Below are 53,012 nucleotides of genomic sequence, written 5' to 3'. Positions count from 1 at the left end.
GCTTGAGTAGCGGAAAAACGTCTTTTTTGAAAACTCTAGGGATGATCGAGAGCGAAGTCTGGCGCCCCTCTTCTGGAGTCAAACCTCTGTGGTCCAGCCATTTCTCGTAGACAGCAATGAATGTGTTCTCACCTGCCATCTTGATGGCATTGAGTTTCTGTTTGCGTTCGATGCGGGGATTGATGTGTTTGACGACCATCGTCCGGGCCTGATCGCGCAGTTCACGAGCGTCTTTCAACAACAGCTCGGGATAGCTGCCCAAGGAAATGCGAGCGCGTTCTCCCAACCATGAATAGCGAAAGTGCCAGAGCTTCGAGCCGCCCTGAGAAACGAACAGAGACAGGTCGTCGGAATAGCTGAGCATGTAGTTTTTGCCAGTGGCTTTAGCCTGGCGGACTTTGAAATCGGTGAGCATGTCCAACCCTCGGAATTAGGTTGGATGCGATGGTTATCCCCGGGGAATAGCTCCACCAGCAACAATGCGAAAGCGGAAATACCCGGATCTATGGTCCACTTTATGTACCAGAAAAGGCCAGTTGTCAGTGGATTGCGCTGGATGTCACTGGAATGAGGGCTCGGAAAAAATCCGTTTCAGCTCAGTGACCTAATTGCGTTCCATGGATTTGTACAGACAACCATGGAAAGGAGATATGGAGCGGGTGAAGGGAATCGAACCCTCGTTATCAGCTTGGGAAGCTTTTACTAGTGCAATCTCATGGCGTCACAGGGGATATCAATTTCAGTCTGTAGCCCAGTAGAATCGCGGCCCTCAGAGGGTGGTGTTCAATCGTGTTGTTTCAAGCGGTATCACCTTAGATCGGGCCGACTGTCACCAGGAACTGTCACCAATGCTCACGGAAAAGCAGATTCAAGCGTTGAAGCCTCGCGAACGGGATTACGTCATGTCGGACGGCCGCACGGCCAAAGGCGAAGGGGTGCTGGTGCTGAAGGTCCGTCCCAGCGGGACGAAGGAGTTCTATTTCCAGCGGCATGTCGCTGGCAAAAAGAAGATGGCCAAGCTTGGTACATGGCCGGAGATGAAACTCACGATCGCCCGGGACAAGTGTCGTGAGGAAAAGGGGGTGCAAGCTTCACCTGGTACATTTCAGGACCTGCTTGATCTGTATGTGAAGAAGCTCGAGACCGAGGAAGCTGCGTCAGCTGGTGATGTTAAGTGGTCGCTCAAGCATTACGTAAGTGACCCTTTCCCCGATCTGGTCAGAAAACCCGCGTCGCTCATCGGCCCGGTCCAGATCCGCAACATCATTGTGAAAATGATAGATGCCGGCATCACAACTTATTGCAATCGCGTCCGTTCTCAGCTTCATGCAGCGTTTCAGGTAGGGCTGGAGCAGGAGTACAACCCCCGCAGTTACCTGGCCGTTCAAGTGAGGTTCGGCCTGATCAGTAACCCGGTGGCCAGTGTGCCGGTCCAGGACGATTGGGAACAACCTGGTGATCGGGCTCTCTCAACGGAGGAACTGGCGACACTTTGGCAGCTACTACCTGAGCATTTGAGTCTGGTGACATCCGAGTTACTAAAATTTCTCATTGCCTCCGGCGGCCAGCGTCCCGAGCAGGTTCTCGCAACCGAGCGGCGCCAATACCTAGACGATCATTTGATAATCCGTAACAAGAAGGGAAAAAGCGGGGGCAAGGGTATTGAAGGGGAGCGGTCTTTGCACGTTGTGCCGTTCAATAAGGTGATGCGCCAAAGCCTCAAAGTGATGGATGAGGTCAGTGATTCGAGCGCTTACCCTTTTATGGGCAAAGCGGACGGCAAATCCCTTCACACCCAGTCGCTGTCTCGCGCTGTGACGAAGCTTTACGGCCGACATACCAAGAAATTCAATGGACCTTTTACGCTGCGAGACATTCGTCGGACCTGTAAGACTCTGATGGGAATGGCCAAAATGGACAAGGAACTGCGCGATCGCATTCAAGGGCATGCTTTCAATGACGTTTCGTCTAAGCACTATGATAGATATTCTTATTTTGATGAAAAAAAGAAAGGACTTCAGCGCTGGGCCACTTGGCTTAACAAGAATGTGATTACGGTAAACCTGGGCAAAGCGGAAAAATAGTCCACCATTGTTCAAGTCTATGCTCGGTGTTAGCGGTATTGATTCCGAGCAGTCCGACTATTGAGCCGCTGACATCATGTCAATCTTTATCCCAAGTCTTTCTAGTTTTCATATATGCGTCGTCGTTTCTGAGTCCACCAAATATTTCATCAAAATCCGGCGTTAGCCGCTGGTCAATTTCCATGCTCAAAAGCTCGAGGCTTAAAAGTAATTCGACCCAGTATCGGATAATTTGCAGTACGTAGAGCTGGCGCTTCGGTGCCACTGCTTCAAAAGCGCCTGTGCGGTAACTGGCGTCCTCCAATGTATTGATAATGCTACCGTCCTCTGAGATGTAGTGAACAGCTGAAAACGAACCCAATTCTCGTTCCATTTCCTTCGCATCTAAGCGTATCTGCGATTTTTTTCTTTGTGATACTTCGTTTTTAAAAATTGGTACATCAACTTTTTTGTACCATGTGGCTATAGGGCCGGATTGCTGTTTATTTCCTAAGAGTAAATTGATGTTGGAATAGCGTTGCCCATTCGCAAAATCGGAAAGAACTTTCATGATGTTGTAATGAATGGGGTTGGAGAATGTAGAGCCTGATTTGAGTTCGAACGTTCTTTCTTTAATAATTTCCTGCGATTTTTCGTATATTTTTATTAGGTCGTGACCGATGGTTTTTCGTAAGTATTCATCCGTGGGGAATGTCCCTTTAGTTCTTACAAAGAAATCCAGTATCAAGCAGATTTTTCCGATGCGTTCAAGTCCGATGCTTAAGTTGTTGAACGATTGGAAATATAATCCTTGGGTCGCGTAGTTGGCTCGGCGAATCTGCGTTGCGCCATAACCTAGCAGCTCCTTGGTAAACAGCGCTTCACTAGTAAAAGCTTCCCGTAATTTGGAGTCTTTCATCTGTATCAGCATCCGGTATATGTAGAGCGTGGGAATTAGTGTGGTCTGTTGCGAGCTAGGGTAGACCACATCAGGTGGAGGAGTGTACTGAGAAAAGATGAGGCCGCTCACGCGGCCTCGGTTGGTTTCCATGCTGCAGGGTTTTGCTGCCAGGCTACGATTGCAGACTCGCGCCATCCTACGCGGCCGGGTGATATCGACACCGGGCGTGGGAATCGTCCGCTTTTCATTGCGCGCCATAGCGTTGCGTGTGACAGGGATGTCACAGCAATGACATCCCGCTCCCTCATAAACCGATCCAACTTACTCACCTGAACTATCTCCCCTGCAGCGCTGGCAACGCTCGTTCCGATTCGATGAATCCAGTGCTTTGGCCCTCACCGTCCATCACTTTCAGAAACATCACCTCAACCTTAGCTGAGTCGACCAGTACTTTCCCTACTTCGGCGATCGCTTTGGCTCGCTCTATTTCCATTGGATTGTCCGGGTCCTGAAGCGCCTCCAAAGTGGCGAACAGGTGGTTTCTCAGATCGGTCATTTTGTTATTCATTGGTGGCCTCGATCGTTCTTTTCAATTTGCCCAGGAGGCGAATGGTTTGCTTAAGCTCGGGTGGGAATCGCTGAATCGTGTTGCGGCTCATAAGCTCGCGCCGAGTGATCAGTTCAAGGTTGTCGACACAGCAGTTCGAGTGATCGGCGGTTTTGAAGACCAACACCATGCCCTTCGGGATCGCCCCATGCGCTGCCTCCCAATTGCGGCGGTGCGTCCACTCCCATTTGTTTGGTTCGGCCACCTTGATTTTCATATACCCGTCCGAAGCCATGACTTCGGTGCCGATCGGCACATGGTTGTGTGGCAGCCGGCCACTGGTGAATTGTGTCTCGGCAGATCTGCCGCCGGCGGCAAATGGCTTACCTTTGTTCCAAGTGCCATGTCCTTTCTGAAACCGAGTGGCCAAACCCGGGTTCGCGTCTGGGCGAAGTCTGCCCGAGTGTTCGCTAGCCAGAAATTCGGCGCTGCGCTTCAGGCCAAGTTCTTTCGCTTTGCCGTAAAGGGCGGACTTCGGACGACCGAGCAGTTCAATGAGCTGCGACATTGGTGTGGCCGGGTACAGTGCCGCCAAGCGCGACTCCTCGCTTGTAGTCCAGAACCGTCGGCGATGGGTTGTCTTTTGCGAGGGGCTGGCGTCAACGCGTGACCTGGCTCGTTCTAATGCTTGTTGTGCAATGGTGTTCACGGTTTCCATCCTTAATATCAGGCTTTCCGACAGGCTTTTGCCAATCTCACGGCGAGCCTTTCCGCCATAAGGGCAGCCCATTCTTCTTTTTTCCGCTGCTGACGCTGCTTGCTGCAGCTTTCGTGTCGACGCGTTGAGCGTGCAAAGCCGCAGATATCGCACACGCTGGGCAGATCGAGGCGCTGGCTGGCCATCGCAGGCCGGATTCGTTCCTGAGACATGGTCAGGCTTCCCCCGAGACTGCTATTTCAGTCAGATCAACTTCAAAAAAACCCGGGACGTCGACGTCGGCGCCGATCACTCGAATACCGCACCACCCGTACGGTCGCTCGTCTGCTTCGCAACCACCAAAACCCTCGGCGCTGTGTAGGTCATGTGTCCAGCTGGTGCCCGGGTTGTCACCGAAGATAGTCTTAGACGCAGGAGTGAATGATGTTCCCCCTTGCTCCAGCATGATCCTGATCATCGTGGAACCGGCCAGGCGAACAGCGACGCGGACAACATCGTCGCTTTCCTCCATCAAGCGGGTCTTATCATCAGAAAGGTATTGGTTGATCATGGCCGCGCGTTCCTGGGTCAGAACGTCAAGGTTCACCTCGAGCGTCACTTCGTAGTCTTTCCAAGACTCAGCAACACGATATCGCTTCAGATTTGCAGGGGTGGTAGCCTCGGCGACGTTGCCGCTATTGGTCTGAGCTTGCATGGTTCTCTCCTTTCAGGGGTGGCGGGTGCCATGGGGTTGCAGCCCCATGGCACCAACTTTTTGGGATTCTCAGCTGAGCATCCAGATCATCAAATCCGGCACCTGGACCGCGACGATGGCAATCAACGCCACCGTCAAGACTGCGCCGATCAATTGCCCAAGTAGGGCGCCGCGTTCGGGTTGTTCAAGCTGCTCTGTGTTGCGCATGGTTCTCTCCTTTCAAAAGTGCCGGTTGCAGCCGGCGTTATTGGTTGCTGTCTGGCAATCGCACCAGGTGCAGCACCAGGTCTTCAAATTCGGTCGTGTCTTCGCTGCATGACTGCCACTCCAAAACCGCTTGGATCTGCAGCCGGGAGCAATTCAGCACCAGAATCTCGCGCTGACCGTCCGTAGCCCGTACCTCCAAAATGTCTACCAATCCGTTCGCACCGTAGGCTTCGGCCTGCACCGTTTTACAGTGATCGTTCCCGAACTCTCTGAGCAGTTGGGAGATGGGGTCCTTGAGGCTTTTCGCATCACCACATTCAGTGCCGGCAACGACTTGAATCTGCATGGTTCTCTCCTTTCAGGGCTGTCGACGCGGGTTGCAGCCCTACGCCTGGAACATCCAGCATTTGACGGTGGGTGACTTGGTGATCGTGTTGTTACTGCGCGTGGCTTGGTACGCGCGTACGGCGCTGTCGACGGCCTTATTCGATTCCAGGAATTTGCGGCAGCGGGATTCCTTCAGGCGATCGCGCAACTCGCTGACGTCGGCCAGCTTCTGGCGGTGTTCTGCAGCGCGCTCGACGAACTCGTTAAGGTTGATAGCGATGACGTTGTCTTTCTTGCTGTGATTGACCACTGGACCGTCGGCGTCGAGGCCTTGGAGATAGTCGTAAACCTCCCAGAATTCCGCGACAACAGGATGGTCTGCGCTGATTGAGCTTTGTCGCTCAATGGCCATCGAGACTATGCAGCGCTGGGTTGCGCTGATCTGGGCATCTGAAAGCGGTACCAGCGAGCGAATGCAGTCGACCAGGCCGAGCAGTTGGGCGTGGTTTTTTACAATGCGCTCGACCCGGATGTAGCCTCGCAACTGGTTGCCGCAGTGCTGGCATGCGGCCTTTTCGTTATTCGCGGGGAACTCGGTGTCGCAACTGATGCAGTGAGTATGTAGCCGACGCAGGCGTGCCTCATGGGCCGGAATCTTGTCGGCAAGGGTGGCCATGACATCGCTTTCACTCTTCACCGCCTGCAGCAGGAAGTGGCTCAGCTTCGAGCCATCCAAGGCGGTCAGCCGATCAGCCGCGGCTCGGCTGTCTGGTGTCACGTTCGGCCGAACGAAATGCAGCTTCACAATTCGCGTCATGATTGCCTCGGAGGCAATCACCGGCGCGTTCTGGCTGATGGCGATCGTGCCCCGGAACGGTGGCTCGTAGGTTTCGTTGCCGGCGGTTTTAACGCCCTTCGTCGCTAGGGTGCCGCCGCCGAAATAGTCCTTCAGCTCATCCCATTCGAAGTTTTTCGCGTGGGACTTGTCGTCGCCGCTCCGATCGGACTCAAGCAGCACCACCGGCATGCCGGACACCTGGCCCATCAATCGGCTCCGACCGGCCTTCGTAGATTTCGACGGGTCAAAACCTTCATAGCCGGCCCGGCCCAGCAACTTCCAAAGCAAGTTGAGCAGGGTGGTTTTACCGGCTCCGGCCTCGCCGGTGGCTTCCAGGAAGGGAAAGGATTGGTAGCGAGCGCGGATCTGCTCGGCGAACAGCGATCCGAACCAGAACGTCAGCGCGACAACACCTTGGGCACCGAAGCATGTCCACAGCAGCTTCGCCCATTCGTCGCTGTATTCCTTCGGATCACGCTGGATCCGCACCGGCACCGCACGTTGCAGGGTTTTCAGGCGCAGTTTGCCGAACTCGAAAAACTCTTCGTCGTTGACGTCCACCACCTGGCCATCCTTTACCGCCAGGTCGCCATACACGTAGCAGGCGTATTCCTTGCTGTACCCGACAAAGTCGATCGTCTGGACTGTTTTGATCGCAAACAGCTGGTCCTTCATGATCTTGTCGAGCTGCTGGCCGCTGCCGGTGAATACTGCGCCGGCGGCCATGCCCAGCAGGCGCTTCTTGAATTCGCTCGCGGCGGCGACTTGCCCACCGGTAAAGGTGTTCTTCACTGAGCCGCCGTCGTGTGGAAAGTCGACGCGGAAGAAGTACCAGGACTCGTCCGTGATCTCGTTGCGTTGGAAGTACAGCGCCTGGGGGTAGCAGTTGGCGATCTCGACCACGCAGCCGGACATGCGCAGCGCTTTTTCACGCATCGCTTTATTGTTCAGCTGCTGCTCTTCGTGGTTTTCGCTGGTCTCCAGAGCCTGCATGGCATTGTTGAATTTGCTGATGTCCAGCTTCCACCAATACAGGCGGGATTCGAAACCAAAGTGAAATTCCTCGCGCTCGCGCCAGTCGTAAATCAGCAGAGCCTTTTCGGATGCGCTTTCGGCGATGAGCAAGGCACCGTGATGGCGGGCCTCGTTGAGGTCAGCTTCAGTGCGCCGCTTGCGATCGGCTCCATCACTGACGAATGCCCATCGCTGATGCAGGTCGTTCCAGTCCACCTTCCGCGCATCGCGCTGCGGAATCTGCGCCGCAGTGCACTCGAAACCCATTGAGCGGGCCATGGCGACCCATTTGCGGGTGTATCGGTGCGCACCTGGCTCGTTGTCCAATGCCCAGACGAGCCTCGGCAGATTGCCTGCTCGAGCAGCGACAAGCGCCTTCAGCGAGGCCTCTGGAAACGCATTCGATGACATCGCAGCGACCGCATCGATCTCATTGTGCTGCAGGGCGATCGCGTCAAAGATGCCCTCGACAATCCAAAGCTCGGAAGTCTGCGTCAGGTCAACGTAGGGGGAGCACCACCAATAACCTTTGTACGACTCGCCCGGCTTGAAGCGTGCCTTCTTTTTACCGAAACGCTGGGGCTGGTCAATCAGGCGCTCCCAATACCCGCCGTGCTCGAGCGGAAACCGGACGGTGGCCGAACCGATATTCAGCACGCGATCAAAATAGTTTTCCTGGGTGAACAACCCTGCGACTAGATCGATCTTGAATCCGCGAGCGAATTCCATATAGGCGCGGGCACTGGCGGTCGGTTGGTCATCTGTTGCCGGCGCACGTTTGCTCCAGTCGTCAAACAGGTCGGCATACAGCTCTTTGACATGCCACTGCTGTCCGCACTTGCTCTCACGGCCGCACTTGATGAACCACGGCTTCTCGAAGCTGGAATACAGTTCCTTCTTGTTGCAAGCAGGGCAGGTGCCGCCGCGCATGAAGTCGGTGCCTGTGCGGTGCCGCAAGCCGTAATCGAATTCGAGTCGGGTCAGTATGTCGCCCCGGATTTGCTGTTCCATCTTCACGCCTGCTTTCTGATGGCGACCCGAAGGGCGCCGAGAGTTGTCTTTTGAGCCGCCAGAGCGGGGTAGGCCGAGAGAATCGCGCCGGTGCGCAGACCATTAGGGATCCGACGAAATTCGTCTGAGTACCAATGCTCCTGAATGCCAATCCGCAGGCGCTCACGGAGCTCCTGCTGCAGCGCTTCTGCGAGGCTTTCGCTCAGGTCCATCCGGATGGAAACTGCTGTATTCATGGCTTTCCCCTGATTTCAGGCGCAATTCGCCCAAACCCACACGCGAGCGGTGGAGCAGTTCGGTCAGTTAAATGGGGCTTTCTGGCGTTGCCCGGAGGCATCAAACAGGTGTTGGAAAATCAGCGCGACCGGAATGGCAAAAGACTTGCCGCTAGTCTGGTCGAAGAGAACAGCGACTGACTCGGTGCTGTTTCTCAAGTCGAGACGCTGCTGGTCAGCGCTCGAGCGCAGATCAACGTAAGCGAGACCTGTAAGGATTTCGGCAAGGTAAACCGGAACCTCAAGTGAGGCCTGCAGGTGCGAAACGGTACGGGTAAACAGCTGCTGATCATTGCCCAGGTGTTCGGCCTGGTGACGTTGCATGTAGGAGAGCGCGGCACTTTGCAAGGTGGCGCGGTATTCGTGCTCGTGGTTTTGCTCGTTGATCATGGTGTTCATCACGCTGACTCCAGTCCGAGTAGGTCCATCTGGTGTTCGCCTTCCTTCTTCATCGCTTGCCGGCGAATAGCGACAGGAGCCACTGGCAAGCAGACAGCCGGGTTTGGCATGCCCGAAGGACTCATTTCATGAGTCATTTCGAACTCAGCCCGAACCGACCAACCGCAGGCCTCGTTGATGCATTGCAGGTAGGCAATACGCAAAAAGATATGCGTGCCTTCACTGGTCCGGATGCGCATTCGCTCCCGGCAGTGCGGACATACCAGCTTGTAAGTGCTCACTTTTTCTCCCCGCCGCTAATCGCGGCCTTCGGCTGACGCCGAAAAATGGCGACGCTTCCAGCGCCTGTTTCAAATTCCTAGCTGCCCGGGTTTTCCCGGTGCAGAACGATCACTGCGGTGATCTCTTCATGTCTGGCTGCAACGTGCGCACGGTGGGCAGCGAGAATGGCCTGCACTTCGTCGTCCTGGATGACGCCGTCTTGGAGTGCTTTAGAAATGATGGCGTCGACGAGGCCACGCTTAACCGCTGTATTGATCGAGCGGGCGTACAGGTCGACGTTGTCCAGTTGCCCAGCTTCAGCAACCGGAACGAAAACGCCGCCGTACAGGTTGCAGACGAAATCGGGAAGGTGAGTGGTCCCGGTCTGTGATTCCAGTAGGCAGATCTGCTCATCAGTAAGCGGCCGACTACCCGCGTTTTCGTAGGCATGGTTGTCGAACTTCTTGACCGACAGCCCCAAGCGCGGAGCGGCGCATTCACGACCGCCCGGATACGCGCAAATCACTGCGCTTACGACCTGCCTGCGGGTTTCTAGAACGGTGCGTTTCATCTTCTGGTTTCTCGCGTGGCCAAATGCCATTAATTTGAAATCACACCGTCTTTGATTTTCAGGAGCACGGCTGCTCGTCGGGCCTCGCCTCGCACGCCCTTCTTGCGACCGTTCAACAAATCGCTGACCAAATTTTTGTTCAAGCCATGTTCACGGCAGAAATGCGCAATGGTTATCCCATTGCGGTCAAGTTCTGCGCGGGCTTGCTCCGCTGTAAGGAGGACGGGCATAGTGTTCATGTGTGTTCAATCGTGTTGTGTGTGCCATCATTATGCCCAAGAATTTGGCTGTGTAAAGCGGCGCATGCCAAAAATTTGTGTAACCGGAGAATCCTTGGAAAAAACTTTGGGCGAGCGGCTCCGGGAAGAGCGCGACCGGCTTGGAATCAATCAAAACGATTTCGCTGATATAGGCGGTGTGAAACGTAACTCCCAAGGCAATTACGAGAACGATCGACAGAGACCGGACACGGCTTACCTGTTGGCAATTTCGAAAATTGGTGTGGACGTGATTTATGTTCTTTTCGGCCGGCGGGACACAGCTGCGGGAACGCAGACGACGATCGAAAGTGAGGTGCTGACCTGCATTCGTTCGCTGAGCCCTGCTGATCAGATCGTGGTCCACCGAGTCGCCACCGGCTTGGCCGAAATGGCAGCGAAAGAATCGCAGGGCTCGCGTCCGCTGGAGTGAAAGTGCAGCGCGGCCTCTACTGCAACCATACGAAAGAGTGCTCACCTGGGGCTTCGGAAAGTCGTGATTTAGACGATCCTCTGCGGCTTTTAGGAGTAGTGAGCATGTTGGATCGAGGCGTTTTGGAGCAACTTGAACAGGACGTTCGGGACAGAGAATGTTCCGCCTCTCAGTTGACGCAGCTGGAGTGCATTTTGTTGAGCATGTATCGAAGAATGTCGGAGAGCGATCAGAGCCATATCTACCGGATTGCGGAGATGATGGCCCAGACGGATTGACCGCCGACCCATTCACCGCACCCCGGCTCATCACGTCGGGGTGCCTGGGACATCAGCCCCATTCTTGGCTTGCAGCCGCTTGTACTCCCTATCCACGGCCCGTTGTGCTGACGCCTTGCTCTCATAAAGGTGCGTCAATCGCTTAGGCTTGCTCTGATCTCCCTCGCTCAGCTTCTGCTGCTGGCCGCTTTTCTCATCGCGGTACCACGCAACAATGCCGGTGTAATCGCCGCTGTCGTCCGCGAGTTCGGCTACCTCGTCCCCGTCAGGCAGCATCGACTCGAGTTCAAGACTTGTAGTGAACGAGTCGGCCGTGAAGCTATGTTTCACGTTGCCGCCCAGCCAGATCACGTCCGCGATTTCTTGCTTGATGCCAGTCAGCGAATAAGTGAGTTCTGGCGTGAGCTCAGGACGGCCGCGAGCCAGTGAGTAACTGAGCGTGGCAGTTCCACGCTGCAGTTTGTTCCACTCGGCACGGGCAGCTACCAGGGCGCTTTTTTGATCCGTATAGGAGTGGCGCAGATCCTTGATATTGTCACCGCCCCCGGAGATTGCTTCCTTTTTCTCCGCACTGTTGACGTCGTAATAGAACGCCCGTACGCCTGTGTAGCTGTCTCTATCCGCCTGCAAGAATCGGTGCTGGTCGCCGTCCCGCCGGGTGAGGGTGATGTGTGGCAAAGCAAGGCCGCTGGCACTTGTGCCGTTGCCGATCGGCATGAATAGCAGCTTGCCCGCTTTCACCGTAGCGATCGCATCGTGCTCTTGTCCCAGGCGTGAAAGCAGGTTCGCGTCTGACTCGTTGGCCTGGTCGAGGTGCACCACCTGGATCGCGCTCAGGGCGGCGCTGACCAAAGGCCCGAGGCCGTAGGCTCCGGCAATGGCCTGCACAACCGTCTCGATCGTTTCGGAGTGCCAGCTTCGCTCCCGTTTGGCTTTCAATCCTGCACCCAGATCCACGCTGCGCGCTCGAATGTTCAGCTGATCTGGCGCGCCGCTGTGTTCCGTTTCGTCGACCGTATATGTGCCTTTGTCGACCAGCCCTGTGTCGCTCCAGCCCAGCCATAAACGCAGGGTCGCGCCTTTGGGTGGAATGACCAAGCGCCCATCATGGTCCGACAAGGTGACGTCGAGCTGGTCCGCTGTGAGTCCGCGGTTGTCGGTCAGCTCGATGCTCATCAAGCGCTTCTCGATCGCCGCCGTGATGTCGCGGCCGTCGACCTCCAGTCGACAGATCGGCCTGGGGTAGGCCCGTGCTTCGCGGATGGATGCCTGCGCGTCGCTCAGATAGCCGTCTACTCGGCTGAGTGCTTGGTCGATCACAGGATATTCCTCAAGATGTTCCCGGCTGTGCTCACGCCGGCACCGAGCAGGTCGACGCGGCCGTCATCGATACGTTTGATCGCGATGGTGAACTCAATGCGGCGCGCTGCGCCGTCCGGGAAAAACAGGGTTTTGTTCTCAGTGATGCTGTCGATCACCCAGATGCCCAAGATCCTGCCGGTGCCTTCGATCAACGGCCATGCCTTACCGGTGTCGGCCATGGCGCGAAGTGTGTCCAGGCTGAGCGGGGTGCCAGCGAGTGCCGGCAGAAGAATGCCAGGCATGCTGATCGAGTCATCGCCGCGCCCTAAGAACTGGCGAGATGGGTTTGTGCCGATACGCGAAGTCGAGCCGTGACGCCATTCCGTCTGCCGCTGCAGTTCCTGATACGCCAAAGTTTCGAGGCTAAAAATGAACATGCCCAGTGCCATCATCATGTCCGTTTACTCCTGGTCGAAGAGGGCGCTGCGGCCCTTGGCTTGTTTGGCGTGCTGGCGTTTATCCAGCTCTGCAGACACGGCGCGTGCGATCGCAGCGGCGTCCATGCCTGGGGCGGGGTGAATGTTGATCACGATCTGTTCGGGCGCCATCTGTACCGCAGCTGGGGCTACTGCAGGTGCAATTGGCGGGCGGTTGTCGATTGCGATCGCCTGCTGGGCGCCGCCGATACCGATTGCCATCGCACCTGCCTGAGCCAGCTGTTTGCCCATACCCAGGATTGATTCGAGCATGCCGCCGGTTTCAGCCTTAGCTCCTGGAACGGATGCGGCGGGCTTCAGTGCTGCAGCTGCTGCCCCGAGCACCGCTGCGGCCGGTGTCAGCGCTGCGGCAGCCACACCTGGTACGGCGGAGGCAGGGTTGAATAACGCTCCAGCGTTGGTGATGGCCCCGATGGTCACAGTTCCCGCCTGGGTCATCAGATCGCCCACTGCCTTGACTGCTTCCATAGGCCCGTTTTGACCATCCGCCACGCCCTGCGCCAGGCCGGCCATGGTGAAACCGCCGAGCTCGGCGAATACCCGGGAAGGGCTGTGGATACCGAGTTTCTCTTTAAACCAGTCGACGGTGCTGCTGCCTGCGTCGGAAATTGCGCTTTTCACTGAGCCCATCGCGTTGGTGATGCCATTGACCAGGCCGGCGATGATCATTCCGCCAAACTCGGTGAAGCGGGTCGGCAGTTCGACGCCCATGTAATTCATCACCGCCGAGAAGGCCTGGTAGATCAGTCCGATCGGACTGAAATTCACCAGCGTCTGCAGGATGCCGCTGATCCCGCTGCTGAAACCCAGCTTGATCTCGGCCCAGGCACTCGCGAAGTAAGCCTTCACCTTGTCCCAGTTGACATAGATCAAATACGCGGCAGCGGCAATCGCCGTTATGGCCAGCCCAATGGGGTTGGCCATCAACAGCCGGCCGATCCACATGAGCGCCTGGCCGACAAAGGGCAATGCTTTCGAGCCGAGATTGACAAGCAGCCCGATCAAGGATGGGAGGCGGATCCCGATCAGTGAAAGCATGTAACGCACCGCGAGGAATGGTCCAAGGGTTGTCGCCAGCCCCAGAGCAATCGTGCTGAAACCAATCGATAACGCGGCGATGCCGGCGCCGACCTTCAGGATCCCCAGAACCAGCCCCGGGTTGGCGGTTGCCCACGCATTCACGCGTTCGAGGACGCCATTAAATCCGCTAATCAATTGGACCAGTGCTGGTTTAAGGGTCTCGCCCAGGGCACTGCTCAAGTTGAACATGCGGTTTTGGGACATCTCCCAGCGGGCGGACAGCTGGTCCCCACGGATATCCCCTTCACGCTGCATCGATCCTTCGCGCTTTGGCGCCTGGTCGGCACCGTTCACCAGGTTGAGCTGACGCCGATACTCTTCGACGTTGGCGGCAAGTTTCGCAGCATCGTCGCCATACTCTTTACCGAACAGCTGGGTCATTACGCCGAGCTGTTCGCCTTTTGGCAGCTTGTTGACGGCATCGAGCACTGCATTGATGGTGCCCGTTGCGTCTTTCGACATGCCTTCCTGAACGGCCTTCGCTTCCAACCCGATCGACTTTAGCCCTTCCACAAACCGCTTCGGCTGCTGAGTGGCAATCGCTAGTTCGCGGATCATGGCGTTAGTCGCGGTGGCCGCGATTTCTGACGATGCGCCCAGCGACAAGAAGGTCGAACCCAGCGCGGCGGCGTCCTTGAAGGACATGCCGACCGATGCGGTGATGCCGGCCGTGCGCTGCATGACATCAATAATGTCGCCCCCTTTCGACATGGCGTTATCGTCCAGGAAGTTGATCGCATCACCGAGCTGGTTGACGTTCTTGATAGGCAGTTTGTAAAGGTTCGCAATCCGCGCCAGGTTCTCGCCTACTTCCTGCGCCGGCAAGTCGAATGCGGTCGCGGCCGTGGCTGCGACGCGGGCAAACTCCAGCAAGTCGTCTTTGCCCTGAATGCCCATTCGCGCGCCGCCTTCCACCAGGGCGGCGATATCGGTCGTGGCCATGGGGATGGTTTCAGACATCTTCTTGATGGAGGTGGCCATCTCGTAATAAGTCTGGGTGAGCTGGCCGTTTCCATCCCGGGCACCCTCGACCTGCTTGGCGACGCCGGCCATGGCGTCTTCGAAGCGCGAGTAGTTTTTGATCATGCTGATGATCGGCATGCCGGTTGCAGCCCCCACGGCGCCGGCGCTTGCGCCGGCGACAGCAGCATTGCCGGCAAGCTCTCGGCCCTTGGAATAATTTCTCTGTGCTTTCGAGACCCGTTCCTGCTGCTTGGCAAGGGCGGAAAGACGATCTCGCTGAGTTTGAATGGCTTTATTCGCCGCCTCGATCTCGGTTTTCAAGCGGCGTTCAGTGGTGCCGAGGTTGCGGGTGTCAGCACCGGTTGATTTCATAAGGGGGATCAGGCGCTGCAGCTCTGATCGCTGAGCCGTGTGTTTGTTTGTCAGCTTTTCCACCGAGGCGGAGGCATTAACGAATGCTTTCTGGAAGGCGGCAGTAGGGGCTTCCATCTTCTGCAGCTGCTCACGCAGGCCGCGTAGTTTGTCCTGCGCCTTGGCCAATTCCTCGGAGGACTGGCGGACGGCTTCGCGCTGGCGGGTGTAGCTGGAAATGTTGGACTGCTGAGCGTTGAGCTCTTTCAGCTGGTCCCGCGCCGCCTTCAAGGCGCGAGACGTCGCAGTGCTCCCAGCGCTGATTTGCTTGAGAGGCGCGGTGACCTTGTCGATCGCCGACAGCATAAATTCCAGCCGCAGCTTGTCAGTCATCTTTCGCCCCACTTCGCTTGCGGGCGCGTTCGCGCCAGTCCATCAGTTCGGTCAGGGGGAGCGGATCCATCTCCGCTGGCCCCCAGTGGAAAATCACGGCGATATCCGCCATGGCGTCATCTACGCAACGAGGGATGCATCCACCTTCGCTGACTTCGGCAGCAAAAAACCGGCAACCTCGGTGGCCATCTGCACCAGGTCCGCCGGATCCATCTGGCCAATGTCGTGATCGGTTAGCGTCGGGGTGGTGATGCGTGGCAAGACCTTGCGCAACGCGAGCACGTCCATCTGCAGCAGATCGGTCAGGGAGACGCCACGAAGTTCGCCGGAGAGGGGTTTGCGCAGCGTCACCTCGGTGATCTCGGTCGAGCCCCTGACGATCGGCGTGTCCAGAGTGATGACGGGGCGGTTTGGGTTTTTTACAACCGAGGCGTCTGCAGCTTCGTTCTGTTCAGTGGTGTTCATGTGGAAATCCTATGGAAGAGGGGGGCCGGGCGAGCCGGCGGGAAAAGCTGGGATTACAGGCCGATCGCCTTACGGTGCTCAGCCAGCATGTCCTTGCCGTCAACCTTGAAAATGAAGTTGAGCAAGTCGATCTCGATCTCTTCATTTCCGTCGATCGTCAGCTTGTAATAGCTGCAGGTGGTGGTGAACTTGTGCTCGGTGTCTTCACCGCTTTCCGCGTCACCCATGTCGATCTCTTCGTGCCGGCCGCGCACGACCACCTCGACAGCCGAGACCTCGCCGGTGTCGTCGCGCTGGATCGATCCAGCCCAACGCAGCATCACGCCGCTGGCCGATACCGCGCCGTATTGACGCAGCGCAGTCAGATCCCAGCCACCGAGGGTCCATTCCAACTGGATCCCGTCGTCGCCGTGACCCAAGTCGACTTTCACCGCGCCGTCCATGCCGCCGCCCCGGAAAGCTTCGAGCTTACGGGCGAGCTTGGGCAGGGTGACGCTCTTGCACGCACCGACGTAGCTGACGCCGTCGTTGTACAAATTCATGTTCTTGAGCTTTTTGGGCAGAGCCATATGGGCGCTCTCCTAAAGGCACGGCCATCGCCGCGCGGATGAATGAATGTCAGGCGTTGACGCGGCTGGCGAAGTCGACCAGATAGCGGTCGGTGATACGCTGGCGAAGTCCCAGGTTCTCCAGTGGCGGCACTGGCGTGTAGTCGTAATCGAGGTACAGCTTGCCGGCCTTGAGGGTGTCCTTGTCATTGGCGGCTTCGTCGTACCAGCACTCGCCCCCGATCAGGTAGCCAAGGCGTACCAGCTCGCGGAATTTGGCGTTGATACCCTCGACGATGTCGCGGACCAGGCTCGGGTGCATCGGCTTATCCACTGCCCAGAACTGCCCCTCGGCCATGGTGTCAGCCAGCACCTGGGCGGTGCGGGTGTAGTTTTCAAAGGCGAACAAAGGATCGTCGCTGCACGTGCGCGAGCCCCAGAAGCGGAAACCATCACGACGGATCAGCGTGGTGACGTCAGCCGCGTTCAACAGGCCCGCGTCCGTGGCTGGGTTCTGCAGATCCCAGTAGATATCGCGGCTGAGTCCGGAGACGCCGTTCACGGCCACGTTCGACAGGGTTTTATGCCAGCCCACTTGCTCATCGAGCTTGGCGCGCAGGCCCAAAGCGCGGGCGATCGCCGACGCCGGCGCATCCGCATTCAAAGTGGTGTCCCAGTTCACAAAGTCGGGCCAGATGATCATCAGTTCGCGGGCGCCGAAGTTTTCCCGGTAGGCGATGACCTCCGAGACGGTGTTGCAGTCCCAAGCACTGGCATATGCGAATCCGCGCAGCTTCTGCGCGGTGAGCACCAGTTCCGTGGCCACCGGTAACGAGTCGAGGCCCGGTACGCCGATAATGCGCGGCCGTACGCCCAGCTGAGCTTCTGCAGCCAGCAGAGCCTTCATCCCGGTGTATTGACCACCGGCGGTCACACCGCCAATCACGTTGGTAGTGGTTTCGGCTGCGTCCAGCCCCTGGGCTACGCGAACAACAACAGTGACGGGGCTCGCTTGGTCAGCGATGGCGTCCAGGCTTTTGGCAAGGGTGCCTTTGACACCGGCCTTACCGCTGGCGGTAAGCACGTCGGTAAGCAGCACGGGGCGGTTGAGCGGGAATGCGATCGGATCGGCGTCTTCGGCGGTGCAGACCATGCCGACGACGGCGGTTGCGACGGTGCGGATCGGACGGGTGCCTTCGTTGATTTCGACAACTCGGACGCCGTGGTGGTAATCAGTGGCCATGGGGAGAACCTGCGCGTGGGTGACAATGAAACGCAGGTTGACGCGCGCGCGACATGACGACGAGTCGCCGGGCCTGTGGAAGCGCTCGCTACAAGGCAGACAAAAAAAAGCCCTGCAGGACAGGGCGGTATCGCAGAGCGAAATCGTTATTGGGCAGTCCCAAAATCATTGCTGCCACCGACCCTAACGCCCAGCCAGAAAAGCCAGGCGCGCCACCGAGCCACACCTTCAGCGCGCAGCGCCCGATAAAACACCGCGTCAGCGTCTTTGCGGCTGACTTGCCCGGTCGTGTACAGCCAGTCATGCACGGTCGCCGCATAGTTGCCATAACCGGCGACCAAGGCAAACAGCACGAACAGGAACACGTTGTGCAGCAGGTCGAGGCTGGCAAAGTTGGTGGTGGTGCCCGCCGGCACGACAATCACGCCGGCGTCCTCGTCCGCCAGCACCAAGTCTGCCAACAGCGTGTGCTGTCGGCGGCCGACCTGCTCGGTTTTCAGGGTGGTCATAAACCGGCTCATGCGGGCCACCCCTCAGCCAGCATACTTTCGACAAACGTACCGGCCGCCAGCGCGTCCAGCAGCGTCGACTCACGGTTAAAGCAGGCCTGTACATGATCGCTGACTGCATCGGCGATCATCAGCACCTGGGCCGCCGGCAAGTCCACAAAACCATTCGGTGTCTTCCAGCGCAGCACGTAACCCGGATCGCGCATCGCCTTGAGGGCCGACCCGGAAATCAGGGTTTTGCTGCGATCGTCGGTATCAATCGACATGCCGGCTAAGACTATGCCGCCGATTTCATGCTGATAACGGACATCCGCAATGAGAGCGACATAGTCCGGTATTACTTGCGGCGGATCGATTAAAACCGGCAGGCCGCTTGCATCGTGGCCTCTGATTTTCCCCGGGGCCGGATTGGCGATAACCGAAAGGAAAACATCTTCACTTATCTCTACCGCATCAGCCGGCATAGCCGTGCTCAGTCCGGCAAGGTAAGTGCAGCCCGTGCTCGCACTATAAAATCGCTTCATCTTATTCCCCTTCAATATCCAACAGAAATATAAGAAGCCACGAGAGCTGAGCCGGTGTTTGAGTTGTAAAAACTCATACTGGATAGTGTGCGGCCATAGATAGAAACCATAAAACCGGAGTTTGGCGCAGATGAATACTGCGCCATGGCGACACCCACAAGATTCGCATTTGGATAAGCCAGAACTAACGGATGTGCTATCGCTCCACCGGCACTGATTGTTGTCGTCGTGCCCCATTGAATAATTAAGCCAGACAACCAAGAGGGAAATACGACGTACCCATTTGCCGTCAGGCTTACAGAAAACCCAAATCGAAGCTTTTTGGGAGTGATGAATGTCGCATCATCTACACCCGCGTTAGTCAAAGCCTGTGTTGCTACCTTTGCCCAGCCGAATGCTGACTCGGTGGCCTGGTACACCACATTGGCAATGGCCTGGAACACTCGCAACGGGGTCATAACCTTGGAATTGTCAGTGCCCGCCTGTGCTTCCAGCTGCGTGGCCTGCGCAGCGCGCAGTTTTTTCGGCGTGACAATGGTGGAGTCATCCGTGCCGTTAGTCACCAGCGTCTGAGTAGCGATTCTAGCGGTACCTAGAGCGCTTTCTGTAGCTTGAACAACTTTGGCGGCAATGGCCTGAAAGACCCGCAACGCACTCATAGGCTTATTGGTGTCGGCGCCGGTCTCTGCCTCTAGCTGGGTCGCGATCGGGATTCCGTAACCTGCCAGGCTTGTCGCTTTGTCCGCCTTGTTATCAGGGTTGTAATTGCCGGTATGCCAGACGTATTGCCAATCCCCATAGCCGTCGGGCTTCCTACGCCTGAACGCTATATCGTCCACGCCTAGATTATAAGAAAGCGTATAACCATAATCCGAATTAATTACATGATTGAATGCAACGGCACCATAAGACCCACTAGGGTCAGCTTTGACTGGGCGGTTTGCGGCGTTCCCATCGCCTAGAATATACAAGCCGGATTTAAGTAAGGCGTTGTAGTCAGTGGCCGCTAAAGTTGCAGCGAATCCGTCGGTGATTCCATATCCGGCGAGCGTCGTCGGATTGCTGCCGCTTTGAACGACACCCCGATTGTTGGTCGTCACTTTCGTGAAGGTGCCCGCCACTTTGTTAGCCGGTAGCACTGCAATGATCGAAGAGTCGACATATTCGCGGGTAGCAAGCACAACAGAGGGATCGATCTTCAGCACAACGTTGCCGACGCTGGAGACGATGAAATTCATCCGGACAATCTGGGTGCGGCCCGACCCCTGCGACAGCACAGGCTTAAAGCTCGGCGCGCAGTTGGCGATGGCGACGAGATCACCGGCTTCGTCATAAAGGCCGATCTCTCGTACCCACCAGCCGCCAACGTCGGCCGGGATGACCTGCTCCGCGATTAACACCGCTGGGTTTGCGGGGTCGATCTTGAGTTGATTCAGCGGGGCGCGGCGTCGTTCGTTGAGAAGGCGGGTTTGCAGACGATCGGGTATCGGATCTGTGCCGTTGGCATCACCTACACCCAAGTGCGTCAGTTTCCACGGAATGCCGAGAGCATCGGCGTTCGCCTGTTTGGCCTCACCCACGGCGGTTAAGATGGCGAAAAATTGCGAGTTCTGATCAATCATGGGTACACGTCCAGGGTGTCTATGGTGTGTTCGCGTCCAGCCGCGCCGATGTAGCCGGTGACCTCGATGTCACGCTGTACGGGCGGATAAACCGTGATCTCGTCGCCTTCGTAAACGGCGACGCTGATATCTAAATGTCCGTTGGTTTCGAGGCTGATCGCCAAGCCGGTCAGATGGCGAGTGACGGGCTTGGCGTCATCGATCAGGCGCTCGAGCTCCTGATACATTTCCTCAGTGATCCCGGTGTCCAGTACGCCGACTTTCAGCGCAAAGGTGCCCGGTACGCCTTCTGGCACCGTGTTGAACCACTCGATGATTTCGATCAAATAACCCAGCGGCTCGACCACTCGGCGCAGCGCTCCGATCGTTCCCTTGCGGGAGTGGATGAAGTACGAGCCTTTGATGACCTGACGCTTGGTGGCCTCCGACCAGGTGCTGTCCCAGCGGTCGACCGAGAACGCCCAGGCGAGATAGGGCAGCAACTCGATCGGGCATCGATCAGGATTGAGCAAGTCCCTGATCGGAACCGGTACGCGCTCGATCTGGGCGAGCGCCTCGGCCGCCAGCTGCTCAAGCTGCTTGGCGTTTGGCGGCAACAGGCTCGTCATCACAAGGCACCAACCGACACGGTGTAGCTGGTGCAATACGCTGCCTCGGCTTCGCTCGGGGTGAGATCAGTCCAGTTGTGAAGCACAACCTTGCGCACGCCCTCGACATGCAGTGCAGCGTGAATGGCTGACTCGGATATTTCCACGCCGAGGCGCCGCCGCTGGCTGATGAACGTGACCAGGCGTGCCTGCGCCGCTTCGCGGATGGGCTCCGCTTCAGGCCCTGTGGTGGCGAGATAGATAACCGCGTCGACCTGGTAGGGCAAAACTGTTGCTGACTGCACCGTCAGCCGATCGGCGACCGGTCTACGATCATCGTCGCTGAGGTATTGCCTGACGACACTCAGCAGCGCCTGGTCGACGCTTCCGTCTCCGGTCAAGCCCTGAACAGTGACGACGACAACCGCCGGCGACGGGCTTTCTGCCGTAGCATCGGCGACGCGGCCGTCTGCGCTGCGGGCGTGCAAGATGTAACTGTTACGTGGCCCCGCCGTGGAGAGGCCTTCCCATGCCATCTGTGCCCGTTCGCGCAGCGAGTCATCCGACTCCATCACCGCGACGATCGGCGGGACAGCGGCGCTATTCCCCGGGGTCACCACCAGGCGTTCGACGTTGACGTTGGCGGCGAGCTGCTCGAGGTCCTTGCCCTTGGCTTTCGCCAGCATGTTGGCCAGGGACGCCTCGTTCACGCGTTGACGCAGCAGCATTTCGCGATAGGCGTTCTCCTGCAGGAGCTTGGTCAGAGGCTCCGACTCGACGGCCAACGTCGCGGCCACTTCGGCCTGCTGCTCAGCTGGCCAGAGGCTCACGGCGTAGGCTTTGCGTTCGGCGAGGATCTGCTCGTAATCGATCTGCTCGACGACGTCTGGATCTGGAAGCTGAGCCAAGTCGATGGGAGTGAACGTTTTCATGCTGTTGCTCCCAGGCTCAGCGGCACGCGCAGGCTCAATGGTTCATTGGTGTCCACCAGGCTGCCTTCGATGTCGAGGATCGCCTGGCCAGCAACTTCGCCCAGCGTGAGCTGGACACGGCTCAGGCGGATCCGCGGCTCCCAGCGCATGAGCGCGATAGCGGTGGCCGCATAAGCCTGCAGGCGGGTTGCGTTGTTGAGCGGCCAGTCGATCAAGTCGGCGAGCTGGCTGCCGTATTCGCGTCGCATGACGCGGGTTCCAATGGGTGTGGTCAGGATGTCGGCGATCGATTGCCCCAGGTGATTGTTCCCGACGACGGTGCGCCCGGTGTTGCTGTTCATGCCGATCATGGAACTGGCCCCTGGGACGTGCCGTTACCTGCCTGAACGCCAGATGTGCGGTGATTGACCAGGCTGATTTTCTGTTCGCCGGCGACGACGTCCTGGGTGACTGTCACCAGCCCGTCAATCACGACATCACCGGTGACGTGCACACCACCTGGTGCGATGAGATTGGCTTTGCCTCCACCCGGCAGCGTGGCGGTCAGCGTGTGGCTCGCGGTGTCATAGTCGACAATCGCGCCGTCGCGGTAACGGCGCCGGCGCCGGGTTGGCACGTTGTCTGGTGCCGGGAAGCGATCGCTGTACACGCCGAAAATGACAAAGCCGTGAGCCGGATTGCCTGAAGGCGATAGCACCAGGCATTGCTCTTCGACACTTGGCGGATCCCAGTCGCTGTCCTCGCCGGCACGCAAGGCGAAGAACGGCAGCCAGTCAGTCAGCAGGCCGCCCGTTTTCACACGGCAACGCGGCTTTTCCGGATCGAGCTCGGCGATGGTGCCGGCACGAATCAGGTTTTCGAGGCGTCGAGTCAGTTCAGTAAGAGAATCCATGCCGCCGATGTTGCAGGTCGCGCGTGCGAGCTGCATCGGCTGAGGGCTGTAGCGCGGATGCGTACAGGTGAAGGTCAGCCGGCCAGGTGATCAATGAATAGATTGCGGATGTTTTCCAGCTCGTCGCCGCTGAATCCCAGCAACTGGCGGCTTTCATATTGCACATCCGCCTGGCCGCGTTCCGGTCGGTCCTTGAGACCGTACTGGTGAACCCGGGCGATGCGGCTCACACGCCCGACATATCCGACTGATATGCCGTTGGCTGTGGCTTCGGTGCGCAGGTAACGGGCTGTTTTCAACTTGCCGAACATCTTGTTCTTGATCCGGTCCTTTTTTCCCCGCAGATCCTTGGGCTTGCGGGGGGCGAATGCCGAGCCATCAGGGTTGCGCTGCGTCGTGATGCGCTTTGACTGGCTACGACGTAGATCCCGGGCGACGGCGCCGAGCAGTTTGCGGCGTTCACCCTCTTCGAGTTTGGCCAGCAACATAGAGACCCATTCTTCCAGCGCCTGTAGGTCATTGCTCACGGTTGTTCCCACCGCGTGATGAACTCGCCGTCAGCAGTCCAAAGCTCAAGCCCAGGCATGGTGAACGGGTCATCGTCGACCACTGGCTCCGGCGGATGACTGACGACCAGGTTGCCGTTGTCCTGGCGCTTGACGATGACTCGCTCGGTTAGCGGCAACTTGATCGACAGGTCGACTTTGCTGTTGTCCAGGACATCCGCCTCGAAGGCGACGGCTGTTTTGCTGCGGTCGACGTTCTCCATCAACTCCCGCTGGTTCACCAGGATCCACGCGAAGAGGGGAATGGCGATCGCGTCAGGGTGGCCGGCGTAGTCCGTGAAGATCAGATTCAGCGTGTAGCTGTATTCGAATGACAGCCCAAAGGCCGCAGTGCTGCGCATGGTGCCGTTGTCGATGAACACCATCAGACGGTCCGGGTTTTTCTTTAACTCCGGTACCGAGGCGAGCAGGTGAGCGCGAAGCGATTCAGGTTTGTTCATTGTTTGCCGGCCTGTGCCTGCTGATGCTGATAAACCATATCGACCTGCGCAGCGCATTGGGCCCAGTCGCCCTCAGTCGCCTCCTGGTCGGTGAGCAGGGCGCCGTTCTTGTCCGGGTTAGTTGCTGACAGGGTGCATGGCACGACGGCCGGACAACCAGTCGCGATATGCAGCGGCTCCGGTGATGGCGGGGCGCTCCCGCATCCTGCGAGCTGCATCAGGGAGAGACTGATCAGCCCAAAGGCGAAGTTCGGCATTCTCACGTTTCAGTTCCTCGATCGTTCGTTGACGGGCGGCGAGCCCTTGGCGCAGCTGGTCTTGCAGGCCGCGCAATACGGTTTGAGCGGTGCGTTCTTCCTGCAGGGACAACTGGAGCCGAGCGGCCGTTTCCTCGCTGCGCGTCGCTCGAGCAAGCGCGGTACCAGCGGCATCTTGTGCCCGACCAGTTATTTGCTCTGCGACCTCGATCCGCTGAGACTGCCCCCAGATAAGCAGTGCGATCGCGGCGAGCAACGCGACGCCATAAATCGCCTGGCGCAGCGTGCTCACGCGCGGTACCAGCCGGCGGCGTTCATCGCGGCCGTATCGAGCTTGCGCACGTCGCCGCAGACGACCACAGCCTTTACGCCTGGTTTCGCGACAGCGATCGCTTCACCGAGTGCCCGGGCCAGTTCAAAGGGAGAGCCCGCCGGCAGGAGAAAGACGTCGCCATCGACGGGGCTGAGCTTGCGGATCTGTTCGTGGTCAATCATGCGGCCTCCGGAATAGGGCAGCCTGCAGCGTGACGCTGGTAGGCGCGCTCCAACTTGGTGTCGTAGAGGTTGCGGGCGAAGTTGGGGCCGTTGTAGGCCCTGGCAAACGCTGCCCATTTCTTGCCCTTCAGCGCTTTGAGCAACGCCGGGTCAGCTTCGATAAAGCGCACGAACGCTTCGAATTGTTCGTTCTCGTTGCGCGCCATCCGATCGGTGAAGTCCGTCACGCTGGCGTAGCCGAGGCGTTCAGCGTGATAACCCATCACCTGGAACGCGCCCCAACTGGCCGACTCCAGCGCGCAAAGGTCATCGATCAACCGGGCGTTAGCCAGGCGCTGGTGCTCTGCCGTGCCGCCGGCGTAACCACCAGGCTTTGAATTGACCAGGTTGGGCTGTACGGCAGCCAGCTGATCGACGTGGGCCTTCAAATCTGCTGCATCATCACCAGGTGTGCGTGGCGTGCCGAGCTGGCGATACATGATGTGACGCTCGAAAAGAATCTTCGGCTTGCCGTTGTCCAGGTAACCGCTGCCCTGGCTTTCGACCTCGTTGACGGCCATGACCGAAGCGAGCTCGACGCCTAGGCGCGCTGCAGCTTTCACCAGCTCGGTGTGCTGGAGCAGGTTCGAACAATCCGCGCCGGCGAGCGCCAGAGCGGTTTTCGATCCCGCAATACCGTCGATTACCAATCCGACCTTTCGCTGGTAATTACGCACCGCCGCCTCAGTGGCATCACCGAAGTCGCCATCCGGATCCAAGCCGGCGCCGTGCAGGTTCAGTCGCTGCTGCAGTGTGCGGACCTCTTGCCCGCGATCGCCGTGGCGCAAAGCACTCATAGCTGATTCACCTTGCGGTCAAAGAATTGCTTGGCCAGTGCGCGGGTTCCCTCAACGCCGAGCAGTCCGATCACACCACCGAAAAACGGGCCGGTTGTCGGGGGGATGCCGAGCAGAAAAAGCCCGTGGCTTGCCGAAAGTGCGAGTGTGCCGCACAGCGGTGCTTCAAGCAGAACTCGGCGCAACGTGCCGCCGCCGTAGATGATCCGTAGAGCAGCGATCACGCAGGCGAGTCCGCCTGAGTAGATGGCTGGCCAGTTAAGTTCGAGCCAGGCAGCTAACCAGGCCCATGTATCCGGTTTGTCAGGCATGCGCGTGATTCCGCTGTCCAGGGTTGAAGGTGATGGAACGTCTATGTCGGTGGTGCGGTGGATCAATCCCATAGGTTCACCATTTGCAGCTCCGGGGCTTGCGGTGCGATATCCGGCAGCGCCACCAACGTGCCGTGCGGGATGATCGTGCCGAAATCCGATAGTCCTGGGTTTGCCTCGAGCACAGCCTCTGTGATGCCGGCGGTGCGCCCGTAGACCCGCCAACAAATGGCGTCGACGGTGTCGCCCTGGTCGGCATACACGGAGGTCGCCATCAGATGAGCTCCACGGTGGAATGACCGACGCCCAACAGATCGCGGATGGCGAAGCGGGCGTCACGGCGGTACTCATCGACCGAAGGAGTCAGTTCATCGGCATTTTTGTTGCCTTCGGCGCTGCTGTCGTAGCTGCGATAACGCTCAGCAAGCTCAGCGCCGACACTGCAGTAAATGGAGCGCCGATACAGGTGGACGAAGTGGCTCTCGCCATTGACCTCGAACCCCGGCACGGTCGCGATGGTGGTGTATCCGTTGGCCACATGGCTCGCCTTGACCTTCGCCAGTTCGCCGTTCACCTGGATCAACGCGTTGACGGTCACGACTTCAATCCGTGCGTCAGTGATGCTGCCATCCAAGCGGATGGCCGAGCGCAGGTGGACGACATCGATGTCAGGCCAGAACCCGTCGTTGGTGATAACGAACGGCTCGTCGTTGCGGCCGGTGGCAATAAATCCGCTCATGGTTCAGCCCTAAGTCGGCGGTGGCCGGGGCGTCACAGCGAGGAAAGGAGAGAACCTGCTGTTCAGCACCGGGCCGCCGGGGTTGCGGGGTACGCTCTGTCAGCTCCCCGGTGGGGGAGCAATCTTTTTCAGCAGGCGCTCAGCGCCTTCCAAATCCTTTTTGCCGCCGCAGCTGCCGTTGAGCTCGATGGCGCGTTTGAGCAGTTCGATACCGGCGATTACCTGACCGGGTTGGCCAGGGTTATCGACCGTCAGACCTGCCACGGTGGCGCGTCCTGTGGCCAGGTACAGCTTGGCCCTGACTTCGTCCGGCATGTCCTGCTCAGCGGTCAGCTCCATCGTCCGGTGCAAAATGGCGAGGTCGAATCCACCGCTGGCTTTCTGGGAGATCAGAGCGCCTTCGGCAATTTCCTCGGCCACCAGACAGCCGGTGGTTCGTTCGAAGCGATCGGGCATCAGCAGGTTGTGCTGCAACACATAGGCTGCGATATCGAGCGCGCCGGTGTAATCGCTGGCGTCGACGCGCCAGATCATGATGGTGGTAAGTACTTCGTCCTGGGCACCATTGCCCGCAGCGAGAACCCCATCGACGTAAGGCACGTAGGCCGGGAGAAGCTGCAACTTCAGCGCGGCTTTACCTTCGTTCGACTGGATTTGCTTGAGCCGCAGACGGTCCTGCAGTAGCTGGGCCAGCTGCATTTCGTAGGCCGTCCCACCCGCCATCGAAACGGCGGGCGAAGCGGCTGCGGCCTCCTGCGAGGCAAGCGCTTGCACCCGGTGACGCTGAGCGAGAGAGAGGCCCATGGTTACGCGGCCTCTTCGATGTTTTCGACCAGAGCACCGAGACCGAAATCCTCGATCACGTAGTCCTCGTTGGACGACTGGTAGTCGGCGATGCGATCGCGCTCCGGCTCGTCCTTGGTCATGCGCCGGCGGCTGCTGATCTGGAAGTAGATCGACAGGTTTTTCAGCGTGGTGATCATGATGCCGCCGTCGATGAAGAACGGAGCGTCTTCAATCGGCAGGCCGCCCAGCGTGCCATTGGCGAGGATCCGCGCAGCTGCCAGCTCGTTTTCGTTGTCTGCCGCGCCTTCGATGTTGGCCAGGAACTTCGAGTGCAGCAGGTTGCGATCGACCAGGACCACCAGATCCGGACGCTTACGGTGCCATGGGTCCAGCAGCTGGATGGCGTCGTAGACCAGACCGTCGAGGGTCTTGTAATCGCCGGTCGGGCCGATGGTGACCTTGCCGGCAACCTTGCCGCTGCTGAGCACACGTTCCGGCGCTTTGGTGCGGTATTTCTCCAGCCAGCCCACGTTCACGTCTTGCAGCAACTGGTTGGTTGCGCGATCAGTCGTCGGCGCAGCGCTGGTGCCATTGAACCCGATCATGATGCGGTCAAGAGCTTGGCGCTCGACGATCGCACCGGACAGGCGAGCCTGGAAGTCCGGGAATTTCGCCCAGGCATCCAACAGCGCGTAAGGGATCGCGGTGTCGAAGTCGGTCTTTTTGCAGGCGTACGTGTCGTTTTTCAACGAGCTCACGCCGCGAGGATTGCGGGCGGTCTGATTGGTGTCAGTACGACCAGCGATCGTCGAGCCAACGCCCAGAACAACTGCCTCGCCGTCTTTTTCGTCGACGCCCAGCACGTTGATTTTTTTCAGGAACCCGCTGGATTCTTGGATCGCCGTTTCCAGCTTCTGCTGGACGGAAGGGGTGACGGTGAATTTTTCCGCCACGGATCCGACGGAGTTGATCGCGGCGATCTGTTTGGTGAAGCCGTTGAAGGCAAGCCGTGTTTCGTTACGCATAGTGTTCTCCTGGAGAGCTTGTTAGGGCCGACGTGATCAGTAGGCGGTCAGCACCGCGCCGTCGCCGCCAGGCATTGGTGGGCGGGTCGATTGGCTGTGATCCTGGGTGTCACCCAGGCGCTTGATCAGGTCCGCAAAATCGGTGATGAGCTTTTCCTGTTTTCCGGTGAGGGCTTTCAGCGCTTCATCGGCCGACGCGACAACTTTGGCCTGGTCAGCGGCGTGACCGGCCAGCGCCTCCACGGCGTCGTTCAGCTCGCTAAATTGAGCGTCGTCCTTGTTCGCTTTGGCCTTGCTCCGGCCGAGCAGATCGGAAACCCGGGAGAACAGGCCATCGATCACGCTCGGGGTCTCGACGACTTCGTCGAACTCCAGCTGCGCTTCGACCAGCTCCGAGAACAGGTTGTCCGGTTTGCTCTTGCGAGCTTTAAGCGGCGAGGCGTCTGGGTTCTGCGCGCTGAAGGTCAGCATCTCGGTACCGAGGCTCGCCGGCGAATCGGTGACAGCTAACCCGTCCAGGTAAGCGCGACCGGTGTCGGCAAACTTCGGCGAGATCTCGATGCTGGTGTAGAGCTTTTGGCGCGCCTTGTTCATGGCGATCAGGTCGTCGGTCGGCTCGATCTGAACGAACAGGGCCAGCTTCTTCACGCCGTTGACGTCGACTTCTTCAGTCTTCGCCGCCAGCACATCGCCGTAGGCACGGAACGGGCTGTCGGGCAGGACGCTGCGGTAATGCTCCACCCAGACGCGAGCGGCGTAGGTGTTCGGGTTGTAGGTTTCGGCAGCATCGACCAGCCATTGGCGCTCGATCTGACGACCATCAGTGGTCGCACCTTCGACGGCGACGCGGAACCATTTGGAGCGAAACTTTTTCTTCATGGAACAGATCCTCAAGCGGTGCTGCTGGGTGCAGTTGCGTTGAGGTACATCCTCGGCAGTCGCGCGATCGCGAGCAATCAACGCCAGTTGTAGGCCCATGCGCTACATGGCACATCGCTACGCCTTCACGCGCGCGAGGCGTCAGCATCGCCGCCATGACTACAACCGACGCCACTCCCATCCGCGATAACCGCCGTCAGGCCAAGTTCCTTTACTGGACCGGACTGCGGATCTGCGCGATCGCAGAAATGCTGGATGAAAAGGAAAAGACCGTTCATGCGTGGAAGACGCGTGATGAATGGGATCGGGCCGATAACGTCGAGCGGATTGGCGGTGCGCTGGAAGCCCGCCTGGTGCAGCTGATCCTCAAGGAAGGCAAGACCGGCGGCGACTTCAAGGAAATTGACCTGCTGCACCGTCAGCTGGAGCGCCAGGCGCGGATTGAGCGGTACAAGTCCGGCGGTACCGACACCGACCTAAACCCCAACTTGGCCAAACGCAACGAAGGTCCGAAGAAGAAAGCGGCGCGCAACGAATTTAGCGAAGACCAAATCGAGCTGCTCACCGAGGCATTCAAAGACGGCTGTTTTGGTTATCAGATGGACTGGTACCGGGCGAGCAATCAGCGCACCAGGGCAATCCTCAAAAGCCGGCAGATCGGTGCCACTTACTACTTTGCCCGGGAGGCGTTTATTGATGCCCTGGTCACCGGCCGCAACCAGATATTCCTATCCGCGTCGAAGAACCAGGCGCACATCTTCAAGGCCTACATTCAAGGCTTCGCCCGCGAGGTTTGCGGCGTCGAGCTCACCGGCGACCCAATCATCCTGGCCAACGGCGCCGAACTGCACTTCCTCGGTACCAACGCCCGAACCGCTCAGGGTTACCACGGTAATTTCTACTTCGACGAATTCTTCTGGACGTTCAAGTTCAATGAGTTGAACAAGGTCGCCAGCGGCATGGCGATGCAGAAGCAATACCGACGCACCTATTTTTCCACGCCATCGAGCATGGCGCACGAGGCCTACACGTTCTGGACCGGCGAACGCTTCAACAAGGGCAAGCCGGTGGCCCAGCGGCTGAAACTCGACGTGTCGCACGACGCGCTGCAGCAGGGCCGACTTTGCGAGGACCGAATCTGGCGCCAGATCGTCACCATCCTGGATGCCGAGCAGCGCGGTTGCGACCTGTTCGACCTGGAAGAGCTGCGCCTCGAGTACAACGCGGACGCCTTCGCGAACCTGTTGATGTGCCAGTTCGTCGACGACGGGGCGAGCATCTTCCCGCTCAACGTCCTACAGCCCTGCATGGTCGACAGCTGGGTGGAGTGGTCCGAGGACTACAAACCCTTCGCCGCACGGCCGTTTGCCGATCGGCAGGTTTGGATTGGCTACGACCCTGCGGAAACCGGTGACAGCTCCGGTCTGGTGGTCGTTGCCCCGCCGACCGTCCCTGGCGGCAAGTTCCGCGTGCTCGAGCGCCACCAGTTCCGCGGTATGGACTTCGCCGCACAGGCCGAGGCGATCCGCCTGGTCACGATGCGTTACTGGGTGACGTACATCGGCATCGACATCACTGGCATGGGCTCTGGCGTGGCCCAGCTGGTGCGCCAGTTTTTTCCCAACGTGACGACCTTCAGCTATTCCCCCGAGGTCAAGACGCGCCTGGTGCTCAAGGCCTACGACGTGATTCACAAAGGACGCCTGGAGTTCGACGCCGGCTGGATCGACATGGCCCAGTCGCTGATGGCGATCCGCAAGACCATCACCGCCAGCGGCCGGCAGTTCACTTATACGGCCGGCCGTACAGACGAGACGGGGCACGCGGATCTGGCCTGGGCACTTTTCCACGCATTGCAGAACGAACCGCTTGAGGGCCAAACCTCAACGAATACCAGCTTCATGGAGATTTACTGATGAGCAACAGCGGCAGCGACACCACGCAATTGTCCACTTCAGCCCCGGCTGCGGCCCAGGGACAGGTGCTGCCGGCAACCGGCGGCAAGATGGAGGCCTTCACCTTCGGAGACCCCACGCCGGTGCTCGATGAGCGGGGGATTCTGGATTACCTGGAGTGCTGGCTGAACGGGCGCTGGTATGAACCGCCGATGTCCCTCGATGGGCTGGCCAAGTCCTCCCGGGCCAGCGTGTTTCTGCAATCGGGTTTGAATTTCAAGCGCAACATGCTGGCCCGCACCTTCATCCCCCACAAATTGCTGTCTCGGCAGACCTTCGAGCAATTCGCCCTGGACTTCCTCTGGTGCGGCAACGGCTACCTGGAAAAACGCGAAAACATGCTGCGCGGCACGCTCGGCCTGCAGCCCGCCCTGGGCAAATACATGCGACGTGGCGAGGACCTTGAAACCTATTACCAGGTGCGCGGCTGGCGCGACGAGTACGAGTTCAAGCGCGGGACGGTTTATCACCAGCGTGAGGCGGACATTAACCAGGAGATCTACGGCCTGCCGGAATGGTTGCCGGCCCTGCAGAGCGCACTGCTCAACGAGTCCGCCACCTTGTTCCGACGCAAGTACTACAACAACGGCAGTCACGCCGGTTTCATCATGTACATGACTGACACGGCCCAGAACGAGACAGACGTGGGTGCATTGCGCAGCGCGCTCAAGTCCGCCAAAGGGCCAGGCAATTTCCGGAACTTGTTCATGTACGCCCCGGGCGGGAAAAAGGACGGAATTCAGCTGATCCCCGTCAGTGAGGTGGCCGCGAAGGATGAATTCAGCTCGATCAAGAACATCAGCCGCGACGACATGCTCGCGGCGTTACGCATCCCACCTCAGTTGATGGGCATCGTGCCGCAAAACGCAGGCGGCTTTGGCTCGATCAAAGAAGCCGCGCAGATCTGGGCGATGAATGAGCTCGAGCCCATCCAGGCACGTCTGCAGCAGGTCAATGAATGGTTGGGCGAAGAGGTGATTCGCTGGAGGCCGCTGGAACCTGTTTCCGACAAATGATCAGCCCGTGCGGCTGTTCATTGGAACTGCCGCCTTTATCAATCCGAAGTAAGGATCACCGATGTCTGCACCGATTTTCCCTTGGATGGGCGGCAAGCGCCGCATGGCGAAAAACATCCTGCCGGAGTTTCCAGACCATGATTGCTACGTCGAACCGTTCTGCGGCGGCGCGGCATTGTTCTTTATGAAGGAGCCCAGCCGCGTAGAAGTGATCAACGACTTTGACGGCGAGGTGGTGAACCTCTATCGGGTCGTGGCCAATCACCTGGAGGAGTTCGTGCGCCAGTTCAAATGGGCATTGGTGAGCCGCACCATGTTCGAATGGGCCAAAGAGCAGGCGCCGCGCACGCTGACTGATATCCAGCGCGCAGCGCGCTTTTTCTACCTGCAGACCCTGTGTTTCGGCGGCAAGGCAAAGGGCCGATCTTTCGGGACCGCGACCACCTCAGCGCCGAGGCTCAATTTGCTACGTATCGAAGAAAAGCTCAGCGACGCCCATCTGCGCCTGGCGCGAACCACCGTTGAGAATCTGGACTGGAAGGAGTGCATCCGCCGGTACGATCGGAATCACACGCTGTTTTACCTGGACCCGCCGTATTGGGAAACCGCCGGGTATGACGCTGGAGATTTTGGGTTTGAGCAGTTCGAAGCCATGGCGGATCTGGCGCGATCGATCCGGGGCAAGATGGTGATATCGGTGGGTGACCATCCGAAGATTCGCGAGGTGTTTGCGGGGTTGCGCCTGAAGGAGGTGCCGTTCCGGCATACCGTGGGCGGCAATGGCGGGATTGAAGTGAACGAGCTGGTTTACTTCAATTGGTAAAAAAATTTAGGGCTCCGGCGATAGACCGAAGCCCTTCTGGTCTATTTCAAGGATGATGCGACGAAGACTCGTGTTTGGCACTGATCTTCATCCAGGCTCGCAAGCGGCCCCAGACGCGGGCGATCAGGCTCCGGCTGTAGAACCTTTGGCCCGTAGCCACTTCGATGTACGCCCCCAACGGCAGATACACATTGCGATTCATGTATCCCTCGATCTGAGGTCGTAAGTACACGGCCGTTACATCCCTGGGATCAATCCGCCTTTTAAGTGGATCCTCACGAAGTAGGGATCGCCGACCCCACCGAGCATTGACAGTCCCCATATCAACGATGGTAACGGCATGGGGACTGTTATTGGTCAGCCACAAATAATCCCCATCCTGATCGCAGGCGACGTAAACACTGACGGAATTTCTGTTTTTTGCGAGGGTGTAGAGGGAGAGGCCAAACGCAGCCCCGGAGACGATCAGCGCACCTTCAGCGGTGCTTAATCCGAAAATAGACATACGTCGTTCCTCCACCTATGCAGGTTCTGCCTCTTGAGTACTTCCCTCGGGTTCGTCCAGGACGTCTGCCGGCGGCGCGTTCAGATCGAGCTTGTTCAGGTCCAAAAACATCACAGGGTGTTCACGGTTCCGATTTTCCTCGGTGTCCAACAGCGTGAATCCCAGTTTGTTTTGATAGAACCCTACAGAGTTCGCCTTTGAATCGGTGACCAGAAACCTACAGCCCACGAATTGCGCGACCTGGTGTACGGCCAGAGCGATGGCGAACTCCATGAGAGTCTTTCCGATTTGATGTCCAGCGTAGTCCCTGTGAGTGGCTAAGCGGGCTACTTTCAGTGCCGATATCGATTGGTATCGATTCGCGGCCTCGCAATCTTCCAGCGGGTACGCCCCGTCGAGATCGATCTCGCTGCAGGTGAGCGTCACATAGGCAATGATGCGCTTTTTTGCCTGCGGGTCGTTTGGATCAGCGGGAGGCACAATTGCCGCGTATGTGACGGCGACGTTGCTGGTCTGGAAGGCTAGGGCGTTGTTTTGAATGAACGACTTCAAGGGCCTCAGACTTTCGTCTGGGCCCATTGAGAATCGACTGGTTTGGTGTTCGGAGTGCAGCTTTTCAATGAAGTAATCGACGCCTACCTGCATCGGAGCTCGCTGAACTAACGAGGACGCGCGCTACCTTGCTGACCGAAAACCTGGCTCAGGATATCGCGGCCACGGGCATAGGATGCCTGGGCTTTTGGATTGGGTTTGTCATCGCGCATGTGTTGCACGAAGCGGGCAGCGTCTTCATCAGTCAGCTCAACGCGGCTGAAGGTTTCGCTTTTAATTGCCATTTTGAATCTTTCCTTGCAGTGGTAAGCACTGCGCTTGAAGGATCGTTATTAACGATTCATCCGCCGAACGCGGCTTTGCTCCGCTGTACTGCTCAGTATTCGGCTTTGTGTGGTGGCACAAACACATTTGAACACGATCAATAACTATGTCAACCCAATCAGGATTACAAATGTGTGCGAACCAGCGATGGAAAACACTGGCGAACGAGTTTCGACTTCGCTAAGCCCTTCAACGTACTAATGTTTTTTCTCAACGGTGAAGCGTTCGGCGCTTCAAAGGCATGAATTATTTTTGAAGATCACGCACGCACTTTGCTAACCGCTGCTTACCCCCACGGTAAGCCGCACCATGCGCCAGCCCAAATCCAGCTTTCTCGAAGCGCTCAGCGGCGCTATGCGTACCGCAATCTGCGTGCAAAAATACTGTTCAACTATACAGTATTGGTCGTTTTATATGGCTCGCGATCTGCCCTCATTCAGGCCTGTCACACAGGCCGAACTGCGCCAAATCTGGAGCAACCATCCGGAGTGCCGGCGGCTTGTGCTCGAGGTCGAGCGCTACCGGCGCGTTATCGCCAAGGTCGATGATCTGTACAAGAGCACCCACCAGTCCTGGCGTCATCACCTGGGGGGCAACCTCACGGCGCTACATTTGCTCCAGCAGATAATGACTGAGGAGCGCGGGCGCCTACCTGCGGCCATTGATGATGACGATCCTCTCCCATAAAAAAGGCCCCTAACCTGTCCGCAGGTAGGAGCCTTTATAAGCGTTGCGCCGAACCCGAGCGCGTTATTGCGGATCGTAGCCGGAGCGCGATAGGACATCCTGCAGCTTATCCACGGCCTGTTTGACCAGGTGGGCCTCATCTTCGTTGGCCGCGTGGCTGTTGAATTCGAACCAGCCGACGCGCTTCACGAATTGGGCGAGTGCAGACGTTTCAGCCTGCGTCAAAAACTCGCTTTCATAAGCACCTGCTGGGGTGGCAATGGTCAGGGTTATTGGATCATTGGTTTCTTGTGTCTCACTCATTTTCGGTGTCCCACCTATAAAAGATAGAGAAGCTATCGCCCTTACCGTCGTCTTACCTAGACGGTAAGGGCTGCTTTCGTCACTGCGCTTGGATTTGCGCCGGCTTCCTGAATACCCAGCACTTCGTCGTGGTTTTGCGAATGGTGCTGTCCACCGCCTTCATCCCCAAGAACTGAGGCTCGGTACAACGCTTGAGCGCTGTAGTGACCTCGGTGCTGATCACCGTCTGGATACCGTTTGCGGCGAACAGTTCGCCCAGGTGCGGCATGTTCAGGCCGATCAGTTGCGGATCCTTGGAGTGGTTGTACGCGATGCCCTTGGAGTCCAGCTGCAGCAGCGCGGCCCAGAAGTCGGCAACGATGTCGGCCTGAGGAGGCTCGACACTGCCGATGGTGTCCAGATCCGGTATTGGCAGACCCATTGCGGTGGACAACTGAGTGATTTCAACGCCGAGCAAATCACGCACAGTTCGATTACGGGTTCGCATCAACTCCTTAACAAGCCCGAGGCGATGCTTCGACATGCTGATCTGCTGATTGACCGTGAGCTTCTCGCCCAGGGAGTAGCTGCCGGTTTTCCGCAGCGATGGGAGGACGTCATGGGTGACCCAGCGCTTGAACCGCTTCGCTTGAGGCTTGCGACTGCTGAACAGCAAGTTATATAGGCCAGCCTCGTTTACGATCATCATCTCCTGCTGTCCGCCAAGGGTGTCCATAGTGCGGACCCCCTTCTCGTCGTCTTCCAAGCGTGCATATGCATTGCGCGGGTTAGCGATCTCTAAAACCCTGCACACGTCCGCAGCAACAAACCAGGTTTCGCCGTCCTGTTCGTCAAGGATCCGGACCGGCTGCGTTTCGAACTCAAAAAGCGATGGTGTCTTCATTGTTATTGGCTCTATTTAAGGTTTTGAGTTGTCACGAAAGGGGGGGGCGTACCACACCCCCCCCTTTGGGATCAGATCCGACGTGGAGTGCTGTTGGCTGAGCGAATGACGCTATCCAGATCAGTGCAGATCTTGTCCAGGAAGCCGGCCAGCATTTGCGGGTGGTACAACCCCGCTTCGGTGGCCTGTTGGGCAAGCGCATGCACTAGGGAAAGCGAATCCCGCACCCGTTCCAGATCAAACAGATCGGCATCGGTGAGACCGTAGGGCCTTCTCATTGGGCACCGCCGTGCGTTTCCAGAACGCGCACCTGGTGCATGTGATGGTTGTAACGTCTGAGGCGACTGGAGAGAGATGAGTCAGCATGCAGCGCGGCAAGGGCCATGCGGCGATGGGCAAGTGCGCGGATTTTGGACGGAATGAGGGCGGTCATCGTGTAGCTCCTTGAATTTAGGAGCTGCCACCGATCGCGACCAAGCAATTGGGGTGGCAGCTGTACGCAGGTTGGTCGACCGGGGATCAAGGAACCCGGCAGGGCCGAAGCCCTCCCACGCACAGCCGCCATAACATGAAGTTGCAGACACAAAAAAAGCGCCTGCAATCGTTACGGGGCGCTGTTGCGCCTTGATTTATCCCGGCGACCAAACCGGATCGCTGAATTGGCAGCGACGCCCACAATCTACTGATCAAGCGAATACTGGTCAACAAATTGTTTACAAGTATTCGTGCCGGCACAAAGAAGATGTGTCGACCTGCGGGCGAAAATAACCCAGCTCAACATACCATTGACCCACTGTCACGTCCATCGATCACGACCCTGCGGGCCAGTAAACGCGGGGCTTGGGGCGCGGCGAAGGGGGGCGTGACGCCCAAGGTGTCGTCAAGGCTAGACCCGGCGGGGCAGGAGCGGCGCGCACCGTCTTGGGGCGGGGCCCGGTCGGCCAGGGTGGGGCTTCACCTGGCGCGCGCCGTCATCCCCCCGCCACGCCTGCGGGCTAAATCGGTCTCAATTTCTGCACACCTGCACCCATCCTCCAGCAGCGCCTGCTGGGCCTCTCCTGAGCGAACAGGGGTCGAGAAAACCCTACAGAACCCTGCACGCACCCCTTGTTTTGCGAGCGGCCGTGAGCGCGATCCGAAGGCCCATTTCTCAGGTGACCCATGGGAAACAAGTAATTTAGGTATGAGCAGGTAAGGAATCAGCTGGGGCCCGCGTGCGATGCGGTTTTGAGCACTTACTTTGCACTGGCTTTTTTGAGTAATGAGGGGAGTAATTTTTCTATAACTATATGTTTTATATAGATATTTTATTTTCGATTTCTGACCTTGGTAAAAGGTAATGTTATTTCTAGATATTACTTAAAACTTACCTAATTCAATAACCTAGAAGCCTTGTGTTTTAAGGCTTTCAGAGTGGTCCGGGGAAAACTTACCAAAAATACTGGTTTCCCATGGGTCAACATAAAAAAGGAATAGGCGTAGGGGGAGGGTGGCGGCAGGTTCTCGCACCTGTAACAGCCCGCTTACACGCAAACTGTCACCGGAACTGTCACCAAACACGCTGGGGCTCAAACTGGCACGTCTGGAGCCCTTGAAAATAGTGGAGCGGGTGAAGGGAATCGAACCCTCGTTATCAGCTTGGGAAGCTGGAGTAATGCCATTATACGACACCCGCTCAGAGCGGTGACTTTGTACCAGATGTGCGTGTGGAAATGAAGTTTTTCTTTGCGCCAGATGGGTTTAGCGCAGGTGACACTAGCGAAGACCCTCTGACGGTCGTTCGCGGGCAAGCCTCGCTCCTACGGGTTTAGGAGGGCGGGGCTTGCTCGCGATGACGCTGTTTCAGATGGACAATGCATGGTGGTCCTGGACGTAGTTGAAACGCGGTCGGCTTTCGTGTTGCGCCGGCTTCAGGAACCCCATCAGTGCATTGCGGCTGTCTCGGCAGGCGGCTTTGTGTTCCATGTCGAGAAAGTGGCCGGTGGCCTGGATGGTGTTGAACGTGCTGTGTTGCACGTGGTTGCCGAACAGTCGGGCGTCGTCGGCGGCGGTGTATTCGTCCCATTCGCCGTTGAGGAACAGCACCGGCACGTCGATTTTCTTCGCCGCATTCAGGTAGCACTGGCGATCACTGTGCAGCACGTCGTTGATGTGGAAGTGCATCTGCCCGTACTCATGCTCGGCCAGGGAGCTGACGTGACGGTAGTTGAAGCGCTTGAACAACGACGGCAAGTGTTTGCCGATGGTGTCGTTCACCAGATGCCCGACCCTGTCACCGTCGCGGCTGCCAAGGTAATCGACGCCGCGTTCGAGGTAGTCGAGCATGTGCGCGTTGATGACCGGTGAGAACGAGCTGATCACGGCTTTTTCGATGCGACGTGGCTTTTGCGACAGTGCCATCAGGGTCGCGGCGCCACCCCAGGAAAACGACAGCACGTGTTCGGCGCCGAAGTGGTCGATCAGCTCCAGGAGGATCTGCCCTTCGATTTCCTTGGTCAGCATTTTCTCATGCAGGTTGTGGGCTTTTGACTGGCCCGCGTAGGGCTGGTCGTAGCAGACCACGTTGAACTGCGGATAGAGGTTTTTAACGGTTTGAGCAAACGACGCAGTCGTGGACATCGAGCCATTGACCAGGATGATGGTCTTCTCTGCGGCGCCTGCCCGATAGAACTCCGTGTAAACCCGATATTGACCCTGTATATCCAGCACAGCGATTTCTGGCCTCATGTCATAAGACTCCTGGCAAGCGGGTATGCGCGCAAATGAGATTGCACGAGCTTTGTGACAGGTAGGCATATGCCTGGAATTTTTGGAGGCCCATGTCGATCCATTGCAGTCCGGTCGACGGGTGTTGTTATTGGCGGGCAGTTTGCCGGGTGAGGCCGGAACCCAAGGGGTCCCTTACCGGCAAAAAGTTTCTTAGAAGTATGTTGTGACTCATCGGTCACATTTCGGCCGACGTCCTGATTCAAGCAGGGGTCACATCATTGCGCAAGTGTCTTTGCCAAATTGTTCGACAACTTCTGCTGAGCGGTCGTGGGCTTAGATCAATCCGATCTCATCATCGCTCAAAGGGCGGTATTCGCCCGGTTTCAACTCATCGTCGAGCACCAGCGGACCCATGCGTTCGCGGTGCAGGCGCAGGACTTTGTTATTGAAGTGGCCGAACATGCGCTTGACCTGGTGATACCGTCCTTCGACGATGCTCAGCCGTGCCGACTTCGGCCCCAGCAGCTCTAGCCCGGCTGGTTGGGTGGTCAGGTCTTCGAAGGCGAAGTACAGCCCTTCGCTGAAGGTGGTCGCGTATTCGGGGCCAATGTTCTGCTCGGTTTCGACGTAATAGACCTTGGGCAGTTTGGTCTGCGGCTGGGTCAGGCGTCGTGACCAACTGCCGTCGTTGGTGATCAGCATCAGGCCGGTGGTGTTGAAGTCCAGGCGTCCGGCGATGTGCAGCTCGTTCTTGTCCGTCTCATGGATCAGGTCGAGCACGGTCGGGTGCTGCGGGTCGCGGGTAGCACTGACACAACCGGTGGGCTTGTGAAGCATGAAGTGTCGCAACGGTTTGCCGGTTTGCAGCACTTCGTTGTCGACTTCGATACGGCTGAACTCGCGGACTTCGCTGTGTGGGTCGCTGACGACTTTTCCGTCGACACGCACGCGTTTTTCAACCAGCAGCAGGCGTACTTGCTTACGGTTGAAGCACGGCAGGTTGCTGAGGAAACGGTCGACGCGCATGTTTAAAAGTCGGGGATAAAAGGGGCGCGCATCTTACTCGATCAGCCGGGCCGCCGCTTGCAACTGCGCTTCGACTTCGGCGCAGCGCGGGCACAGGCAAGAGGCGTTGCGCAGTTGCGCCGGCAGCGCCTGGAGCACCGCAGGGTCGATGGTGACGCCGTAGCACCAGCACGTTTGAGCGGCGGTTCGCGGGTCGGCCAGGGTGCAGTCGTTGCGGGCACCGCAGGCGGGGCAGAGGTCAGGCGGGTTCATAGTTGGAGTGAGGCATTTCCGCGCAGGTACGGTTACGGCCACTTTGCTTGGCCCGGTACATTGCATGATCGGCCCGCGACAGCAGGTTGTGCAAGGTGTCGTCGGTTTTCAAGGTGGTCAGGCCGATGCTGACGGTCACATGCAAGCTGCTGCCGTTGTAGGCATAACGCTGCTCCTGCACATGCTGACGAATTTTCTCGGCGATCATCAACCCGGTCTCGCCGTCGGTGTCCTTGAGCAGCACGATGAATTCTTCACCGCCCCAACGGCAGACGATGTCGGAGTGACGCAAGCAGCTTTGTAGGTCACGAGCGAAACCGATCAATACCTGATCACCTGCCAGGTGACCGTAGGTATCGTTCAAGGCCTTGAAGTGGTCCAGATCAAGCAGCAACGCCGTCAGTGGACTCGGTTCGCGTTGAGCTTCGTGAATGGCTTGTGCAGCCAACAGGTCGAAGCCTCGACGGTTCGGCAGTTCGGTGAGGCTGTCGAGGGTGGCCTGGGCCTGAATCTTGTCCTGATAACGTCTGATGACTTGATTGAGCAGGGCCAGCACGGTCAACGTGACGACCAGGCAGATCAGCAGGTTCAGGTACAGCGAGCGGCGAATGTCACTGAGGTCGCCGTCTTCGAGCTTGTCGACAAACAGATACCAGTTCAGCTCCGGGATGAAGCGTACGTTGAGGAAATGCCCCTGGCCCTGTCCGGAATATTCGAAGCTGCCGCTGTGGGGCTTGGGTAACTGGCTGACCAGGTTTTTCATGCTATCGAGTTCACCGAGCTGTTGCCCGGCCTGCGCGCCTTGCGGGCCACCCTCGGCACCGGTCAGCACCAGGCGCCCGAACGTGTCGACGAAGTACACGCTGCGTTGGTAGTGCTGCTGGTATTTGTCGATCAACTTGATCACCGCATCAACCGTCAAACCGACACCCGCGGCACCGATGAAGCGATTGTTGTAGTCGTAGACCTTGTAGTTGATGAAGACGGTCAGGTTGTCCTTGTTGGCCAGATCCGGGTCGACGTTGATCTCGTAGGGATCCTTCATGTCGCGCACGCGAAAGTACCAGACGTCGCGCGGTTCGGTGGCCTTGACCTGCTTGAGCACGCCCTTGGCGTGGTAATAGGTCAGGCTGGCGTCGGAGACGAAAAACGCCGTGTAGGCGCCGTAGTGGGTCATGACCTCGTTGAGGTAACGGGTCATTTGGTCGGGGTCTTTTTCGCCGTTGACCACCCAGTCGCGCATGAAGGTGTCGCGAGAAATCATTGAGGAAATCAGGATCGGTCTGACAAGGTCTTTCTGGATTTCCGAGTAGACGGTGTCGGATGTCAGCGGCAGTTCGGTGTTGACGATGTTGCCGCGGATCGACGCCCGCGAGGCGTAATAACTGAGGAAAGACGTGGCGAGAAAGCCTGCGCCCAGCAACGCAACCAGCGTGAGGACCAACGAACGTTGAGAATACAGTGGCGAGCGAAGCGGCATGGCAATTCCATTGTCAGTAATCCGATGGCACGCATTCTAATGGTAACTGCCGGGAAATAACTGCTCCATGTGCGCCGCGAATGGTCGTTCCTCCATTACTCTGCAAAAACTTGTAGGAGCGAGCTTGCTCGCGAAAAACGCTAACGATGACGCGAGCTCCCTGAATGGTTGCGGCGTCTGCGTGTTTTTCGCGAGCAATCGAGCGTCGACCGGCTGCTCCTACCTTCATTCGTTTAAGCGATCAGCATTACGCGGTCAGGCTAGGCTTTTAAGGTACGCACGCCATCCGCCGAGATGGCTGATTTCGGTTGCTCCTTCCAGCCCATACGCCTCACAGATAAAGCCGCTTTCCCAGCGACCATCCGCCAATTGCACCTTGCCCAGCCCCAGCGGCGCTGGAATCCCGGTCAGGAACGAGCCCAACTCACTGCTCGGCAACTCCCAGACTTCCACGGCAATGGCCACGCCACTGTCTTTCACGCGGACCATGCCTGGGCGAAACGGTGGGCCACCAGCGAGTGCATAGAGTTGATAGTCGGGTGAGCTGAAGGTCGTTTCCAGCAATCGAGCGCCGCGTTGTTTGAGCTGCCAGTTCAACGCCAAGCCATCCAGGTGCGCACCGCAGACCACCAGTCGAGCCCAGTCATGGCGTGCAACGGTCGTCGGGGCAGGGGCCGCCAAGCCTTTCTGACGCTGCAGAGCATCGGCAACGCCCAGCAGATATTGATCGGTGAACGCCCGGCCAAACAACGTCACGCCCCACGGCAGGCCGTTGCTCATGAACCCGCTAGGTACAGCGACGGCGGCGTAGTCGAGCAGGTTCATGAAGTTGGTGTAGTAACCCAATTCCGAATTGCGCAGTACCGGTTCTGCGTCCAGTTCTGCCAGCGTTACGGGGCGACCGATGGTGGGAGTGACCACGCAATCAAGGCCATCCAAAGCTTTGTCGCACAGGGCTTTGAGCGCTTGCAGGCGGTATTGGGCGCGGAAGGTTTGTACGCCGCTGACGGCTGGCGCCTTGGCCAGTACGGCGCGGATCACCGGCAGCACGGCTTCGGGATTTTGCTCCATCAGTTCACCGGCCACGCTGTAGCGCTCGGCCACCCAAGGTCCTTCATAAAGCAGGCGTGCGGCTTCGAGGAACGGCGTCAGATCCAGTTCCACCGCTTCGCCGCCCAGACTCTTGAGTTGCTCAACGGCATCACCGAACAACACCGGCCCTTCAGCGCACCCGAAAAATTCCAGGTCCTGCGCCCGGGGCACCCCAAATCGGAACGGGCGCGGTACACCAAACGCCGAGCCGTCATTCCACAATGGATTACTGCGGCTGTACTCGTCCCGAGGGTCGAGTTTTGCGGTCAATGCCAGCAGCTGACTCGCCTCCCGGGCGGTCGCGGTAAACGTGGTGACGCAATCGAGCGTGCGACAGGCCGGCACTACGCCTGCGGTGGAAATCAGCCCTTTGCTGGCCTTCAATCCGACCAGATTGTTCAACGCCGCTGGCACGCGTCCGGAGCCCGCCGTGTCAGTGCCCAACGAAAAACTGGCCACGCCCAACGCCACCGCCAGTGAAGAGCCGGCGCTGGAGCCACCCGATGGATACTCGGGCAACACGCTGTTCGGGCACGCGCCATACGGCGAGCGACTGCCGTTGAGGCCGGTGGCGAATTGATCGAGGTTGGTCTTTCCCAACGGGATCGCTCCCAGCGCCAGCAGTTGCTCAACGATGGTTGCCGAACGCTGCGGCACATAGGCAAACGCCGGGCAGGCCGCCGTCGTCGCAATGCCGGCGAGGTCGATGTTGTCCTTGATCGCAAACGGGACGCCATAGAGCGGCAAGCTGTCGATATCGCGGCCATCGAGGCCGGCGAGGTACGGTTCCAGCTCCTCCACACTGAGCAGATGGATAAACAGGTGATAGTCCGGATTGAGCGCCGCGGCTTTGTCCCGCAGGTTCAGCAACAGTTCTCGGGGCGTGGTGCTGCCGTCGCGGTAAGCGTTGCGCAGGGCATCGAGTTGCAGATTGATGTTCATGGTGTCAGTCCTGTTCAAAATGGGTTCAGTCAAGTTCCAGCACCACGACGCGCTGTCCGGCGCGCACGGCGGAACCGGGTTGCACGCGAATCTCGCGGACCACGCCGGCCATCGGGGCGAGCACGGGGATTTCCATCTTCATCGACTCCAGAATCACCAGCACATCACCGGCCTCGACCCGGCTACCGGTCTGCACCTGCACCTGCCAGAGGTTGCCGGCGATGTGGCTGTCGACACTCTGCTGGCCGTTGCCCAGCGGCGCATCCTCGGTTGCCTCCACGGCCAGCTCTTCACTGTCGAAATGCGCCTGGCCACTGGCGATCCAGCGCTCGCGCTCGGCATTGAACGCGGCCTGTTGTTGATCACGAAAAGCGCCGATGGTCTCGGCTTCTCGCGTCAGAAACGCCTGGTAATCCGCGAGATTCAGCTGACTGTGCTCGATATTCAGGTCGAAGCGCCCGAGGGGAAAATCTCGGCGGATTTGCAGCAGTTCATCGGCGCTGACCGGGTAAAAACGGATCTGGTCGAAGAAGCGCAGCAGCCACGGCTTGCCATCGAACGCGGCGACCTCGCGGTAGCGGTTCCACATCTGCAACGTGCGCCCGACGAACTGATAACCACCGGGGCCTTCCATGCCGTACACGCACATGTAGGCGCCGCCGATGCCCACCGAGTTTTCCGCGGTCCAGGTGCGGGCCGGGTTGTATTTGGTGGTCACCAGGCGATGGCGCGGGTCGAGCGGGGTGGCGACGGGGGCACCAAGGTAGACGTCGCCCAAACCCATCACCAGATAGCTGGCGTCGAACACCGTGCGCTGCACTTCATCGAGATTCGGCAGGTCGTTGATGCGGCGGATGAACTCCAGATTGCTGGGGCACCACGGCGCGTCCTTACGCACGGTGGTCATGTATTTCTCGATGGCCAACTGGCAAGCCGGGTCGTCCCAGGACAGCGGTAGATGCACGATACGCGACGGCACTTGCAGGTCTTTGGCAGCGCACACGGCATCCCATTCACCGGCGACGATGCCGAGCAGGTCGGAGAGCGACAGTTGCTCGGGCTGGTAATGCACTTGCAGCGAGCGGATGCCCGGGGTGAGGTCGATGACGCCCGGCAGGTGTTTGCTTTCCAAGGCTTGCATGAGGGCGTGGGCGCGGAAGCGCAGGACGAGGTCCAGTTCAGGGGCGCCGATTTCCAGCAGCAAATGAGTATCGCCGGAGAGTCTTGCGACCAGTTTCTTGTCTCCCTGACCCAACTCCAAAACAACAGGCGACACAAGACTCTGTGGGAGCTGGCTTGCCAGCGATGAAGTTGATGCGGTGTCTGGTCGGGCCCCATCGCTGGCGAGCCAGCTCCCACAGGTATCCCATTTGCAGGCGAGCGCGCGGGCGGTTTTGATATCGACTGGGAGGAACTGCACCTTATCTCCGGCCTTCAGTTGTCCCAACTGCCAAAGATCCGCTTCGATCACTGTCACCGGGCACACGAACCCACCCAGGCTCGGGCCGTCGGGACCGAGGATCACCGGCATGTCACCGGTGAAGTCCACCGCACCAATCGCGTAGGGATTGTCGTGAATGTTCGACGGATGCAGACCCGCTTCACCGCCGTCGGCCCGCACCCATTCCGGTTTCGGTCCGATCAGTCGCACGCCGGTGCGGCTGGAGTTGAAATGCACTTCCCATTGGGTGGCGAAGAAGGTGCCGATGTAGTTTTCGGTGAAGTATTCCGGGGCTCCGTGCGGGCCGTAGATCACCCGGATCTGCCGCACGTCGGGCAACTCGACGGTTTGATCTTCAGCCAGTTGCTGATCAACGCTGCGGTCACCCAACGCTGGTACATGCAACACATCCCCCGCACGCAACGCACGACCGCCATGGCCGCCGAACTGGCCAAGGGTGAAAGTGCTTTTGCTGCCCAGGTAATCCGGCACTTGCAGGCCGCCACGCAGGCATAGATAACTGCGTGCACCTGCGCCGGCGATGGTGCCGAGACTCAGTGTTGCGCCGGCCGCAACCAATAGCGTGGTGTTCATCGGCACCGTTTCGCCGTTCAGCGTTAACGGGATCGTCGCCCCGGTGACCGCCACCACCGCATCGCAATTGAAGCGCAGCAGCGGCCCGCTCATGGTGATTTCCAGCGCCGCTGCGCCTTCATCGTTACCCAGCATCAGGTTGCCCAGCCGCAGCGCGCGACTGTCCATCGGCCCCGATGGCGGCACGCCCACCGCCCAGTAGCCGAGGCGACCGGGGTAATCCTGAACACTGGTTTGCGTACCTGCGCTGATCACCTCGAACGTGTTGGCCCGATACACCAGCCCTTCCAGGCAGCGAGTCCACGGCTGGCCGCTGGCAAAAGGGGTATCGAGCAGAATCTGCCGCAGATAGTCACGGTTGGTTTCCACGCCATACAGTTGGCTGTCGCCGAGGGCTTGATGCAACTCGGCGCGGGCCTGTTCGCGGGTCTGTGCCCAACTGATGACCTTGGCGATCATCGGGTCGAAGTACGGCGGGATCTCGCATCCGGCTTCGACCCAGGTGTCGATGCGCAGTTGAATGCCGTTGGCCGGCGGAAAATTCACGGCGGTGAGCAAACCAGGGCTCGGCTGAAAATCCCGTCCTGGATCTTCGGCATACAAGCGTGCCTGGATTGCATGGCCCTGCGGTTTCAAACCCTCAAACAACTCACCCAGCGGAGGCAGATCACCGGCCGCCAGTTGCACCATCCAGCGCACCAGGTCGACGCCCCACACCTGTTCGGTGACGCCATGTTCGACCTGCAAACGGGTGTTCACTTCCAGAAAATAGAAGCGCTGGGCGTCACTGTCGAATACGAACTCCACGGTGCCAGCGCTGCGGTAATTCACCGCTTTGGCCAGTTTGATCGCGGCGGCACACAGCTCATCGGCCATGCCCTCGGGCAGGTTCGGTGCCGGGGTTTCTTCGAGGACTTTCTGGTTGCGCCGCTGTACCGAGCAGTCACGCACGCCGAGTGCGATCACTTCACCCCGGCCGTCGCCGAACACCTGCACTTCCAGATGCCGGGCGCGCTGGATGTACTTCTCAATGAACACACCGGCGTCGCTGAAGTTGTTCTGGCCAAGGCGTTTGACCGCCTCGAAGGATTCGCTCAACTCGGCAGCGCTGCGGCACACGCGCATGCCGATGCCACCACCACCGGCAGTGCTTTTGAGCATGACCGGGTAACCGACCTGTTCACCAGCGATCAACGCCGCGTCGAGGCTATCGAGCAGTTCGGTGCCTTCGAGCATCGGTACGCCATGTTGCTTGGCCAGTGCGCGGGCGGTGTGCTTGAGGCCGAACACGCGCAGCTGTTCTGGCGTCGGGCCGATAAAGGCGATGCCTGCGGCTTCACAGGCTTCGGCGAATGCGGCGTTTTCCGAGAGAAAACCGTAGCCAGGATGGATCGCGGTGGCGCCGCTGGATTTGGCGATGCCGAGGATTTTATCGACCGCCAGATAAGTGCCCGCGGCTGCGCCTTCACCCAGGCTGTGGGCGGCGTCGGCTTGCAGGATGTGCAGGCTGGCGGCATCGGCCTCGGAGTACACGGCAACGCCCTGGACTTGCAGTTCACGCAGGGTGCGCAGGATGCGGCAGGCAATCGCGCCACGGTTGGCAATCAGGACTTTTTCGAACATGGCATAACCCCTGATGGGGATGCGGGCCGTCCCGCAGTTTTTCGATGAGCGCCGGGGTCGTCCCCGACGGCAGAATCAGTTCTCTTCAGATCACCATCGAACCCTGTGGGAGCTGGCTTGCCAGCGATGAGGCCAGTACATACAACATTGAGGTTGTCTGATACACCGCCATCGCGGGCAAGCCCGCTCCCACAGGGTTTAGTGGTGTTCTTGCTGTTTGAGGCACTGGCCAGAACGGGCTTGGCACAGGGCAAACAGCCAACGCCGCAACCGCGAGAATTTCAATTCCATACCAACAACTCCGCCGGGGTTGGGTTGTAGCCGTTGCACGGGTTGTTCAGTTGCGGGCAGTTGGAGATCAGTACGATCACGTCCATTTCAGCGCGCAGGTCGACGTATTTGCCCGGTGCGGAAATCCCGTCTTCGAAGGTCAGCCCGCCGTCGGCGGTGACCGGCACGTTCATGAAGAAATTGATGTTCGGTCCGATGTCGCCCTTGCCCAGCCGCCCGTCATGCACGCAGGCGCGCAGGTAGTTATCGCGGCAGCTGTGCATGTAGCGTTTTTCCAGGGCATAGCGCACGGTGTTGCTCTCTTGCGCACAGGCACCGCCGAGGGTGTCGTGACGTCCGCAGGTGTCGGCGACGATGGTCAGCATCGGCTTGCCAAGGTTGGAATACAGCACGCTGCCGGTGCTCAGGTACACGCTGTTTTGACGGCGCAGCGTGCGCTGCACGTCATAGCGTTCTTTCGGGTTGGCGACGCTGTAGAAGAGGGTGTCTACGGCCTGATTGCCTTCCAGGTCGAGGATGCGCAAGGTCTGCCCGGCCTTGACTTCCATCAGCCAGGGTTCACCGGCGGGAATGGTGGCGCGGTAGATCGCGGATTCTGGCTGCCTGCTGGTGTTAACGGCGGTGACGGTAGCGAGTGACATGGCAGCAATCCTCAAGCGAACAGACGGTCGGTATTGATAAAGCCGCGCTCGTTTTCCGGGCGCGAGATTCGGCAGTGTTCGGCGACGCTGGCGTCGGCGTTCATCCAGCTGAGTTTCAGCGGTTTGGGCGCGTACTCAGGCGAGGGGTCCATCGGATGCTGCAGGGCAGTGAGCACCACCAGGGTGTCCATCGGTGCGTACAACTCGATGTAGTCGCCGGCCTTCGAGTTGCCCTCGACAAAGTGCAAGCGCCCGGCGTCATCGACGTTCACGCGGCTGAACAGATTGAGGGTCATCAGCAAATCCGACAGGCCCAAACCCCACTTGCCCAGCTCCACCAGCAGGTTGTCGGTGCCGTTGCGGAAGAAGCCGTTGCGCAGCTCCTGATAGCGGCCCGCACCGTACTTTTGTGCGACTTCTTCAGCACAGAGCACACCGCCAAGGCTGTCGCTCCAACCGCATGTGTCGGCGGTAATGGCAGCCAATACGCGGCCCATGTCCGAGTACAGGCAGTGACCGGTGGTGAGCTTGGCGGTGTGTTGGCATTTGAGGCTGTCGGGCAGGTTCAAGCGTTCGGTTTTTTCATTGGCATTGAGCAGCGTCAGGCTGACGTTGGCGCCGCCGCGAATGTCGGTCAGGCGCAGCAATTGACCGCGTTTGAGCACGAAGGAACGATGGCCGCCGCCGGGGAGCATTTCTTCGGCGAAGGGCGGGAACAGTTGGGTCGAATCAGTCATGTCCAGAGTCCTCTCAAGCGGTTCGAAGTGAGCCCGCCAGTTGCACCGGCAAGGCGTCGACGGCGGCGCGCTGTGCGCGGCGGTCGCTGTTCAAAGGGATGTCATAGGTAATGCGCGCGCCATAGGCACCGGGGGCGTGCGGGTCGACGCGGACCTTGTCGAACACCAGCAAACGGGTGCCGAGGCTGAAACCTTCAGACAGGTCATGGGTGACCATGAACACCGTCAGTTGCGTCTCGCGCCACAGCTCAAGCAGCAAGGCGTGCATGTCTTTACGGATGCCCGAATCAAGGGCGCCGAACGGCTCGTCGAGCAGCAACACACGGGGTTTCATGATCAACGCCTGAGCGATGGCCAATCGTTGCTGCATGCCACCGGAAAGCTGCGATGGGTACTTGTCCAGCGAGTGGCCAAGGCCGACTTTGTGCAGCAGCACCGAGGCCTGATCGCGAGCCTCTTTTTTAGCGCCGCCAAACAAGCGCCCGAGCAATGGCGAGCGTGGCAGTTCGAGACCGAGGGCGACGTTGTCCAGTACGCTCAAATGCGGGAACACCGAGTAGCGCTGAAACACGACGCCACGGCTGGCATCGGGTTCGCCGGCCAGGGGTTGGCCGTCGAGCAGGATTTCGCCGCGACTGGCGCGTTCCTGGCCGAGCAGCAAGCGCAGGAAGGTCGATTTACCGCAACCTGAAGCGCCCACCAGTGTGCAGAACTCACCCTCGTTGACGCTCAGGTTCAGGCCTTCGAGTACCACCTGATCGGCGTATTGCTGCCAGACATTTTTCACCGTGATGAAGCTCATGCGCGCGCTCCTTCATACCAGGGGAATGCGCGGTGGGTCAGGCGTTTCAGGCCCCAATCCATCAGCCAGGCGAGCAGGGTGATCCACACCACGTACGGCAGGATTACGTCCATCGCGAGGTAGCGACGCACCAGGAAAATCCGATAGCCGAGGCCGTCGGTGGAGGCGATCGCTTCGGCGGCAATCAGGAACAGCCACGCCGAACCCAGCATCAAGCGCAGGGAGATCAGTAGCCGTGGCAGCAATTGCGGCAACACCACCCGCAGCATCAAGGTCCAGGTCGAAGCACCGAGGGTTTGGGCCTTGATCAGCAACTCCACCGGGATTTCCCTGGCCCTCTGCTCAAGGTCCCGAGCCAGCGCCGGGGTGATGCCGATCACGATCAGCATCACTTTCGACAACTCGCCCAGGCCGAAAACGATGAACAGAATGGGCAGGATTGCCAGCGGTGGCACCATTGAAAGCACCGTCAGCAGCGGCGACAACGGCGCACCGAACAGCGGCAGGGTGCCAGCGGCGATGCCCAGGCAGAGCCCGGCCAGTGCGCTGATGCCCAGGCCGATGGCCAGGCGTCGCAGACTGGAAGCGCTGTCTTGCCAAAGCACGTATTCACCGGTGCGGCTGTCGGCGCTGAAGGCCAGGCGTTTCACCGCGTCCGTCATCTGCACGGCGCTGGGCAACAGCTTGTCGTTGGGGTTGTCCGCCAGTCGCTCGGCCGAACCCATGAAGTAGGCCAGCAGCACCAGGGCGAATGGCAGGATCACCAACATCAGGCGACTCGGGCGATCCGGGTGGCGATTGATCAGGCGCATGGCCAAGTCCTCTTCTTACAACTTGGCGTCTACGGCCATTTGCACGTAGCTCGGATCGAAGCGCAGCTTGAGGTTGCCCTTGTCGCCGCTGGTCACGCCATTGGCGAAGGCCATGCCGACCGCGCTGGTGTCCTTGGCGCCTTCACCCAGCAAGCCGTGCTGGAAAGAGAACTCGGCGACCCTGCGCATGGTGTCCGGCAATTGCTTGCTGGTGCTGAACGCCAGGGCTTCCTGGGGCGTGGCAAACAATTTGGTGGTGTCCAGTTGTGCCTGGAACCCCGCGAGATCAGTGCCGGACGCTTTGGCCATGTGTTCAAGTGCAGCCTTGCCGGTAGCGTTTTTCGCGTTCATCAACTCAACCACTTCAAACCACGCACCGGTCAAGGCTTTGCCCAGGGCAGGGTTGTCTTTGAGGGTCTGGGAGTTGACCACCATCATGTCCATGATCTCGCCAGGGATCTGGCTGGAGTTGAACACTTCGCTGACCGCTGGCTTGGCCTTGATGTCCGAGAGCATCGGGTTCCAGGTGGTGACGGCGTTGACCTGATCGGTGTTGAAGGCCGCCGAGATGTCGGCGTCGGAGGTGTTGACCACCTTCAGGTCTTTCTCGGTGAGGTCCACCGAATCGAGGGCGCGGGCCAACAGGTAGTGGGACACCGAAAGCTCGACCAGATTGACGTCCATTCCCTTGAGGTCGGTGACTGTCTTGCCTTCACCCTTGAGCACGATGCCGTCGTTGCCATTGGAGAAGTCGCTGACGATCAGCGCGGTGCTGTCGACGCCACCGGCCGCGGGAATGGTCAGTGCGTCCATGTTGGTCATGGTGCAGCCATCGAACTGGCCGGCGGTGTATTGGTTGATCGATTCGACGTAGTCGTTGAGCTGCACAACATCGATCTTGATGCCGTACTTCTTCGCCCACTTATCGACGATGCCCTGGCTGCCGGCGTATTCCCACGGCATCCAGCCGGCATAGATCGTCCAGCAGACGCTGAAGTGGTCTTTCTGTGCAGCCTGGGAAGAGAGGCTTACGAGAGCTGCGAAAGCAGCGGCGAGGAGGGCGGGTAAACGAAGCTGGGACATGGTGGTTCTCCAGTTGATCAAGGGCGAGCAGGAAGGCAGCGGCACCGCGAACGGTGGCTTGTCTCCCGGGCTTTTGTCCCGCCGTGTAACCTCAACTGGAGGTCGCCAACTCTCGGACCAGTCACTCGCGCTTGCGAGCCGGAACCCTAGTCAGCCATTGCAAATTGTGGTGCCGCGAACCTGTGATGACTCCTGCACGGGTTTGATTAAGCGAGAGGCGTGCCAAGTCCGTAGAACAGCTCTAGTTTGGGGTATTGAGGATTTTGAGAAGAGAAGGTCAGCACCAGGCTGCGTTGTGATGGTGCGTCGGTGCACTGAGATGTGGCGTGGCTGGCCGCTGATCCGAAGGCAGGAGCGATTCGGCACTTGGGTAGCAAATATCAGTCAAAACAAGTGTCAGTCGGCCTGTTTCGGCTGAAGGTCTTTCAGGAGGCCGCCATGTTTCGTCGATTGTTGTTTGCTGTTGTTCTGGGTCTTGGATTAACCGGTTGCTACTACTACGCCGGCTCCTACGATGAGTATTCGTCGCCTTACTATTCCCCCTATAGCTACCCTGGCTATTCGCCTTATTCCTACTATTACGGCCCGCGTTATTACTACGGCGGCCCGCACTTCTATGGCGGCTATCGCTATTACTATCGGGGTGGGCACGGGCCACATTATTACGGCGGTGGATATCGTCATGGGCACCATTAGTCAGCCCGTGAATAGATGGAAAACCTTTCATCGGCGAGATGTTTCAACTTGTTGCAGGAACGCACCGGATCTCGAAATCGATGTCTGATCTATCGACAGTCGCAGAAACATTTGGCTGTCGCCTGCCAGCGTCGCTGGTATGGCTCTCTCGCGGTCCAGGAGGCCGCCATGCTCTATCAAAAAATTCTACTGATTGCTGTGTTGGGTTTGTCCCTTGGTGGATGCGTGCCTTATTCCGATGGAGGAGTCAGCTACTACAGTTCCGAGGTCTATACCTCGCCGGCGCCTGCGTATTACGCCGGCGGTAATTCTTACTATTCCAATGGTGGCTACTATTCGCCGCCGGCCCGTTATTACGCACCGCCGGCGCGGTATTACCAACCTACGCCACGGTATTACCACCAACCACGGGTTTACCAACCGTCGCCGCGCTATTACCAGCCGGCCCCGCGTTATTACCAGTCACGCCCTGACTACCGGGCGTATCAGAATCATGGATGGAATGGGGGTAACCGTGACGGTTGGAACAACGATCATCGTGGCGGGCGCAACAACAATAATCACGCAGGCCGAGGTGATCGCGATGGCCGGGGCAATCACCGCTAACCTCCTCTAAGCGCAATTCCGATGTGGGAGCGGGCTTGCTCGCGAAGGCGTCGTGTCAGTCAACACCACCGTATCTGACACACCGCTTTCGCGAGCAAGCC

The 53,012-nt window shown here is 58.7% G+C and carries 66 protein-coding genes, 1 tRNA gene and 1 riboswitch (1 of these 68 running past the window's edge); of the genes, 8 read left to right on the top strand and 59 right to left on the bottom strand.

Annotated features, from left to right (window positions below; translation table 11 throughout):
* Window positions 1–415, bottom strand: partial view of a tyrosine-type recombinase/integrase gene (locus tag ACRESJ_RS08485; RefSeq protein WP_431757509.1) — the 5' portion only. 104 nt of this gene lie to the left of the window's left edge; only the first 415 of its 519 coding nucleotides appear in the window; its start codon is at window positions 413–415; its stop codon lies off the left edge, out of view.
* 433 nt (window positions 416–848) lie between these two features.
* On the opposite strand from ACRESJ_RS08485, the gene ACRESJ_RS08480 reads away from it, so the two are divergent.
* Window positions 849–2,084: a tyrosine-type recombinase/integrase gene (locus ACRESJ_RS08480; RefSeq protein WP_431757508.1), complete on the top strand. Its 1,236-nt coding sequence runs from the start codon at window positions 849–851 to the stop codon at window positions 2,082–2,084.
* A gap of 79 nt (window positions 2,085–2,163) precedes the next feature.
* On the opposite strand, the gene ACRESJ_RS08475 is transcribed toward ACRESJ_RS08480, so the two are convergent.
* The 13 genes from ACRESJ_RS08475 to ACRESJ_RS08415 form a co-directional block, all read right to left on the bottom strand.
* A complete protein-coding gene (locus ACRESJ_RS08475) occupies window positions 2,164–2,982 on the bottom strand; it encodes a hypothetical protein (protein WP_431757507.1) in 819 nt (272 codons plus the stop codon).
* A 107-nt stretch (window positions 2,983–3,089) separates the two neighbouring features.
* Window positions 3,090–3,272: a helix-turn-helix transcriptional regulator gene (locus ACRESJ_RS08470; RefSeq protein WP_431757521.1), complete on the bottom strand. Its 183-nt coding sequence runs from the start codon at window positions 3,270–3,272 to the stop codon at window positions 3,090–3,092.
* Between the two features lie 26 nt (window positions 3,273–3,298).
* Complete coding sequence (locus ACRESJ_RS08465; protein WP_431757506.1) at window positions 3,299–3,532, bottom strand: hypothetical protein; 234 nt, start codon at window positions 3,530–3,532, stop codon at window positions 3,299–3,301.
* Window positions 3,525–4,106, bottom strand: a complete 582-nt coding sequence (locus ACRESJ_RS08460) for an HNH endonuclease signature motif containing protein (RefSeq protein WP_431757505.1) — start codon at window positions 4,104–4,106, stop codon at window positions 3,525–3,527. Before ACRESJ_RS08460 ends, ACRESJ_RS08465 begins: the two co-directional genes overlap by 8 nt.
* Window positions 4,107–4,443: 337 nt before the next feature.
* Window positions 4,444–4,923: a DUF2528 family protein gene (locus ACRESJ_RS08455; RefSeq protein WP_431757504.1), complete on the bottom strand. Its 480-nt coding sequence runs from the start codon at window positions 4,921–4,923 to the stop codon at window positions 4,444–4,446.
* A 69-nt stretch (window positions 4,924–4,992) separates the two neighbouring features.
* A complete protein-coding gene (locus tag ACRESJ_RS08450; protein WP_431757503.1) occupies window positions 4,993–5,130 on the bottom strand; it encodes a hypothetical protein in 138 nt (45 codons plus the stop codon).
* Window positions 5,131–5,167: 37 nt separating this feature from the next.
* Entirely contained in the window at window positions 5,168–5,476 is a 309-nt protein-coding gene (locus ACRESJ_RS08445; RefSeq protein WP_431757502.1) for a hypothetical protein, read from the bottom strand.
* Between the two features lie 39 nt (window positions 5,477–5,515).
* The gene (locus ACRESJ_RS08440; protein WP_431757501.1) at window positions 5,516–8,320 is read right to left on the bottom strand and encodes a toprim domain-containing protein; all 2,805 of its coding nucleotides are present in this window, start codon (window positions 8,318–8,320) and stop codon (window positions 5,516–5,518) included.
* Window positions 8,321–8,322: 2 nt separating this feature from the next.
* Window positions 8,323–8,556 carry a hypothetical protein gene (locus tag ACRESJ_RS08435; RefSeq protein ID WP_431757500.1) on the bottom strand — a complete coding sequence of 78 codons (234 nt, stop codon included), beginning with the start codon at window positions 8,554–8,556 and terminating at the stop codon, window positions 8,323–8,325.
* 63 nt (window positions 8,557–8,619) lie between these two features.
* Window positions 8,620–8,994, bottom strand: coding sequence for a hypothetical protein (locus tag ACRESJ_RS08430; protein ID WP_431757499.1), 375 nt, complete (start codon window positions 8,992–8,994; stop codon window positions 8,620–8,622).
* On the bottom strand, window positions 8,994–9,275 hold the full coding sequence (locus tag ACRESJ_RS08425; RefSeq protein ID WP_431757498.1) for an ogr/Delta-like zinc finger family protein: 282 nt from the start codon (window positions 9,273–9,275) through the stop codon (window positions 8,994–8,996). Before ACRESJ_RS08425 ends, ACRESJ_RS08430 begins: the two co-directional genes overlap by 1 nt.
* Window positions 9,276–9,352: 77 nt before the next feature.
* Complete coding sequence (locus ACRESJ_RS08420; RefSeq protein WP_431757497.1) at window positions 9,353–9,826, bottom strand: YmfL family putative regulatory protein; 474 nt, start codon at window positions 9,824–9,826, stop codon at window positions 9,353–9,355.
* A gap of 29 nt (window positions 9,827–9,855) precedes the next feature.
* Window positions 9,856–10,056: a DNA-binding protein gene (locus ACRESJ_RS08415; RefSeq protein ID WP_222019459.1), complete on the bottom strand. Its 201-nt coding sequence runs from the start codon at window positions 10,054–10,056 to the stop codon at window positions 9,856–9,858.
* A 103-nt stretch (window positions 10,057–10,159) separates the two neighbouring features.
* Here ACRESJ_RS08415 and ACRESJ_RS08410 point away from each other — a divergent pair, with 103 nt between their 5' ends.
* Window positions 10,160–10,516, top strand: a complete 357-nt coding sequence (locus ACRESJ_RS08410; RefSeq protein ID WP_431757496.1) for a helix-turn-helix domain-containing protein — start codon at window positions 10,160–10,162, stop codon at window positions 10,514–10,516.
* 308 nt (window positions 10,517–10,824) lie between these two features.
* Here the strand turns inward: ACRESJ_RS08410 and ACRESJ_RS08405 are convergent, their stop codons facing one another.
* The 26 genes from ACRESJ_RS08405 to ACRESJ_RS08280 form a co-directional block, all read right to left on the bottom strand.
* Window positions 10,825–12,114, bottom strand: coding sequence for a phage late control D family protein (locus ACRESJ_RS08405; protein WP_431757495.1), 1,290 nt, complete (start codon window positions 12,112–12,114; stop codon window positions 10,825–10,827).
* Window positions 12,111–12,551 (bottom strand): phage tail protein, encoded by a 441-nt coding sequence (locus ACRESJ_RS08400; RefSeq protein WP_431757494.1) that lies wholly within the window; start codon window positions 12,549–12,551, stop codon window positions 12,111–12,113. Before ACRESJ_RS08400 ends, ACRESJ_RS08405 begins: the two co-directional genes overlap by 4 nt.
* A gap of 6 nt (window positions 12,552–12,557) precedes the next feature.
* A complete protein-coding gene (locus ACRESJ_RS08395) occupies window positions 12,558–15,380 on the bottom strand; it encodes a phage tail tape measure protein (protein WP_431757493.1) in 2,823 nt (940 codons plus the stop codon).
* On the bottom strand, window positions 15,373–15,492 hold the full coding sequence (locus tag ACRESJ_RS08390; RefSeq protein WP_076383311.1) for a GpE family phage tail protein: 120 nt from the start codon (window positions 15,490–15,492) through the stop codon (window positions 15,373–15,375). The genes ACRESJ_RS08395 and ACRESJ_RS08390 overlap by 8 nt, the downstream gene beginning before the upstream one ends.
* 8 nt (window positions 15,493–15,500) lie before the next feature.
* Window positions 15,501–15,845, bottom strand: coding sequence for a phage tail assembly protein (locus tag ACRESJ_RS08385; protein WP_431757492.1), 345 nt, complete (start codon window positions 15,843–15,845; stop codon window positions 15,501–15,503).
* A gap of 53 nt (window positions 15,846–15,898) precedes the next feature.
* The gene (locus ACRESJ_RS08380) at window positions 15,899–16,414 is read right to left on the bottom strand and encodes a phage major tail tube protein (protein WP_243241490.1); all 516 of its coding nucleotides are present in this window, start codon (window positions 16,412–16,414) and stop codon (window positions 15,899–15,901) included.
* Between the two features lie 49 nt (window positions 16,415–16,463).
* Window positions 16,464–17,636 carry a phage tail sheath protein gene (locus ACRESJ_RS08375; protein ID WP_431757491.1) on the bottom strand — a complete coding sequence of 391 codons (1,173 nt, stop codon included), beginning with the start codon at window positions 17,634–17,636 and terminating at the stop codon, window positions 16,464–16,466.
* Between the two features lie 146 nt (window positions 17,637–17,782).
* Entirely contained in the window at window positions 17,783–18,145 is a 363-nt protein-coding gene (locus ACRESJ_RS08370) for a DUF1353 domain-containing protein (RefSeq protein WP_431757490.1), read from the bottom strand.
* Between the two features lie 8 nt (window positions 18,146–18,153).
* Complete coding sequence (locus tag ACRESJ_RS08365; protein ID WP_431757489.1) at window positions 18,154–18,669, bottom strand: DUF4376 domain-containing protein; 516 nt, start codon at window positions 18,667–18,669, stop codon at window positions 18,154–18,156.
* Between the two features lie 11 nt (window positions 18,670–18,680).
* The gene (locus tag ACRESJ_RS08360; protein ID WP_431757488.1) at window positions 18,681–20,291 is read right to left on the bottom strand and encodes a phage tail protein; all 1,611 of its coding nucleotides are present in this window, start codon (window positions 20,289–20,291) and stop codon (window positions 18,681–18,683) included.
* A complete protein-coding gene (locus ACRESJ_RS08355; protein ID WP_431757487.1) occupies window positions 20,288–20,899 on the bottom strand; it encodes a phage tail protein I in 612 nt (203 codons plus the stop codon). The genes ACRESJ_RS08360 and ACRESJ_RS08355 overlap by 4 nt, the downstream gene beginning before the upstream one ends.
* A complete protein-coding gene (locus tag ACRESJ_RS08350; protein ID WP_431757486.1) occupies window positions 20,899–21,810 on the bottom strand; it encodes a baseplate J/gp47 family protein in 912 nt (303 codons plus the stop codon). The genes ACRESJ_RS08355 and ACRESJ_RS08350 overlap by 1 nt, the downstream gene beginning before the upstream one ends.
* A complete protein-coding gene (locus ACRESJ_RS08345; protein WP_431757485.1) occupies window positions 21,807–22,160 on the bottom strand; it encodes a GPW/gp25 family protein in 354 nt (117 codons plus the stop codon). Before ACRESJ_RS08345 ends, ACRESJ_RS08350 begins: the two co-directional genes overlap by 4 nt.
* Window positions 22,157–22,738, bottom strand: coding sequence for a phage baseplate assembly protein V (locus tag ACRESJ_RS08340; RefSeq protein ID WP_431757484.1), 582 nt, complete (start codon window positions 22,736–22,738; stop codon window positions 22,157–22,159). The genes ACRESJ_RS08345 and ACRESJ_RS08340 overlap by 4 nt, the downstream gene beginning before the upstream one ends.
* Window positions 22,739–22,776: 38 nt before the next feature.
* Window positions 22,777–23,229, bottom strand: coding sequence for a phage virion morphogenesis protein (locus tag ACRESJ_RS08335; protein ID WP_431757483.1), 453 nt, complete (start codon window positions 23,227–23,229; stop codon window positions 22,777–22,779).
* Window positions 23,226–23,708, bottom strand: coding sequence for a phage tail protein (locus tag ACRESJ_RS08330; RefSeq protein ID WP_431757482.1), 483 nt, complete (start codon window positions 23,706–23,708; stop codon window positions 23,226–23,228). The genes ACRESJ_RS08335 and ACRESJ_RS08330 overlap by 4 nt, the downstream gene beginning before the upstream one ends.
* Window positions 23,705–23,926, bottom strand: a complete 222-nt coding sequence (gene lysC / locus ACRESJ_RS08325) for an Rz1-like lysis system protein LysC (RefSeq protein ID WP_431757481.1) — start codon at window positions 23,924–23,926, stop codon at window positions 23,705–23,707. The genes ACRESJ_RS08330 and lysC overlap by 4 nt, the downstream gene beginning before the upstream one ends.
* Window positions 23,826–24,257: an Rz-like lysis system protein LysB gene (gene lysB, locus ACRESJ_RS08320; protein WP_431757480.1), complete on the bottom strand. Its 432-nt coding sequence runs from the start codon at window positions 24,255–24,257 to the stop codon at window positions 23,826–23,828. The genes lysC and lysB overlap by 101 nt, the downstream gene beginning before the upstream one ends.
* Window positions 24,254–24,460: a hypothetical protein gene (locus ACRESJ_RS08315; protein ID WP_431757479.1), complete on the bottom strand. Its 207-nt coding sequence runs from the start codon at window positions 24,458–24,460 to the stop codon at window positions 24,254–24,256. The genes lysB and ACRESJ_RS08315 overlap by 4 nt, the downstream gene beginning before the upstream one ends.
* Entirely contained in the window at window positions 24,457–25,296 is an 840-nt protein-coding gene (locus tag ACRESJ_RS08310; RefSeq protein WP_431757478.1) for an N-acetylmuramidase domain-containing protein, read from the bottom strand. Before ACRESJ_RS08310 ends, ACRESJ_RS08315 begins: the two co-directional genes overlap by 4 nt.
* The gene (locus ACRESJ_RS08305; protein ID WP_348126281.1) at window positions 25,293–25,607 is read right to left on the bottom strand and encodes a phage holin, lambda family; all 315 of its coding nucleotides are present in this window, start codon (window positions 25,605–25,607) and stop codon (window positions 25,293–25,295) included. Before ACRESJ_RS08305 ends, ACRESJ_RS08310 begins: the two co-directional genes overlap by 4 nt.
* Before the next feature lie 62 nt (window positions 25,608–25,669).
* A complete protein-coding gene (locus tag ACRESJ_RS08300; RefSeq protein ID WP_431757477.1) occupies window positions 25,670–25,882 on the bottom strand; it encodes a tail protein X in 213 nt (70 codons plus the stop codon).
* Window positions 25,882–26,346 (bottom strand): head completion/stabilization protein, encoded by a 465-nt coding sequence (locus ACRESJ_RS08295; protein WP_431757476.1) that lies wholly within the window; start codon window positions 26,344–26,346, stop codon window positions 25,882–25,884. Before ACRESJ_RS08295 ends, ACRESJ_RS08300 begins: the two co-directional genes overlap by 1 nt.
* Window positions 26,347–26,445: 99 nt before the next feature.
* Complete coding sequence (locus ACRESJ_RS08290; protein WP_348126285.1) at window positions 26,446–27,150, bottom strand: terminase endonuclease subunit; 705 nt, start codon at window positions 27,148–27,150, stop codon at window positions 26,446–26,448.
* Between the two features lie 2 nt (window positions 27,151–27,152).
* A complete protein-coding gene (locus ACRESJ_RS08285) occupies window positions 27,153–28,157 on the bottom strand; it encodes a phage major capsid protein, P2 family (protein WP_431757475.1) in 1,005 nt (334 codons plus the stop codon).
* 36 nt (window positions 28,158–28,193) lie between these two features.
* Window positions 28,194–29,036, bottom strand: a complete 843-nt coding sequence (locus ACRESJ_RS08280) for a GPO family capsid scaffolding protein (RefSeq protein WP_431757474.1) — start codon at window positions 29,034–29,036, stop codon at window positions 28,194–28,196.
* Between the two features lie 155 nt (window positions 29,037–29,191).
* Here ACRESJ_RS08280 and ACRESJ_RS08275 point away from each other — a divergent pair, with 155 nt between their 5' ends.
* The 3 genes from ACRESJ_RS08275 (at window position 29,192) to ACRESJ_RS08265 (ending at window position 32,830) form a co-directional block, all read left to right on the top strand.
* Window positions 29,192–30,952, top strand: coding sequence for a terminase ATPase subunit family protein (locus ACRESJ_RS08275; protein ID WP_431757473.1), 1,761 nt, complete (start codon window positions 29,192–29,194; stop codon window positions 30,950–30,952).
* Window positions 30,952–32,007: a phage portal protein gene (locus ACRESJ_RS08270; protein WP_431757472.1), complete on the top strand. Its 1,056-nt coding sequence runs from the start codon at window positions 30,952–30,954 to the stop codon at window positions 32,005–32,007. Before ACRESJ_RS08275 ends, ACRESJ_RS08270 begins: the two co-directional genes overlap by 1 nt.
* Before the next feature lie 61 nt (window positions 32,008–32,068).
* Window positions 32,069–32,830: a DNA adenine methylase gene (locus ACRESJ_RS08265; RefSeq protein ID WP_431757471.1), complete on the top strand. Its 762-nt coding sequence runs from the start codon at window positions 32,069–32,071 to the stop codon at window positions 32,828–32,830.
* A 46-nt stretch (window positions 32,831–32,876) separates the two neighbouring features.
* Here the strand turns inward: ACRESJ_RS08265 and ACRESJ_RS08260 are convergent, their stop codons facing one another.
* From ACRESJ_RS08260 to ACRESJ_RS08250, 3 genes are read right to left on the bottom strand one after another with little or no spacing between them, the layout of a single operon-like run.
* Entirely contained in the window at window positions 32,877–33,335 is a 459-nt protein-coding gene (locus ACRESJ_RS08260) for a hypothetical protein (RefSeq protein ID WP_431757470.1), read from the bottom strand.
* Between the two features lie 15 nt (window positions 33,336–33,350).
* Window positions 33,351–33,980 carry a GNAT family N-acetyltransferase gene (locus tag ACRESJ_RS08255; RefSeq protein ID WP_431757469.1) on the bottom strand — a complete coding sequence of 210 codons (630 nt, stop codon included), beginning with the start codon at window positions 33,978–33,980 and terminating at the stop codon, window positions 33,351–33,353.
* Window positions 33,981–33,994: 14 nt separating this feature from the next.
* Window positions 33,995–34,171, bottom strand: coding sequence for a hypothetical protein (locus tag ACRESJ_RS08250; RefSeq protein WP_403017845.1), 177 nt, complete (start codon window positions 34,169–34,171; stop codon window positions 33,995–33,997).
* A 349-nt stretch (window positions 34,172–34,520) separates the two neighbouring features.
* Between ACRESJ_RS08250 and ACRESJ_RS08245 the strand changes: the two genes are divergently transcribed.
* Window positions 34,521–34,898: a hypothetical protein gene (locus ACRESJ_RS08245; protein WP_431757468.1), complete on the top strand. Its 378-nt coding sequence runs from the start codon at window positions 34,521–34,523 to the stop codon at window positions 34,896–34,898.
* A 63-nt stretch (window positions 34,899–34,961) separates the two neighbouring features.
* On the opposite strand, the gene ACRESJ_RS08240 is transcribed toward ACRESJ_RS08245, so the two are convergent.
* The 16 genes from ACRESJ_RS08240 to ACRESJ_RS08165 all read right to left on the bottom strand — a co-directional run bounded on the left by ACRESJ_RS08240 (window position 34,962) and on the right by ACRESJ_RS08165 (window position 51,609).
* Entirely contained in the window at window positions 34,962–35,201 is a 240-nt protein-coding gene (locus tag ACRESJ_RS08240; RefSeq protein ID WP_431757467.1) for a DUF7706 family protein, read from the bottom strand.
* A gap of 79 nt (window positions 35,202–35,280) precedes the next feature.
* On the bottom strand, window positions 35,281–36,084 hold the full coding sequence (locus tag ACRESJ_RS08235) for a BRO-N domain-containing protein (RefSeq protein WP_431757466.1): 804 nt from the start codon (window positions 36,082–36,084) through the stop codon (window positions 35,281–35,283).
* Between the two features lie 71 nt (window positions 36,085–36,155).
* On the bottom strand, window positions 36,156–36,362 hold the full coding sequence (locus tag ACRESJ_RS08230) for a hypothetical protein (protein WP_431757465.1): 207 nt from the start codon (window positions 36,360–36,362) through the stop codon (window positions 36,156–36,158).
* Complete coding sequence (locus tag ACRESJ_RS08225) at window positions 36,359–36,517, bottom strand: hypothetical protein (protein ID WP_431757464.1); 159 nt, start codon at window positions 36,515–36,517, stop codon at window positions 36,359–36,361. Before ACRESJ_RS08225 ends, ACRESJ_RS08230 begins: the two co-directional genes overlap by 4 nt.
* A 1,168-nt stretch (window positions 36,518–37,685) precedes the next feature.
* Window positions 37,686–37,759 (bottom strand) — tRNA-Gly (locus ACRESJ_RS08220).
* 167 nt (window positions 37,760–37,926) lie between these two features.
* Complete coding sequence (locus ACRESJ_RS08215) at window positions 37,927–38,811, bottom strand: alpha/beta fold hydrolase (RefSeq protein ID WP_431757463.1); 885 nt, start codon at window positions 38,809–38,811, stop codon at window positions 37,927–37,929.
* Between the two features lie 315 nt (window positions 38,812–39,126).
* A complete protein-coding gene (locus tag ACRESJ_RS08210; RefSeq protein ID WP_431757462.1) occupies window positions 39,127–39,819 on the bottom strand; it encodes a pseudouridine synthase in 693 nt (230 codons plus the stop codon).
* A gap of 33 nt (window positions 39,820–39,852) precedes the next feature.
* Window positions 39,853–40,071 (bottom strand): cysteine-rich CWC family protein, encoded by a 219-nt coding sequence (locus ACRESJ_RS08205; RefSeq protein WP_431757461.1) that lies wholly within the window; start codon window positions 40,069–40,071, stop codon window positions 39,853–39,855.
* A complete protein-coding gene (locus ACRESJ_RS08200) occupies window positions 40,058–41,551 on the bottom strand; it encodes a sensor domain-containing diguanylate cyclase (protein WP_431757460.1) in 1,494 nt (497 codons plus the stop codon). Before ACRESJ_RS08200 ends, ACRESJ_RS08205 begins: the two co-directional genes overlap by 14 nt.
* A gap of 255 nt (window positions 41,552–41,806) precedes the next feature.
* On the bottom strand, window positions 41,807–43,585 hold the full coding sequence (gene atzF, locus ACRESJ_RS08195; RefSeq protein WP_431757459.1) for an allophanate hydrolase: 1,779 nt from the start codon (window positions 43,583–43,585) through the stop codon (window positions 41,807–41,809).
* A gap of 25 nt (window positions 43,586–43,610) precedes the next feature.
* Complete coding sequence (gene uca / locus ACRESJ_RS08190; RefSeq protein ID WP_431757458.1) at window positions 43,611–47,243, bottom strand: urea carboxylase; 3,633 nt, start codon at window positions 47,241–47,243, stop codon at window positions 43,611–43,613.
* Window positions 47,244–47,524: 281 nt separating this feature from the next.
* On the bottom strand, window positions 47,525–48,175 hold the full coding sequence (locus ACRESJ_RS08185; RefSeq protein ID WP_431757457.1) for an urea amidolyase associated protein UAAP2: 651 nt from the start codon (window positions 48,173–48,175) through the stop codon (window positions 47,525–47,527).
* 11 nt (window positions 48,176–48,186) lie between these two features.
* Window positions 48,187–48,912: an urea amidolyase associated protein UAAP1 gene (locus tag ACRESJ_RS08180; RefSeq protein ID WP_431757456.1), complete on the bottom strand. Its 726-nt coding sequence runs from the start codon at window positions 48,910–48,912 to the stop codon at window positions 48,187–48,189.
* 13 nt (window positions 48,913–48,925) lie between these two features.
* Window positions 48,926–49,714, bottom strand: a complete 789-nt coding sequence (locus ACRESJ_RS08175) for an ABC transporter ATP-binding protein (RefSeq protein WP_431757455.1) — start codon at window positions 49,712–49,714, stop codon at window positions 48,926–48,928.
* Complete coding sequence (locus tag ACRESJ_RS08170) at window positions 49,711–50,526, bottom strand: ABC transporter permease (RefSeq protein ID WP_431757454.1); 816 nt, start codon at window positions 50,524–50,526, stop codon at window positions 49,711–49,713. Before ACRESJ_RS08170 ends, ACRESJ_RS08175 begins: the two co-directional genes overlap by 4 nt.
* A gap of 15 nt (window positions 50,527–50,541) precedes the next feature.
* The gene (locus tag ACRESJ_RS08165; protein ID WP_431757453.1) at window positions 50,542–51,609 is read right to left on the bottom strand and encodes a putative urea ABC transporter substrate-binding protein; all 1,068 of its coding nucleotides are present in this window, start codon (window positions 51,607–51,609) and stop codon (window positions 50,542–50,544) included.
* 60 nt (window positions 51,610–51,669) lie between these two features.
* A riboswitch (guanidine-I (ykkC/yxkD leader) is annotated at window positions 51,670–51,770 on the bottom strand.
* A 277-nt stretch (window positions 51,771–52,047) separates the two neighbouring features.
* Between ACRESJ_RS08165 and ACRESJ_RS08160 the strand changes: the two genes are divergently transcribed.
* Together ACRESJ_RS08160 and ACRESJ_RS08155 are read left to right on the top strand one after the other, a co-directional pair.
* Complete coding sequence (locus ACRESJ_RS08160; RefSeq protein WP_431757452.1) at window positions 52,048–52,305, top strand: hypothetical protein; 258 nt, start codon at window positions 52,048–52,050, stop codon at window positions 52,303–52,305.
* A gap of 168 nt (window positions 52,306–52,473) precedes the next feature.
* Complete coding sequence (locus ACRESJ_RS08155) at window positions 52,474–52,911, top strand: hypothetical protein (protein WP_431757451.1); 438 nt, start codon at window positions 52,474–52,476, stop codon at window positions 52,909–52,911.
* The last annotated feature ends 101 nt before the right edge of the window (window positions 52,912–53,012 follow it).

This window comes from Pseudomonas sp., from assembly GCF_050739655.1.
In the GTDB taxonomy this organism is placed as follows: domain Bacteria; phylum Pseudomonadota; class Gammaproteobacteria; order Pseudomonadales; family Pseudomonadaceae; genus Aquipseudomonas.
This window is presented reverse-complemented; position numbering and strand designations above follow the sequence as displayed.

What these genes read in the sequence shown, in the direction of transcription:
- ACRESJ_RS08480 (WP_431757508.1), top strand. Translation starts at nt 849, where the DNA reads ATGCTCACGGAAAAGCAGATTCAAGCGTTGAAGCCTCGCGAACGGGAT.
- ACRESJ_RS08475 (WP_431757507.1), bottom strand. Translation starts at nt 2,982, where the DNA reads ATGAAAGACTCCAAATTACGGGAAGCTTTTACTAGTGAAGCGCTGTTT.
- ACRESJ_RS08470 (WP_431757521.1), bottom strand. Translation starts at nt 3,272, where the DNA reads ATGAGGGAGCGGGATGTCATTGCTGTGACATCCCTGTCACACGCAACG.
- ACRESJ_RS08465 (WP_431757506.1), bottom strand. Translation starts at nt 3,532, where the DNA reads ATGAATAACAAAATGACCGATCTGAGAAACCACCTGTTCGCCACTTTG.
- ACRESJ_RS08455 (WP_431757504.1), bottom strand. Translation starts at nt 4,923, where the DNA reads ATGCAAGCTCAGACCAATAGCGGCAACGTCGCCGAGGCTACCACCCCT.
- ACRESJ_RS08450 (WP_431757503.1), bottom strand. Translation starts at nt 5,130, where the DNA reads ATGCGCAACACAGAGCAGCTTGAACAACCCGAACGCGGCGCCCTACTT.
- ACRESJ_RS08445 (WP_431757502.1), bottom strand. Translation starts at nt 5,476, where the DNA reads ATGCAGATTCAAGTCGTTGCCGGCACTGAATGTGGTGATGCGAAAAGC.
- ACRESJ_RS08440 (WP_431757501.1), bottom strand. Translation starts at nt 8,320, where the DNA reads ATGGAACAGCAAATCCGGGGCGACATACTGACCCGACTCGAATTCGAT.
- ACRESJ_RS08435 (WP_431757500.1), bottom strand. Translation starts at nt 8,556, where the DNA reads ATGAATACAGCAGTTTCCATCCGGATGGACCTGAGCGAAAGCCTCGCA.
- ACRESJ_RS08430 (WP_431757499.1), bottom strand. Translation starts at nt 8,994, where the DNA reads ATGAACACCATGATCAACGAGCAAAACCACGAGCACGAATACCGCGCC.
- ACRESJ_RS08420 (WP_431757497.1), bottom strand. Translation starts at nt 9,826, where the DNA reads ATGAAACGCACCGTTCTAGAAACCCGCAGGCAGGTCGTAAGCGCAGTG.
- ACRESJ_RS08415 (WP_222019459.1), bottom strand. Translation starts at nt 10,056, where the DNA reads ATGCCCGTCCTCCTTACAGCGGAGCAAGCCCGCGCAGAACTTGACCGC.
- ACRESJ_RS08400 (WP_431757494.1), bottom strand. Translation starts at nt 12,551, where the DNA reads ATGATGATGGCACTGGGCATGTTCATTTTTAGCCTCGAAACTTTGGCG.
- ACRESJ_RS08395 (WP_431757493.1), bottom strand. Translation starts at nt 15,380, where the DNA reads ATGACTGACAAGCTGCGGCTGGAATTTATGCTGTCGGCGATCGACAAG.
- ACRESJ_RS08390 (WP_076383311.1), bottom strand. Translation starts at nt 15,492, where the DNA reads ATGGCGGATATCGCCGTGATTTTCCACTGGGGGCCAGCGGAGATGGAT.
- ACRESJ_RS08385 (WP_431757492.1), bottom strand. Translation starts at nt 15,845, where the DNA reads ATGAACACCACTGAACAGAACGAAGCTGCAGACGCCTCGGTTGTAAAA.
- ACRESJ_RS08380 (WP_243241490.1), bottom strand. Translation starts at nt 16,414, where the DNA reads ATGGCTCTGCCCAAAAAGCTCAAGAACATGAATTTGTACAACGACGGC.
- ACRESJ_RS08375 (WP_431757491.1), bottom strand. Translation starts at nt 17,636, where the DNA reads ATGGCCACTGATTACCACCACGGCGTCCGAGTTGTCGAAATCAACGAA.
- ACRESJ_RS08370 (WP_431757490.1), bottom strand. Translation starts at nt 18,145, where the DNA reads ATGACCACCCTGAAAACCGAGCAGGTCGGCCGCCGACAGCACACGCTG.
- ACRESJ_RS08365 (WP_431757489.1), bottom strand. Translation starts at nt 18,669, where the DNA reads ATGAAGCGATTTTATAGTGCGAGCACGGGCTGCACTTACCTTGCCGGA.
- ACRESJ_RS08360 (WP_431757488.1), bottom strand. Translation starts at nt 20,291, where the DNA reads ATGATTGATCAGAACTCGCAATTTTTCGCCATCTTAACCGCCGTGGGT.
- ACRESJ_RS08355 (WP_431757487.1), bottom strand. Translation starts at nt 20,899, where the DNA reads ATGACGAGCCTGTTGCCGCCAAACGCCAAGCAGCTTGAGCAGCTGGCG.
- ACRESJ_RS08350 (WP_431757486.1), bottom strand. Translation starts at nt 21,810, where the DNA reads ATGAAAACGTTCACTCCCATCGACTTGGCTCAGCTTCCAGATCCAGAC.
- ACRESJ_RS08345 (WP_431757485.1), bottom strand. Translation starts at nt 22,160, where the DNA reads ATGATCGGCATGAACAGCAACACCGGGCGCACCGTCGTCGGGAACAAT.
- ACRESJ_RS08340 (WP_431757484.1), bottom strand. Translation starts at nt 22,738, where the DNA reads ATGCAGCTCGCACGCGCGACCTGCAACATCGGCGGCATGGATTCTCTT.
- ACRESJ_RS08330 (WP_431757482.1), bottom strand. Translation starts at nt 23,708, where the DNA reads ATGAACAAACCTGAATCGCTTCGCGCTCACCTGCTCGCCTCGGTACCG.
- lysC (WP_431757481.1), bottom strand. Translation starts at nt 23,926, where the DNA reads ATGCAGCTCGCAGGATGCGGGAGCGCCCCGCCATCACCGGAGCCGCTG.
- ACRESJ_RS08315 (WP_431757479.1), bottom strand. Translation starts at nt 24,460, where the DNA reads ATGATTGACCACGAACAGATCCGCAAGCTCAGCCCCGTCGATGGCGAC.
- ACRESJ_RS08310 (WP_431757478.1), bottom strand. Translation starts at nt 25,296, where the DNA reads ATGAGTGCTTTGCGCCACGGCGATCGCGGGCAAGAGGTCCGCACACTG.
- ACRESJ_RS08305 (WP_348126281.1), bottom strand. Translation starts at nt 25,607, where the DNA reads ATGCCTGACAAACCGGATACATGGGCCTGGTTAGCTGCCTGGCTCGAA.
- ACRESJ_RS08300 (WP_431757477.1), bottom strand. Translation starts at nt 25,882, where the DNA reads ATGGCGACCTCCGTGTATGCCGACCAGGGCGACACCGTCGACGCCATT.
- ACRESJ_RS08295 (WP_431757476.1), bottom strand. Translation starts at nt 26,346, where the DNA reads ATGAGCGGATTTATTGCCACCGGCCGCAACGACGAGCCGTTCGTTATC.
- ACRESJ_RS08290 (WP_348126285.1), bottom strand. Translation starts at nt 27,150, where the DNA reads ATGGGCCTCTCTCTCGCTCAGCGTCACCGGGTGCAAGCGCTTGCCTCG.
- ACRESJ_RS08285 (WP_431757475.1), bottom strand. Translation starts at nt 28,157, where the DNA reads ATGCGTAACGAAACACGGCTTGCCTTCAACGGCTTCACCAAACAGATC.
- ACRESJ_RS08280 (WP_431757474.1), bottom strand. Translation starts at nt 29,036, where the DNA reads ATGAAGAAAAAGTTTCGCTCCAAATGGTTCCGCGTCGCCGTCGAAGGT.
- ACRESJ_RS08275 (WP_431757473.1), top strand. Translation starts at nt 29,192, where the DNA reads ATGACTACAACCGACGCCACTCCCATCCGCGATAACCGCCGTCAGGCC.
- ACRESJ_RS08270 (WP_431757472.1), top strand. Translation starts at nt 30,952, where the DNA reads ATGAGCAACAGCGGCAGCGACACCACGCAATTGTCCACTTCAGCCCCG.
- ACRESJ_RS08265 (WP_431757471.1), top strand. Translation starts at nt 32,069, where the DNA reads ATGTCTGCACCGATTTTCCCTTGGATGGGCGGCAAGCGCCGCATGGCG.
- ACRESJ_RS08260 (WP_431757470.1), bottom strand. Translation starts at nt 33,335, where the DNA reads ATGTCTATTTTCGGATTAAGCACCGCTGAAGGTGCGCTGATCGTCTCC.
- ACRESJ_RS08255 (WP_431757469.1), bottom strand. Translation starts at nt 33,980, where the DNA reads ATGCAGGTAGGCGTCGATTACTTCATTGAAAAGCTGCACTCCGAACAC.
- ACRESJ_RS08250 (WP_403017845.1), bottom strand. Translation starts at nt 34,171, where the DNA reads ATGGCAATTAAAAGCGAAACCTTCAGCCGCGTTGAGCTGACTGATGAA.
- ACRESJ_RS08245 (WP_431757468.1), top strand. Translation starts at nt 34,521, where the DNA reads ATGCGCCAGCCCAAATCCAGCTTTCTCGAAGCGCTCAGCGGCGCTATG.
- ACRESJ_RS08240 (WP_431757467.1), bottom strand. Translation starts at nt 35,201, where the DNA reads ATGAGTGAGACACAAGAAACCAATGATCCAATAACCCTGACCATTGCC.
- ACRESJ_RS08235 (WP_431757466.1), bottom strand. Translation starts at nt 36,084, where the DNA reads ATGAAGACACCATCGCTTTTTGAGTTCGAAACGCAGCCGGTCCGGATC.
- ACRESJ_RS08230 (WP_431757465.1), bottom strand. Translation starts at nt 36,362, where the DNA reads ATGAGAAGGCCCTACGGTCTCACCGATGCCGATCTGTTTGATCTGGAA.
- ACRESJ_RS08225 (WP_431757464.1), bottom strand. Translation starts at nt 36,517, where the DNA reads ATGACCGCCCTCATTCCGTCCAAAATCCGCGCACTTGCCCATCGCCGC.
- ACRESJ_RS08215 (WP_431757463.1), bottom strand. Translation starts at nt 38,811, where the DNA reads ATGAGGCCAGAAATCGCTGTGCTGGATATACAGGGTCAATATCGGGTT.
- ACRESJ_RS08210 (WP_431757462.1), bottom strand. Translation starts at nt 39,819, where the DNA reads ATGCGCGTCGACCGTTTCCTCAGCAACCTGCCGTGCTTCAACCGTAAG.
- ACRESJ_RS08205 (WP_431757461.1), bottom strand. Translation starts at nt 40,071, where the DNA reads ATGAACCCGCCTGACCTCTGCCCCGCCTGCGGTGCCCGCAACGACTGC.
- ACRESJ_RS08200 (WP_431757460.1), bottom strand. Translation starts at nt 41,551, where the DNA reads ATGCCGCTTCGCTCGCCACTGTATTCTCAACGTTCGTTGGTCCTCACG.
- atzF (WP_431757459.1), bottom strand. Translation starts at nt 43,585, where the DNA reads ATGAACATCAATCTGCAACTCGATGCCCTGCGCAACGCTTACCGCGAC.
- uca (WP_431757458.1), bottom strand. Translation starts at nt 47,243, where the DNA reads ATGTTCGAAAAAGTCCTGATTGCCAACCGTGGCGCGATTGCCTGCCGC.
- ACRESJ_RS08185 (WP_431757457.1), bottom strand. Translation starts at nt 48,175, where the DNA reads ATGTCACTCGCTACCGTCACCGCCGTTAACACCAGCAGGCAGCCAGAA.
- ACRESJ_RS08180 (WP_431757456.1), bottom strand. Translation starts at nt 48,912, where the DNA reads ATGACTGATTCGACCCAACTGTTCCCGCCCTTCGCCGAAGAAATGCTC.
- ACRESJ_RS08175 (WP_431757455.1), bottom strand. Translation starts at nt 49,714, where the DNA reads ATGAGCTTCATCACGGTGAAAAATGTCTGGCAGCAATACGCCGATCAG.
- ACRESJ_RS08170 (WP_431757454.1), bottom strand. Translation starts at nt 50,526, where the DNA reads ATGCGCCTGATCAATCGCCACCCGGATCGCCCGAGTCGCCTGATGTTG.
- ACRESJ_RS08165 (WP_431757453.1), bottom strand. Translation starts at nt 51,609, where the DNA reads ATGTCCCAGCTTCGTTTACCCGCCCTCCTCGCCGCTGCTTTCGCAGCT.
- ACRESJ_RS08160 (WP_431757452.1), top strand. Translation starts at nt 52,048, where the DNA reads ATGTTTCGTCGATTGTTGTTTGCTGTTGTTCTGGGTCTTGGATTAACC.
- ACRESJ_RS08155 (WP_431757451.1), top strand. Translation starts at nt 52,474, where the DNA reads ATGCTCTATCAAAAAATTCTACTGATTGCTGTGTTGGGTTTGTCCCTT.